The organism is Frankia nepalensis, assembly GCF_016786325.1.
In the GTDB taxonomy this organism is placed as follows: domain Bacteria; phylum Actinomycetota; class Actinomycetes; order Frankiales; family Frankiaceae; genus Pseudofrankia; species Pseudofrankia nepalensis.
Window position 1 is genome coordinate 1 of the sequence record NZ_JADWYU010000150.1, and the last position, 43,732, is coordinate 43,732.

The 43,732-nt window shown below is 69.6% G+C and carries 37 protein-coding genes and 2 pseudogenes; 28 read left to right on the forward strand and 11 right to left on the reverse strand.

Going from position 1 to position 43,732, the window contains the following annotated elements; translation table 11 throughout:
• Nucleotides 1–67 precede the first annotated feature (67 nt).
• Nucleotides 68–349, reverse strand: a complete 282-nt coding sequence (locus tag I6A81_RS23415; RefSeq protein ID WP_203002650.1) for an SRPBCC family protein — start codon at nucleotides 347–349, stop codon at nucleotides 68–70.
• Nucleotides 350–532: 183 nt separating this feature from the next.
• On the opposite strand from I6A81_RS23415, the gene I6A81_RS23420 reads away from it, so the two are divergent.
• From I6A81_RS23420 to I6A81_RS23520, 23 genes and pseudogenes are all read left to right on the forward strand, one after another.
• Nucleotides 533–1,015 (forward strand): MarR family winged helix-turn-helix transcriptional regulator, encoded by a 483-nt coding sequence (locus tag I6A81_RS23420; RefSeq protein WP_238428949.1) that lies wholly within the window; start codon nucleotides 533–535, stop codon nucleotides 1,013–1,015.
• Between the two features lie 95 nt (nucleotides 1,016–1,110).
• On the forward strand, nucleotides 1,111–2,556 hold the full coding sequence (locus I6A81_RS23425) for an aldehyde dehydrogenase family protein (protein ID WP_203002649.1): 1,446 nt from the start codon (nucleotides 1,111–1,113) through the stop codon (nucleotides 2,554–2,556).
• A 376-nt stretch (nucleotides 2,557–2,932) separates the two neighbouring features.
• The gene (locus I6A81_RS23430) at nucleotides 2,933–3,865 is read left to right on the forward strand and encodes a ParB N-terminal domain-containing protein (RefSeq protein ID WP_238438425.1); all 933 of its coding nucleotides are present in this window, start codon (nucleotides 2,933–2,935) and stop codon (nucleotides 3,863–3,865) included.
• Nucleotides 3,866–4,339: 474 nt separating this feature from the next.
• Nucleotides 4,340–5,470 (forward strand): acyl-CoA dehydrogenase family protein, encoded by a 1,131-nt coding sequence (locus I6A81_RS23435; RefSeq protein WP_203002647.1) that lies wholly within the window; start codon nucleotides 4,340–4,342, stop codon nucleotides 5,468–5,470.
• Nucleotides 5,471–5,558: 88 nt separating this feature from the next.
• A pseudogene (locus tag I6A81_RS43790) lies at nucleotides 5,559–5,678 on the forward strand (zinc ribbon domain-containing protein); the annotation flags it as partial.
• A 12-nt stretch (nucleotides 5,679–5,690) separates the two neighbouring features.
• Nucleotides 5,691–6,035, forward strand: a complete 345-nt coding sequence (locus tag I6A81_RS23440) for a Zn-ribbon domain-containing OB-fold protein (protein ID WP_238428948.1) — start codon at nucleotides 5,691–5,693, stop codon at nucleotides 6,033–6,035.
• 25 nt (nucleotides 6,036–6,060) lie between these two features.
• Nucleotides 6,061–7,239, forward strand: a complete 1,179-nt coding sequence (locus tag I6A81_RS23445) for a thiolase family protein (protein WP_203002646.1) — start codon at nucleotides 6,061–6,063, stop codon at nucleotides 7,237–7,239.
• A pseudogene (locus I6A81_RS46310) lies at nucleotides 7,194–7,481 on the forward strand (Zn-ribbon domain-containing OB-fold protein); the annotation flags it as partial. The gene I6A81_RS23445 and the pseudogene I6A81_RS46310, both read left to right, overlap by 46 nt.
• Before the next feature lie 15 nt (nucleotides 7,482–7,496).
• Nucleotides 7,497–7,748 carry a Zn-ribbon domain-containing OB-fold protein gene (locus tag I6A81_RS43795; RefSeq protein ID WP_238428947.1) on the forward strand — a complete coding sequence of 84 codons (252 nt, stop codon included), beginning with the start codon at nucleotides 7,497–7,499 and terminating at the stop codon, nucleotides 7,746–7,748.
• Nucleotides 7,745–8,902 (forward strand): thiolase C-terminal domain-containing protein, encoded by a 1,158-nt coding sequence (locus I6A81_RS23455; RefSeq protein WP_203002644.1) that lies wholly within the window; start codon nucleotides 7,745–7,747, stop codon nucleotides 8,900–8,902. Before I6A81_RS43795 ends, I6A81_RS23455 begins: the two co-directional genes overlap by 4 nt.
• A gap of 48 nt (nucleotides 8,903–8,950) precedes the next feature.
• Nucleotides 8,951–10,120, forward strand: coding sequence for an acyl-CoA dehydrogenase family protein (locus I6A81_RS23460; RefSeq protein ID WP_203002643.1), 1,170 nt, complete (start codon nucleotides 8,951–8,953; stop codon nucleotides 10,118–10,120).
• A gap of 129 nt (nucleotides 10,121–10,249) precedes the next feature.
• The gene (locus tag I6A81_RS23465; protein WP_203002642.1) at nucleotides 10,250–11,461 is read left to right on the forward strand and encodes a CaiB/BaiF CoA transferase family protein; all 1,212 of its coding nucleotides are present in this window, start codon (nucleotides 10,250–10,252) and stop codon (nucleotides 11,459–11,461) included.
• 105 nt (nucleotides 11,462–11,566) lie between these two features.
• Nucleotides 11,567–12,760, forward strand: coding sequence for an acyl-CoA dehydrogenase family protein (locus I6A81_RS23470; protein WP_203002641.1), 1,194 nt, complete (start codon nucleotides 11,567–11,569; stop codon nucleotides 12,758–12,760).
• 324 nt (nucleotides 12,761–13,084) lie between these two features.
• Nucleotides 13,085–13,765 carry a GntR family transcriptional regulator gene (locus tag I6A81_RS23475; RefSeq protein ID WP_203002640.1) on the forward strand — a complete coding sequence of 227 codons (681 nt, stop codon included), beginning with the start codon at nucleotides 13,085–13,087 and terminating at the stop codon, nucleotides 13,763–13,765.
• 493 nt (nucleotides 13,766–14,258) lie between these two features.
• Nucleotides 14,259–15,518, forward strand: a complete 1,260-nt coding sequence (locus I6A81_RS23480) for an amidohydrolase family protein (RefSeq protein WP_203002639.1) — start codon at nucleotides 14,259–14,261, stop codon at nucleotides 15,516–15,518.
• A gap of 132 nt (nucleotides 15,519–15,650) precedes the next feature.
• Nucleotides 15,651–16,667, forward strand: a complete 1,017-nt coding sequence (locus I6A81_RS23485; RefSeq protein ID WP_203002638.1) for a phytanoyl-CoA dioxygenase family protein — start codon at nucleotides 15,651–15,653, stop codon at nucleotides 16,665–16,667.
• Nucleotides 16,668–16,721: 54 nt separating this feature from the next.
• Entirely contained in the window at nucleotides 16,722–17,612 is an 891-nt protein-coding gene (locus I6A81_RS23490; RefSeq protein ID WP_203002637.1) for an SDR family NAD(P)-dependent oxidoreductase, read from the forward strand.
• Between the two features lie 63 nt (nucleotides 17,613–17,675).
• Nucleotides 17,676–18,065: a nuclear transport factor 2 family protein gene (locus I6A81_RS23495; RefSeq protein ID WP_203002636.1), complete on the forward strand. Its 390-nt coding sequence runs from the start codon at nucleotides 17,676–17,678 to the stop codon at nucleotides 18,063–18,065.
• A gap of 102 nt (nucleotides 18,066–18,167) precedes the next feature.
• Complete coding sequence (locus I6A81_RS23500) at nucleotides 18,168–19,070, forward strand: SDR family NAD(P)-dependent oxidoreductase (protein ID WP_203002635.1); 903 nt, start codon at nucleotides 18,168–18,170, stop codon at nucleotides 19,068–19,070.
• A gap of 240 nt (nucleotides 19,071–19,310) precedes the next feature.
• Nucleotides 19,311–19,721: a Zn-ribbon domain-containing OB-fold protein gene (locus I6A81_RS23505; protein WP_203002634.1), complete on the forward strand. Its 411-nt coding sequence runs from the start codon at nucleotides 19,311–19,313 to the stop codon at nucleotides 19,719–19,721.
• Nucleotides 19,718–21,037, forward strand: coding sequence for a thiolase C-terminal domain-containing protein (locus I6A81_RS23510; protein WP_203002633.1), 1,320 nt, complete (start codon nucleotides 19,718–19,720; stop codon nucleotides 21,035–21,037). The genes I6A81_RS23505 and I6A81_RS23510 overlap by 4 nt, the downstream gene beginning before the upstream one ends.
• A gap of 101 nt (nucleotides 21,038–21,138) precedes the next feature.
• Nucleotides 21,139–23,565: a CaiB/BaiF CoA transferase family protein gene (locus I6A81_RS23515; protein WP_203002632.1), complete on the forward strand. Its 2,427-nt coding sequence runs from the start codon at nucleotides 21,139–21,141 to the stop codon at nucleotides 23,563–23,565.
• Nucleotides 23,566–23,689: 124 nt separating this feature from the next.
• Nucleotides 23,690–24,100, forward strand: coding sequence for a VOC family protein (locus I6A81_RS23520; protein WP_203002631.1), 411 nt, complete (start codon nucleotides 23,690–23,692; stop codon nucleotides 24,098–24,100).
• A 206-nt stretch (nucleotides 24,101–24,306) separates the two neighbouring features.
• On the opposite strand, the gene I6A81_RS23525 is transcribed toward I6A81_RS23520, so the two are convergent.
• From I6A81_RS23525 to I6A81_RS23535, 3 genes are read right to left on the reverse strand one after another with little or no spacing between them, the layout of a single operon-like run.
• Nucleotides 24,307–25,791 carry an aldehyde dehydrogenase gene (locus I6A81_RS23525; RefSeq protein ID WP_203002630.1) on the reverse strand — a complete coding sequence of 495 codons (1,485 nt, stop codon included), beginning with the start codon at nucleotides 25,789–25,791 and terminating at the stop codon, nucleotides 24,307–24,309.
• Between the two features lie 37 nt (nucleotides 25,792–25,828).
• On the reverse strand, nucleotides 25,829–27,481 hold the full coding sequence (locus I6A81_RS23530; RefSeq protein WP_203002629.1) for a thiamine pyrophosphate-binding protein: 1,653 nt from the start codon (nucleotides 27,479–27,481) through the stop codon (nucleotides 25,829–25,831).
• A complete protein-coding gene (locus I6A81_RS23535; protein WP_203002628.1) occupies nucleotides 27,478–28,128 on the reverse strand; it encodes an SRPBCC family protein in 651 nt (216 codons plus the stop codon). Before I6A81_RS23535 ends, I6A81_RS23530 begins: the two co-directional genes overlap by 4 nt.
• Nucleotides 28,129–28,329: 201 nt before the next feature.
• Here I6A81_RS23535 and I6A81_RS45740 point away from each other — a divergent pair, with 201 nt between their 5' ends.
• The 5 genes from I6A81_RS45740 to I6A81_RS23560 all read left to right on the forward strand — a co-directional run bounded on the left by I6A81_RS45740 (nucleotide 28,330) and on the right by I6A81_RS23560 (nucleotide 35,686).
• Nucleotides 28,330–30,027: a thiamine pyrophosphate-binding protein gene (locus I6A81_RS45740; protein WP_203002627.1), complete on the forward strand. Its 1,698-nt coding sequence runs from the start codon at nucleotides 28,330–28,332 to the stop codon at nucleotides 30,025–30,027.
• Between the two features lie 155 nt (nucleotides 30,028–30,182).
• The gene (locus tag I6A81_RS23545; RefSeq protein ID WP_203002626.1) at nucleotides 30,183–31,127 is read left to right on the forward strand and encodes an HpcH/HpaI aldolase/citrate lyase family protein; all 945 of its coding nucleotides are present in this window, start codon (nucleotides 30,183–30,185) and stop codon (nucleotides 31,125–31,127) included.
• A 57-nt stretch (nucleotides 31,128–31,184) separates the two neighbouring features.
• Nucleotides 31,185–31,994 carry an enoyl-CoA hydratase-related protein gene (locus I6A81_RS23550; RefSeq protein ID WP_203002625.1) on the forward strand — a complete coding sequence of 270 codons (810 nt, stop codon included), beginning with the start codon at nucleotides 31,185–31,187 and terminating at the stop codon, nucleotides 31,992–31,994.
• A 244-nt stretch (nucleotides 31,995–32,238) separates the two neighbouring features.
• On the forward strand, nucleotides 32,239–33,396 hold the full coding sequence (locus tag I6A81_RS23555) for a CaiB/BaiF CoA transferase family protein (protein WP_203002624.1): 1,158 nt from the start codon (nucleotides 32,239–32,241) through the stop codon (nucleotides 33,394–33,396).
• A gap of 178 nt (nucleotides 33,397–33,574) precedes the next feature.
• Nucleotides 33,575–35,686: an acetate--CoA ligase family protein gene (locus I6A81_RS23560; protein ID WP_203002623.1), complete on the forward strand. Its 2,112-nt coding sequence runs from the start codon at nucleotides 33,575–33,577 to the stop codon at nucleotides 35,684–35,686.
• A gap of 101 nt (nucleotides 35,687–35,787) precedes the next feature.
• On the opposite strand, the gene I6A81_RS23565 is transcribed toward I6A81_RS23560, so the two are convergent.
• The 7 genes from I6A81_RS23565 to I6A81_RS23595 form a co-directional block, all read right to left on the reverse strand.
• The gene (locus I6A81_RS23565) at nucleotides 35,788–37,086 is read right to left on the reverse strand and encodes an ABC transporter substrate-binding protein (protein ID WP_203002622.1); all 1,299 of its coding nucleotides are present in this window, start codon (nucleotides 37,084–37,086) and stop codon (nucleotides 35,788–35,790) included.
• Between the two features lie 34 nt (nucleotides 37,087–37,120).
• On the reverse strand, nucleotides 37,121–38,230 hold the full coding sequence (locus I6A81_RS23570; RefSeq protein ID WP_203002621.1) for a hypothetical protein: 1,110 nt from the start codon (nucleotides 38,228–38,230) through the stop codon (nucleotides 37,121–37,123).
• Between the two features lie 69 nt (nucleotides 38,231–38,299).
• On the reverse strand, nucleotides 38,300–39,202 hold the full coding sequence (locus I6A81_RS23575) for an LLM class F420-dependent oxidoreductase (RefSeq protein WP_203002620.1): 903 nt from the start codon (nucleotides 39,200–39,202) through the stop codon (nucleotides 38,300–38,302).
• A 260-nt stretch (nucleotides 39,203–39,462) separates the two neighbouring features.
• Nucleotides 39,463–40,647 (reverse strand): cytochrome P450, encoded by a 1,185-nt coding sequence (locus I6A81_RS23580; RefSeq protein WP_203002619.1) that lies wholly within the window; start codon nucleotides 40,645–40,647, stop codon nucleotides 39,463–39,465.
• Between the two features lie 176 nt (nucleotides 40,648–40,823).
• Complete coding sequence (locus I6A81_RS23585) at nucleotides 40,824–41,591, reverse strand: SDR family NAD(P)-dependent oxidoreductase (RefSeq protein ID WP_203002618.1); 768 nt, start codon at nucleotides 41,589–41,591, stop codon at nucleotides 40,824–40,826.
• A 75-nt stretch (nucleotides 41,592–41,666) separates the two neighbouring features.
• Nucleotides 41,667–42,416 (reverse strand): SDR family NAD(P)-dependent oxidoreductase, encoded by a 750-nt coding sequence (locus I6A81_RS23590; RefSeq protein WP_203002617.1) that lies wholly within the window; start codon nucleotides 42,414–42,416, stop codon nucleotides 41,667–41,669.
• Nucleotides 42,417–42,574: 158 nt separating this feature from the next.
• Nucleotides 42,575–43,384 carry an enoyl-CoA hydratase gene (locus tag I6A81_RS23595; RefSeq protein WP_203002616.1) on the reverse strand — a complete coding sequence of 270 codons (810 nt, stop codon included), beginning with the start codon at nucleotides 43,382–43,384 and terminating at the stop codon, nucleotides 42,575–42,577.
• Nucleotides 43,385–43,732: the final 348 nt, after the last annotated feature.

Sequence of the window (43,732 nt, forward strand, 5' to 3'; positions counted from 1 at the left end):
GCGTGTTGCTCCTCTGCGCGGCCGTCGCAGGCCAGGTCTCGTCCCCGTCCGGCCGCAGCTGTTGGGGTCAGGCTCGGGACCCACCGACGGTCAGCCGGCGTGACAGCAGACCGAGGAGGAGTACGGCCGTCGCGACGGGCAGCGCACGCCTGGCGAGCGGCGGCGCGATCGTGCCGAGCAGGTTGGCGGCGGTGGCTGGCGCATGTTCGCCGCCGGACGGTGCGCCCCTGCCTCCCACCGCGAGCAACTGGGCGCGCGGCAGGCACGGCGCGATCCATTCGAGATCGGTCGGGACGTCCCACGCGCGGTTGATGGGCACGGCCAGGCGGAACTCGTTGACCAGATCCATCCCGCGGCTCCTTCCGGGAAGTCAGCACTCAGGCCGTCCGGCGCTCGGGTCGACAGAGATGGTTGCCACCGCGGGTGGCCACGTCCGGCCGTGCCTGGCTGGCGTACCGGGGGACGGGTTGCCCACCCGAGAGGCCGGCGAAGTCCATTGCCTCATCAATATAGGGACTCTATGCTTCTCGGCATGAGCCCGCACGCGAACGAGCACTCCAGCGACCTGGAGGGGGGTCTGATCGAGGTTGGTGAGGCGCTGCACCACCTGCTCACCGCCGCCGTGCGTCAGCAGCCGAGGGAGATCAGCCTGACGGCCGCGTCGACGCTGGCCACGATCGAGCGGACCGGGCCGCGTCGCGTCACGGACCTGGCCGTCACCGAGCGGATCACCCAGCCCTCGATGACCGCGCTCGTGACGACCCTGGTGCGCGCCGGCCTGGCCGAGCGCCGGCCGGACCCGCAGGACCAACGTGTGGTGTTGGTGGCGTTGACGCCGGCGGGGGCACGGTACCTGCTGGCTCGTCGCCGCGCGGGCGCGGAGGCGTTCGCCCGGCTGGTCGAGAAGCTTCCGCCTGCTGACGTGGCCGCCCTGCGAGCGGCGGCGCCGGCACTGCGGCACCTGCATGACCTGGATGAGGAACAGCGAACCCGGGCTGTTGTTGGCGATCCGTAGCCACGGACGACGCCGGGTTCTGGCGCCAGGCGCCGGGATCGCACCCGGCCGCGCGGATGACAGTCGACTCTCCTCGATGGCAGAAAGGACGAACGATGGTGGAACTGGTGGAGTACCGGAACCTCATCGGCGGCGAGTTACGCCAGGCGGCGTCCGGGCAGTTCCTTGACGCGGTGAATCCAGCCACGGGCGAGGTGTTCGCCCGGGTTCCCGCGGGCGAGGGGGCTGACGTGGACGCCGCCGTCGCGGCCGCGCGCACCGCGTTCCCAGCTTGGTCGGCGCTCACGGCAGACCAGCGCGCGGCCTACCTGCGCAAGGTCGCGGCCCTCTTCACCGAGTACGGCGACGAGTTGGGACGACTGGAGACCGTCGACAACGGCCGCATCGTCCGGGAGAACGTCCCGCGCAACGGCCCAGGAATGACGGCGATGTGGACCCTGGCAGCGAGCCAGACGCTGGAGGCGGCCACAGGCCAGACGGTCGTGCTGGGCCCGAATCGCCTGGGACTGACCCGGCGGGAGCCGTATGGCGTCATCGCCGCCATCATTCCCTGGAACGCGCCGATCTCGATGTTGTCGGCCAAGGCCGCGTTCGCGCTCGCGGCCGGGAACACCGTCGTCGTCAAGCCCGCGGAGCAGGCGAGCGTGTCGGTACTGCGGCTGGGTGAACTGCTCGCCGATGTGCTCCCACCAGGGGTCCTGAACATCGTCTCGGGCCTCGGCCGGGATGCCGGTGAGCACCTCGTCCGGCACCCGGGCATCAGCAAGATCACCATGACTGGGTCGTCGGAGACCGGGCGGGCCATCCAGCGCGCCGCCGCCGACACGCTCACACCCTCCATCTTCGAGCTCGGCGGAAAATCTCCGAACATCATCTTCGCGGACGCCGATCTCGAGGCCGCAGCGAACGGCGCCACGGTCACCTCGGTCTTCACTGGCAACGCGGGGCAGGTGTGCGTGGCCGGCTCGCGCATCCTGGTGCAGCGTCCGATCCTCGCCGAGATGCTCGGGCGCATCCGCGCGATCGCCGAGAAGGTGGTGCTCGGGGACCCGCTCGACCCCGCGACGACGATGGGCCCGATCATCTCCCGGGCGCAGTACGACCGCGTCGTGGGATACCTGGAGACCGGGGCCAAGGAAGCCGAGCTCGTCTTCGGCGGCCGTCATGGCGCCGAGGTCGTCCCCAGCCTGCCAGGCGGCTACTGGGTCGAGCCCACCCTCTTCCTGTCCGAGGACAACTCGCCACGCATCTGCCAGGAAGAGATCTTCGGACCGGTGGCTGTGGTGATTCCCTTCGACACCGATGACGAGGCGCTCGCGATCGCGAACGACTCGCGCTACGGTCTCGCCGCCGGGGTGTGGACGCGCGATCTCGCTCGGGTGCACCGATTCCTGCGTGACCTCGACTCCGGCAACGTCTGGGTCAACATCTATCGCCAGACAGGGCAGGAGCTGCCGTTCGGCGGGATCAAGGACAGCGGGTACGGCCACGACCGCGTCCTGGAGTTCACCCGCGAGAAGTCGGCCGTCATCGCGACCTGACCCGACCTGACCGTGCCGGCCGCCTTGGACATGGGCGCCCGGCCGCCAGCCTGAGGCTGTCAACATGCCCGCCAGGGAATCGTGCCGGGAAAAACGGCACTACCCGACCGGAGTCGTTTTCCGCGCGCCGTGCGCCGTGCGCCTGACGGCCCTTGAAAATCTCTCCCGAAGCCCGCGCCGACGGATTCGGTGCTGGACACGCCGCCCGCGCCTCGCTAATATATAGAGCGTTCTATATATCTTCCCCAGTGGGTGCTAGCCGCCGTCGGCGGTCCTGACGCGCGGCTTCGGAGTACCTGCATGGAGGTGTCCAATGTCGGATGTCGTCAATGTCTGTGAGGTCGCGGCGCCGGACGGCGAGTCCTCGGTCACGACGGTGCGCCTCGAGCTCCGGAGCTTACGCCCCGGGCCAAGAGTGCGCCTCGGGCGTATCAACCGGAGCTACGTCGAAGAACTCACGCAGTGCGGCGGCGGTTGGCCGCCGATCCTGGTCAGACGCGCGGACAACACCATTGTCGATGGTGTCTACCGGTACCTCGCCGCCCGCGAGCTGGGCCACGCCGACATCGAGTGCCTCTATTACGATGGCGAGTCGGGCCCGGCATTTCTTGAAGCGTTGCGGCTGAACCTTCGCCACGGGCTCCCACTGTCGCTGCGTGAACGTGAAGCCGCCGCGCGGCGAGTGTTGAGATTCTATCCGGACTGGTCGGACCGCCGGCTCGGTGAGGTATGCGGACTGGCACCGGGAACGATCGGGCGGTTACGCGGCAGCGACGAGCGCGCACCTGGGGAGAACGAGCAGGTGAACGCCCGGGTGGGCCGCGACGGAAAACGCTATCCCACCGACCCCGGAGCGTCCAGGGAACGCATCATCAGACTTCTTCGCGAGGAGCCGGACAGGTCGCTGCGCAGCGTGGCGCAGGCCACAGGGACCTCGCCGGCGACGGTCCGGGCGGTGAAGGCCGGGCTGGCGAGACCCGCGCAGGCCCTGCCCTCACCGGCCATTCCACCTGTGGCCCGGGCCGCCGTGGCGCAGCCCTCGGTCACGCTGGTCAAAGACCCTTCGGACGCCGCGGCGTCGCGGACGGATGCCCCCGCCGCGTCGACCGCCGCCGACGACGCGGCGTTCGCCCGCTGGTTCGCGCGGACGGACATCACCGACGACTGGCGCGACCTGGTGCCGAACGTTCCCGCCACCGCGGCCTTCCAGGTCCTGGACGAAGCCCGCCGGCGGGCGCGGTTGTGGCTGGAGTTCGCCTCGGCGCTGGAGTCGCGCGCCCGGCCTGCCCAGGTACGACTCGGCGCCTGAGTGCCAGGCGGGCATCGTCGTCGACGGCGTCGGGCCCGGTCGAACGGGCGACTGCCGCCGCCCACAGGCGCGTTGGTGTTGACCCGGCGGAGGCCCGCACGCCGGTACCCGGCCAGCGCGGGTCGGGTGGGCGAGGAGCGGCATACGCCCAAGACAAGGAGGTGACGACGAGCGCGGCCCCGGCCCGCCGGGTGGGCGCGTCGGCCAGCCGCAAGGAGGACCGACGGCTGTCGACCGGCCCTGGCTGCCACGCCGGCGACCTGACGCTCCCGGGCATGCCGCGCGGCGCGTTTCCGCGTAGCCACGTCACCAGGACGCCCCTGGGACCCAGGACGTCCACCAGCTCCTCGTCGAAGCCGGGGTCGCCTGAACGACCCGGCGGCCTCGCGCGACCAGCGTGATCCACGACAGCCCAGGCCGCCCGCGCACGCGGGCGGCCGGATTCCAGCGACAACGGCAGGAAGTGACCTCGACATGGACCTGGGGTTCAGCGACGAGCAGGACATGCTCCGCAAGGTGGCGCGGGACTTCCTGGCGAAGGAGTGCCCCGAAGCACTGGTCGCCGCCATGGAGACCGACGCGTTGGGATATAGCCCCGACCTGTGGGCGAGGATGGCGGAACTCGGGTGGCAGGGCCTGGCGATCCCCGAACAGTACGGGGGCTCGGGACTCGGTATCCAGGACCTCGCGGTGCTGCTGGAGGAGTTCGGGCGTGCCCTGGTGCCGGGGCCGTTCCTATCGACCGTCGTGCACGTCGGCACGGCTCTGCTGCTCGGCGGCAGCGACGACCAGAAGCGCGAGTACCTGCCGCGGCTGGTCAGCGGCGAGCTCGTCGGCGGCGTCGCCTATCTGGAGGCCTCGGGCCAGCTGCGGCCGGAGGGTGTCCAGCTGGCGGCGACCCCCGACGGCGATGGCTACGTCCTCGACGGCACCAAGCTGTTCGTCGAGAACGCGGCCGCCGCGAACCTGCTGGTGGTAGCCGCCCGCACCGGTGGAGTGGGAGCCGACGGTCTGTCGCTGTTCCTCGTCGACCCGACGATCCCCGGCGTCGCGGTCACCCCGCTGGAGACGCTCGCCGGGGACAAGCAGGCCGAGGTGGCGCTGAGCGGTGTCCGCGTGCCCGCGTCGGCCCTGTTGGGCGGCGAGGGCCAAGGCGGGCAGGTGCTGGCTCGGGTCCAGCTCGCCGCGGCCGTGGCGGAGTGCGCCTATCTCGTCGGGCTCGTCGCCCAGGACCTGGACATCACCGTCGACTACGTCAAGCACCGGGAGCAGTTCGGCCGGCCGATCGGCGGCTTCCAGGCTGTGGCGCACAAGGCAGCGGACATGGTGATCGACGTGGACGCCTGCAGGTTCGTCATGTACCGCGCCGCGTGGGCGCTCGACGAGGATGAGCCGGACGCCGCCTTCCACGTGAGCGTGGCGAAGAGCTTCATCAGCGAGGCCAGCCTGCGGGTGGTCTCCCACGGCCAGCAGCTGCACGGCGGCATCGGGTTCACCCGAGAGTACAAGATCCACCGGTATTTCCTGCGGCAGAAGGCCGGGGAGCTGAGGTGGGGCGACGGCGACTTCCACCGGGCACGGGTCGCGGACGCGCTTGGCATCTAGGCCTGGTACCGCTCGCCTGGAACCTGCCCAGGCCTGGCCCCGTCGGCGCCCCAGCCAGAGGAGAAACCCGAAGATGACCTACCCGCCGATGCCGCGGCTCACGGGCCTTACCCGGTTCTTCTGGGAAGGCGCGGCGCGGCGCTCGCTACTTATCCTGCGGTGCCAGGAATGCGGATACTACACACACCCGCCACGCCCGGTATGTCGTAGCTGCCTTTCCATGGAACTCGCTCCCGAGGAGGTCTCCGGCCGAGGCGCGATCTACATGTACACGGTCGCGGTCACGGCCTTCCATCCGTTCTGGAAGGACAAGGTCCCCTACACCATCGCGGTCGTCGAGCTGGCCGAGCAGCCGGGCCTCGGCGTCACGACGAACATCGTCGACTGTCCCGAAAAGCTGCTGCGCGTGGGGCTCCCGGTCGAGGCCACATTCGTCGAGACGGCACCCGGACTGACGCTGCCCATGTTCAGGCCAGCCATCCGGGCCACCGGTCCGCGCGCCGCCAGCGAGGTCGTGGACCGGTCAGAAGACAGTGCGCGTCCGGCCGCCACGGCCGGCCGGTGAAGAACGGTCAGGAGGCAGAGCGCCAGTGACGAACGACCGCGTGGCGATCGTCGGGGTGGGGTACTCGACGACGGGCCGGCGCACCGGGCTCAGCTCGCGCCAGCTGGCCGTCCAGGCAGGCAAGGCCGCGCTCGAGGACGCCGGGATGACTCCCGCGGACGTGGACGGCGTGACGCTGTCCTGGGACGTCGCCGGACCGGAACCGGAGGGCCTGGAGCCCGTCAACTCGGACGACGCCGCCCACATGCTGGGCATCGACCCGCTGCACGTGAGCTCCTCGGGCGGCGGGATCGTCTTCGCGCACCCCGCGCGCGAGGCGATCGCCGCCGTCAGGTCGGGCCAGTGCCACACCGCCATCGCCTTCCGGGTGATCAACCAGCGGCTGAGCGTTCCGGACCTCATGTCCCAGGAGGCACCAGAGTCCGAGCTGGTGCCCGACCACTGGACCGACCCGCAGTTCGCCCGGCCGTTCGGCCAGGTCCTGCCCGTGCAGTGGCCCGGTGCCCTCACGGCGCAGCGCCACATGGATCTCTACGGCACGACGGAGGAACAGTTCGGAACGCATGTGATCAACCAGCGTCACAACGCCTCGCTGAATCCCGAGGCAATCCTGCGTGATCCGATGACACTGGACGACTACTTCGCGAGCCGGTATATCAGCAAGCCATTGCGCCTGTTCGACTGCGACTACCCGGTGGACTCGGGCTCGGCGGTCATCTTCACCACCGAAGAGCGCGCGCGTGACTTCCGCCAGAAGCCGGTGTTCGTCGACGCGGCGGCGTTCGCGCTCTCCTGGAAGCCGCGTACCGCGGGGCCGGAAAGCATGGTCTTCACCTGGAACTCGCCGGGCGCCACGGCAGAGCACCTCTGGAAGCAGACCGACCTGCGGCCGGGCGACGTCGACACCGTCCAGTTCTACGACGGCTTCACCATCTGGCCGATGATGTGGCTCGAGGCGCTCGGGTTCTGCGGTCCGGGCGAGTCGGGCCCGCTCATCCAGTCCGGCGCGACCCGGCTGGGCGGTTCGATCCCGCTCAACACCGACGGCGGGGCCTGCAACATGGGCCGCCGGCACGGCGCGAACTTCTGCATCGAGGCCGTGCGCCAGCTTCGCGGCCAGTGCGGTGACCGGCAGGTCCCCGACGCCAAGGTCGCGCTGTGGACCAACGCCTACTACTGGGCCTGCCTGCTCACCGCGGACTGACCGCCCTCCCGTTCCATGACCTGATTCCCCGCCCAAACCACCCGGAGCGGCTCTGTGAACCGCGCCGGCCAGCCGATGGAGGCGACTTGGCTACGTCGTCGTCGAGGCTCCTCCCGGAGCCGACTCCGGAGACCGCCCCCTTCTGGGAAGGCTGCCGGCGCCACGAGTTGCGTATCCAGCGATGCAACGACTGCGACCGGTTCTACTTCTACCCACGACCGTACTGTCCGCACTGCCTTTCCGACGACACAGAGTGGATGACCGTGTCTGGCGAGGGAATCCTGCGGACCTACGTGATCAACCATCGGCCCATGCCCGGTTTCGCGGGTGAGGCGCCCTATGTGACCGCGATCGTGGAGCTCGCCGAGGGGCCGCGACTGATGACCAACCTCGTCAACGTCGAGCCCGTGCCCGCGAACCTGCCGGTCGGACTGGCGGTGACAGTCGTCTTCGACGACGTCACCGACACCGTCACGCTGCCCCGGTTCCAGCCGAAAGACAGGCGGTGACGGTGCCGGTCGAGCTACGCGGCGCGGTCGCTGTCGTCGGCGCCGCCGAGACGGACCGGATCGGTGTCGTCCCGGACATGTCCGCGATCCAGCTGCACGCGAACGCGGCCCGCAACGCGCTGCGCGACGCGGGCCTGGACAAGGGCCAGATCGACGGTGTCGCCTCCGCAGGGATGTCCCCGGTCGCCGTCGCCGACTACCTGGGCATCGAACCGTCCTACGTCGACGGCACGTCGATCGGCGGCGGCTCGTTCATGCTCCACGTCGCGCACGCGGTCGCGGCGCTGACCGTCGGCTACTGCAACTACGTGCTCATCACCCACGGGGAGAGCGGCCGCTCCCGGCTCGGCGGGGAGGGCTGGGCGGGTCTGCCACCCACGTCAGCAGAGGGCCAGTTCGAGGTTCCCTACGGCGCGCTCGGCGCGGCGTCGACGTTCACGGTCCCGATCGTCGGGCACATGGCGAAGTACGGGACCACCGAGGAGCAGATCGCCTCGGTGGCGGTGGCGACCCGGGCCTGGGCCGCCCGCAACAGCCGGGCGATGAAACGCGCCCCGATCACCGTCGAGGACGTGCTGACCTCACGACTCGTCGCGTGGCCGATCCACCTGCTCGAATGCTGCCTGGTCACCGACGGCGGCGGCGCGCTCATCCTGACGACCGCGGAGCGGGCCCGCGACCTGTCCCGGCCGCCGGTCTACATCCTCGGCACCGGCGAAGGGGTCGAGAACGTCGGGATCTCCACGATGCGCGACCTCACCGACGCCCGCGCCTCCCGGCGCTCGGGCGAACGGGCGTTCCGCCTCGCCGGCCTCGGCCCCGCCGACGTCGACCACCTGATGCTCTACGACGCGTTCGCCCACACTCCGATGTTCGCGCTGGAGGCGTTGGGCTTCGTCAAACCGGGGGAGAGCGGCCCGTTCTTCGCGGAGGGCCGCTCGGCACCAGGCGGTGACCTACCGGTCAACACCAACGGCGGTGGTCTGTCCTACACCCACACCGGCCGCCTCGGAATGTTCGCGATGCAGGAGTCCGTGCGTCAACTGCGTGGCGAGGCGGAAGCCCAGGTGCCGGGGATCCGCACCAGCCTCGCCCACGGGATCGCGCACTTCTTCTCCGCCGCCGGAACCGTGATCATGTCGAACCAGCTATGACCGGCCGGCACGCCGCCGCGGCGGAGTTCCGGACGGCAGGGAGAGGCCATGGACTTTCGTTTCGCCCCTGAGCAGGAGGAGTTCCGCGCTCAGGTCCGCGCATTCGTGGAGAGCGAGCTCCCCGTCGAGTGGGAGCGGATCGACCCTGAGGGGGAACGCGCCTGGGAGATCACCTGCGAGTTCCAGCGCAAGCTGGCGGACAAGAAGTGGCTGGCGATGGCCTGGCCTCCCGCACTCGGCGGCCTCGGCGCCGACCTGCTGACCCAGCTGATCTACCACGAGACGATGGACTACTACCACGCGCCGGCGTTCACGATGGCCGTCGCCTGGGTCGGCCCGGCGGTCATGCTGTACGGCAACGAAGAGCAGAAGGCTCGCCTGCTTCCCCGGATGGCCACCGGCGAGGACGTCTACTGCACCCTCTACTCCGAGCCGGGCGCGGGCTCGGACCTGGCGGCGATGCAGACGAAGGCCGTGCTCGACGGCGACGACTACGTCATCACCGGCCAGAAGGTGTGGACGTCGGGGGCGCACCACGCGAACCTCGGCTGGCTCGCCGCCCGCACCGACCCGACGGCGAGCAAGCACCGGGGCCTGTCGACGTTCGTCGTCGACGTGGACTCGCCGGGCCTCACCGTCCGACCATTGATCAACATGGCTGGTCAGCACGCGTTCAACGAGGTCTTCTTCGACGGGGTGCGGGTACCGAAGGCCAACCTCATCGGCGAGCCAGGCCGCGGCTGGTACAACATCGCCACCGCCCTGGAGTTCGAGCGGTCCGGCATCGAGTGGATCGCCAAGGCCCGCCGCCGCCTCGACCAGATCATCGCCCACGTGCGCGAGCACCGGGACATTCTCGAGAACAACCCGCAACTGCGCTTCGAACTCGCGGACCGAGCCATTGAGGTCGAGGTCGGCACACTGCTGTGCTACCGGACGATCCATCTGGCCATCCAGGGCAAGGCGATGACCTACGAGGCCTCCGCGTCGAAGGTCTACAACTCCGAGCTCACCCAGCGGGTCGCCCAGACCGGAATGAAGGTCTTCGGCCCGTACGCCGGTCTCGGCCGCGACGACCCACGCTCGCCGCTGACGGGCCAGCTGACCCACAGCATCCAGAGCGGCTACCTGTGGACCTTCGCGAACACGATCGGCGCCGGGTCGAGCGAGATCCAGCGGAACATCATCGCCAGCCGTGGCCTCGGCCTGCCCCGGTAGTCCCGGCGTTCGGCGCGGCGACAGCCGCGCCGCGCGGCCGACCAGCGTCGCCGGGCGCCAGCACGCCTGGGCAACGGCACGGCTGAGGCAGCGCGGCGCAGACAAGGACGAGAAGGGATTGACGGTGCGATGGACCCGCTTCTGCAGGGTGTGAAGGTCATCGAGCTCGGCGAGTTCGTGTTCATACCCTCAGCGGCCGCCGTCCTTGCCGACTGGGGAGCCGACGTCATCAAAGTCGAGCACCCAGAACGGGGAGACACGCTGCGCGGCCACCTGAGCATCTTCGCGGCCCACGGCTACGACACCGGTGACTTCAACTACCTGGTCGAACAGGCCAACCGCGGCAAGCGCAGCATCGGCCTCGACCTGGCGCATCCCGAGGGGCGCGAGATCTTCTTGCGACTTGTCGCCGAGGCCGATGTCCTGCTGACGAGCCTGCTGGAGCCCTCCCGCGAGCGGCTGGGAATCACCTACGACGACCTGAAGGAGATCAATCCCCGGCTCATCTACGCGCGCGGCCACGGGCAGGGGCAGAGCGGGCCCGCCGCCTACCAGGGCGGCATCGACACCGTCGCCTTCTGGGCCCGCAGTGGCATGGGATACATGTTCAGCGACCCCGCGGACCCCAAGCTGCCCCAGCGCCAGGGATTCGGCGACCTGACCTGCGGCATGTTCCTGGCCGGCGGCATCGCGGCGGCGCTCTTTCGTCGGAGCCTGTCCGGTGAGGGCAGCCTCGTGGACGTGTCGCTGCTCGGCTCGGCGATGTGGATGCTCGCCCCCGACATCGTCGCCTCGGACTTCATGGGACGGCTGCCCGCGCCCCCCAGCTTCGGACACGTGCCGCCGAACCCCCTGAGCGCTCTGTACCGGACGGGTGACGGGCGCAGCCTGGTCCTGGGAATGCTCAAGTCGGACCAGTACTGGCCGGGCTTCTGCCACGCCCTCGGTCGGCCAGATCTCGCGGACCATCCCGACTACGACGCGTTCGACAAACGAACCGGCAACGCCGAGCTGTTCCGCATCATCACCGAGACCCTGCTGTCGGCGCCGCTCGCGCACTGGCGCGAACGGTTCGACGCGGCGAACTGCCTGTGGTCGGCCGTGCAGACGCCGCTGGAGGTGGGCGACGACCCGCAGTCGGTGGCCAACGGGTACCTCGTGGAACACCCCGGTCGCCCTGGCGCGCATCTCACGGCGAGCCCCGTCCAGTTCAACAACTCCAGGCTCCGACTCCGCGGCGGCGCGCCTGAGGTTGGTCAGCACACCGAGGAGATCCTGCTGGAGCTCGGCATGGACTGGCCCGAGATCGTGGCGCTGAAGGACAACGCCGTCGTCACATGAGGCCCGTCGCTGGCCAGGGCCGCGCGGCACACCGGGCACCTCCAGCTCGCGCTGCCTCGCCTCGACATTGACAACGACCGACGTGAGACAGGCTGGACGGCGACGATGACGACGGGTGACAGGACACGGGACCTCTATGCCGGGACCGTGCTGGACGATGAGCAGCGCGCGTTGCGCGACATGGTCGCGCGCCTCGCGGCGGAGCGTTACGCCCCGCACGCGCGCGACTGGGACCGCGAGCGCCGGCCGTTGGACGTGTCCGAGCGCAAGTTCCTCGCCGGCCTCGGCCTGCTCGGCCTCACCATCCCCACCCGATATGGCGGTGAGGGACGGCCGCTGCTCGAAGCGTTGATCGTGCTGGAGGAGCTGGCCAAGGCGAGCCCGATCGCCGCGTGGCCAGTGTTCGAGGCGTGTACGGGGCCGGCCCGGGTCATCGAACAGTTCGGCACCGACGAGCAGAAGGCCCGCCTGCTGCCGCCCGTCGTGGCCGGAGAGAAGACGATCGCCGTGTCCATCTCGGAGCCGGAGGCCGGTTCAGCGGCCACTGACATGACGACCTCGGGGCATGTCGAGGGCGACACCGTCGTCGTCAACGGCGTCAAGCGCTGGTGCTCGGGCGCGGGGCACTCCGAGCAGTACCTCGTCTACCTCCGGCTCGGCGAGGCGCGCGGCGGCAAGGCCATCGGCGCGGTGCTCGTCGACGGCGACACACCGGGCGTGAGCTTCGGTCCGCAGGAGAACCTGATGGGCTTCCGGGGTATCTGCTCGGCCGACATCTTCCTCGACGACGTCCGCGTCCCGCTCGCCAATCTCATCGTCCCGGCCGGCGGGTTCTCGAAACTATTCACCGCGTTCTCCATCGAGCGGCTGGGTAACACCACCATGTCGCTGGCGGTGGCCCAGACCGCCCTTGACCGTTCGGCCCGCTACGTGATCGAGCGTCGGCAGTTCGGCCACCAGGTCGCGGACTTCCAACTGGTCCAGGGAGCGATCGCGGACATGGTGATCCGAGTTGAGTCGGCGCGCATGCTCCTGTACGCGGCGGCGCGGGAGGCGGGAACGGGCGCGCCCAGCGCGCTCGCCGCGTCCGTGGCCAAGTGCGCCGCGAACGAGGCGGCACAGTTCGTCTCCGGCCTGGCCATCCAGCTGCACGGCGGGTACGGCTACTCGGAGGAGTACGAGATCGAGCGGCTCCACCGAGACTCCCACGGCTGGGCGCTCGCCGGCGGCACGCTGAACATCCAGAAGATTCGCATCGCCTCGGAATACCTCGGCATGCGTTTCGACCAGCGCCGGTAGCCGGGATCGCCTCCGGCCTCCTAAACCCGTGAACAGCGCGAAGGGAGCCGGCGGCGAGCATCAAATCTTGCATTCAATCCTGGATAACCATATTCTGGCGCCGTCGTGGCGAGCTCAACATGAGCATGGTGGCTCTGGTACGTACCGGAGGTGACCGCTGGGAGGCATGGCACCCGTTCTGCCGAGCACGGTCCCGGGCCGGATCCGTCCGCGAGCCCGCGGGGCCCGTAGCCGGCCAGCGCGACGCGCGGTCAGAAGCGCCGGGTCTGGATCTCTGGCGTGAAACGGGCCGACAGCGGCCGCCCTGACGGTGAGAAGAGTGGCGTGACGGACAGCACTGCCGAGATGAACGCGACCGCCAAGGCGACGAGCGCTCTTCGTGACATGGTCATGCGGCGCCGGCTCATGCCCGGCCAGCAACTGCGCCAGGAACAGCTCGCGGACCGGCTGAACTTGTCGAGGAGTCCGCTACGCGAGGCCCTGCGCATTCTTGAAACGGAGGGCCTGGTCCGCTATGTCGTCAACCAGGGCTACTTCGTGGCCGAGTTCGACGAGTCCGAGCTTCGGCAGATCTACCTGATGCGCCGGCTGCTGGAGACGGAACTGCTGCGCACGGCGCGCCGGCCGACTGAGGAGGACCTTGCCGCCCTTCGCGCCCACAACCAGGTCGTCGAGGCCGGCGGGACCGCTGGTTCCATCACCCAGATGCTGGTAGCGAACCGACGGTTCCACTTCGCGCTCCTCGGGCTCTCCCCACTGCGCCTGGTCCGCCGCGAGGTCGAGCGGCTGTGGCATCTGTCGGAGGCCTACCGGGCGGGCTACCTCTGGCTCCCCGAGACGCGCGCACGGATCGTCGCCGAGCACGCCATGATGATCGACGCGCTGGCCGCGTTCGACATCGACCGCTTGGTGCATACCGCCGAACAACACCGGAGCGCGTCCGAACAAACCGTTGTCGGTCTCTTCGCGGACGTGACCGGCGGTGACGGAGAGAGCGCATCCTGACCCTGGACACCTGGATGACCGCTTGCTACTGTAGATAGAGTCATCTATATAAATCTTGCCCGTGGGCGCGAACCCGTGAACCAGGGTCCAAGGCATGATTATCGTTTTCCTGGAATGGCGCGCCGGCCCAAGGCCTCGGGCTAGCGGAAGCTGGTTGGCGAACGTTGGCCGCAGGGCACGCGTGGGTGTTCACCTGGCCAAAGCGAGCAGGTGAACACCCGGCTCCCGAGAGAATGTGGCCTCTCGGCTGCGGTGGCGCGCCCCACCCGTTGGAGCGGGAATGGAGGAAAAGCGTCGCCGCTCGTGAGGATTGAACGCGAGTGCCAGAGGAACGGTGCGCCAGGGGCGAGTGAGCCGCCATTCACGGAGATATTCTCCCGCGCCTACTGAGTATTTCCCTTCGGGGTGCGCCCATATTCGTCGCCACCTCGGCCGCCGGCGTGGCCGGGCTGGCGGAGAAGGCTTACCCACCAGCCACGCTTGGAGGTCCCACATGACCGTGACGGAGACCGGGACGTCGACCGATGTACTGGCGGGCGTGAAGATCATCGACTGTGACGCCCACTGGACCGAGCCGCCGGACCTCTGGACCGCGCGTGCCCCGAAGTCGATGAAGGACCAGCTGCCGTACCAGACGGTCGTCGACGGCATGACCCTGTGGTTCATCAACGGGCAGTCCTGGGCCAGCACGGGCGGGAACACGATCGCCCGTGACCGACAGAAGGTCCTAGGCTCCCATGTGGTGCAGCCCTTCGAAGCCATCGATGCCTCGTCGTGGGACGTGCGTGAGCGGCTCGCGATCCTCGACGAGATGGGTGTCCACGCGCAGGTCCTCTACCCGAACGGTATCGGGTTCTCGTCGAACCACATCTTCGCCATCGAGGACCCGAAACTGCGCGAAACGGTCCTGACGATCTACAACGACTACATGGTCGAGGTGCAGCGGGCCTCGGGCGACCGCCTGTTTCCGCAGGTCATCCTGCCCATCTGGGACATGGACCTGACCGTCCGGGAGATGGCCAAGCGCATCGAGCAGGGGATCCGCGGTTTCACCCTCTCGGACAAACCTGAGCTGCTCGGCCTACCTGAGCTGCCGGAGACCTACTTCGACCCGATGTGGGATCTGTTCAACGAGAGCGGCACGGTGCCGAACTTCCACATTGGCTCGGGGTTCCGGCGCGAGGACGTCGAGGCCAGCCGGCAGGGGGTGGCCTTCCGGACGGCCAAGGCGGCACAGGCCGGCCCGCCCCCGACGGTCGCCCCGCCGTCCTGGCGCTGGTTCGGCCGGCAGCGCACACTCGCGGTGTCCGCCTGCCTGGCGCACGTCAGCAACATGCGCATCGTCGCCAACCTCTGCAACAGCGACCTGTTCGACCGCTACCCGAAACTGAAGATCGTGTCGGCCGAGAGCGGGATCGGCTGGGTGCCGTTCCTGCTCGAGGACATGGACTACCAGTACCACGAGATGGTCACCACGCCCGAGGAACTCGGGCTCGCGAAGCGGCTGCCGTCGGAGTACTTCCGTGACCACCTCTACGTGATGTTCTGGTTCGAGAAGTCGGCGCCCGCGAAGCTGATCGACGACATAGGTGTGAACAACGTGCTCGTCGAGACCGACGTGCCGCACCCAACCTGCCTCTACCCGAACACCCGCGAGCGGCTCGCCGACGCCGTGGCGACGCTCGACAGCCACTCCCGGCGTCGCATCCTGCAGGACAACGCCGCCGAACTCTACAAGATCCCACTCGGCTGAACCGGCCGCGCGGCGCGGAGCCCGGCGGCGCCTCGGCGCGCGCTGTGCGGCCGGTGCGTCGGCGACGCGACAAAACAAGCAAGGAGAAGCCCGCGGCCCGGGAGATCCCGGTCGCGCGACCGAGGACAGGAAATGGCTAGCCCCGTGGAATTCAAGCCCACGAACGACGCTCCCGAGAACGTCCAGATCTCCAAGGGCATGATGGTCGGCGGCGGTGGACCGGCCGCGTCCTACGCCGCGCCCATGAACGTCTCGACCACCGGCCTGCCACATATCGACGACGGGCTCTTCAGGACCGTCGACAAGATCCGTGAGCTGGGTCTCGAGCGGCACGCGATGGAACTCGAACTACTGGGCTACACGGTCGTCGAGCCGGAGAAGGTCGCACCCATCGACGTCACCGACCGCGCCCTCGAGCGTGTGCTGGGCATCGTGGAAAAGCGCCTCCCGCTGAAGTGCGACCTTGAGACCGGGTTCACCTCGACATCGCCGGACCTCAGCGCCGACGCCCCGAACCGGAGCCCGTTCGGCCTCACGCTCACCCACGTCCTCTTCGAGGACCGGGTGTTCGAGGAGGTCCTGCTGAACGAGACGCTGGAGGCGCTGACCAACATCTGCGTCGGCACGAACCCCGTCCTGTACACGTTCTCGCCGTTCGTCAAGGGAGCCGGCTCGCCTCCGCTGCCGCTGCACTGCGACCACCACATGCCGGCTCCCCACCCGGAGGCCGACTACCGCTGTACCGCGATCTGGCTGCTGACCGACTTCTCCGGCGACAACGGCGCCACGGTGCTGGTCCCAGGTAGCCACAGGCTGCGGCGTCAGCCGCTGCCCAGCGAGGGTGCCGACCGGCAGGTGCCGTTGCAGGCCCCACGGGGATCGCTTCTGGTGTTCCACGGGAGCACCTGGCACGGCGCGTTCGCCCGGACGTTGCCCGGGCTGCGGGTGAGCCTGCACATCCAGTTCTCCCGGCACTTCATGCACACCACCGAGGCGTTCCGTGGCAACGCGCCCCAAGAGGCCATCGACCGCAACCCCGAGCGGTTCCGCTGGCTGATGGGCGACTTCCTGCACTACGAGTACGGCCCCGGCGGCCCAGAACCGGCCCAGATGGGTCGCAACATCAAGTCCGGCGAGGCTCTCTACTAGGGCGCTCTGGCACCGACCTCTTGACGACTCCGCCCGGCCGCCCGAAAGGGACCCATGTCATCAGCAGTGAGCTTCGACGACCACGTGGCGATCGTGACAGGTGCAGGTGGCGGGCTGGGCCGCGGCTACGCGAAACTGCTCGCGGCGCGCGGCGCTCGCGTCGTCGTGAACGACCTGCGTAACGCCACCGCGGTCGTCGAGGAGATTTCGAGTCTGGGCGGCAAGGCGGTGGCCGACGAGCATGACATCTCCACCGAGGAGGGCGCCCGCGGCGTCGTACGGACCGCGGTCGAGGCCTTCGGTGCCCTCGACGCGGTGGTGAACAACGCGGGCGTCTTCCCGGCATGCCCGTTTCTGGAGATGACCTGGGAGATCTTCGACCTGATGCAGCGAGTGCACACCTACGGGCCGTATTTCACCACAAGGTATGCCTGGCCGCATCTGGTCGAGAGCGGGCACGGCCGAGTCGTGATGGTGTCGGCAAAGGCCACCCTGTGGGGAGAAACCAGGCATCTGACCCACTACGGCGCCGCCAAGGGGGCCGTGCTGGGAATGACACGGCAGCTCGCCATGGAGGGCGCCGAGCACGGCATCTGCGTCAACGCCGTCCTCCCGTCGGCGCTGACGAGCGTCGAGCACCCACGTGCCCGCGAGCTGGCCCGACGGGTCGGCGCGGACCCGGCTGACCGGGAGCAGGTCGTCGAACGTTCCACGGCGCTGGCCGCCGCCGTGGTCGCCTGGTTGTGCCACCCGGACTGCGCCGCCAACGGCGAGTTCATCAGAGCGCAGGTCGGCGAGGTGCGCCAGGTCTCGTTCTCCATGACCCACGGGATCAACGATCCCGGCCTCACGGTCGAGGCCGTGCGTGACGGCTTCGACGCGATCCTCGACCCGACGGGCGCCGCCGTGTTGGCCCCGCTGTGGAGGAACCAGGCGCCCCTCTGATCGGACGTGCGGGCAACCGCACGCTATGCCGCCGGAAGCGAGAAGGGACAAGGACGTCACAGCATGAGTACGGCAGCCTTCCAGGGCAACGACGTGGCCGGGGTAGCCGACGTCGAACGGCGCCGGTGTGAGGCGTGGTCCGGCGAGGATCTTTCACCGCTGGAGGAGCTCCTCGACGAGGAGCTCTGGTACGTGCATACCAACGGACGCAGGGACAGTAAGAGGTCGCTGATCGACCTGCTCAAGGTCGGGACGCGGACGGCGCAGCGGGATTCCCTCGAGATTCAGGTCTACGGGGATGTCGCCGTCACGACCGGCGGGCTCGTGATCGCCGTACCCTCCGCGGACGGCACGGCGTCGCAGACCTTCGTCTCCGACGTTCTCCAGGTCTGGCGCCGTCGGGATGGAGAATGGCGGCTCATCGCCCAGCAGAGCACTCCCAGGGCCGCATAGGGAACGCAGGGCGCAGATAAGTGCCACAGGTTCGAAAGGCCGCGATTCGGCCGGCCCGCTGCACGACTGTCCGTTGTGTGTTTACATCTCCGGGATGATGTCATGGACGAGCTGAGATTTGACGGCCGTGTCGCCGTGGTGACCGGCGCGGGCCGGGGCATCGGCCGCTGCCACGCGCTACTGCTGGCGGCCCGCGGGGCCAAGGTCGTCGTTGCCGACTACGGTGGCCAGATCGACGGCGGCGGCGCATCCGCGGCGCCCGCCGAGCTGGTCGTGAAGGAGATCGCGGCGGCCGGCGGCGACGCGGTCGCCAGCTTCGCCTCGGTCGCCGAGGAGGACGGTGCCGCGGCGATCGTCCAGACCGCCCTCGACGCGTTCGGCCGGCTCGACATCGTCATCAACAACGCGGGCATCAGCGACAAGGCGCCCTTCATGGACCTGCCCAGCGAGAAGTTCCGGCGCATGGTCGACGTGCATTTCCTCGGGACGCTGTATGTGACAAAGGCAGCGTGGCCGCACCTGGTCGACGCCGGCGCGGGCCGGGTCGTCAACACCACATCCGAGGCGGTGCTCGGCACGCTACCGCAGCTGACCAGCTACGCCTCGGCGAAGGGCGCGGTACTCGCTCTCACCAAGAGCCTCGCGGGTGAGGCCGCGGGAACGGGCATCCGCGTCAACGCGGTCGCGCCGCGGGCCAGGACCCGGATGTCGGAGGGCGGCAAGGAGGCCTACCCGGCGGGCAGTGAGCTGCGCAGGCGCGTCGAGGCACACCTCGCGCGGCTGGATCCGGAGCTCATCTCACCAGCGGCGGCCTACCTCGCTCACGAATCTTGCCGGATCAACGGCGAGGCGCTTGTCGTCGGGGGAGGGGCGGTCCATCGCCTCACCCTCGCCGTCAGCAAGGGCATTGCCCGCGACGGACTCACCGTCGAGGACGTGGCCGCGGGACTCGACGAGATCCTGGACATGACGGACGCGACCATCCCCACCGCCGGCAGGTCCTGACGACTGCCCGGCGCCCAGCCTGGGCCGACCGGCGCGGGCTTTCCCGGTGTCACCAGCCGAAGCAGCTGTCGGGCGGCACGGGTCCGAGGACCGGAACGCGGCGCCCGGCCGCCGCCGTGCCCTGTCACGGCGGTGGCCGGGTGATGAACCGGCCTGGAGCCAGCCGCCATCACGCGCCTGTTCGTACCGGTTCGTGCACCGGCGACACGGGCTCCAGTAAATCGAAGAGGTGCCAGCGAGATGCCATATCCTGTGCCCGTCCCGGACGAGCTGAGCAGGCCGTTCTGGGATGCGGTCAATGAACGCCGTCTCGTTCTTCAGTACTGCGCGGAGTGCGAGCGCCTGCAGTACCCGCCACAGCATTCCTGCGCCAAGTGCGGATCATCAGACCGTCTGGGCTGGCGTGAGGTAGAGGGCACTGGGCATATCCGCACCTATATTGTCAGCCACGACACCCGGATCGCTCTCAAGCAGCCGGACCAGCCTTTCAATGTGGCGGTCGTGACGCTGGACACGGATCCGGGAATCACCTTCCTGTCGAACCTGCCCGGCACTCCCGTCGACGAGGTGCCGGTGGGCGCCGCGGTCGAGCTCACGTTCGTCGAGGCGGAGCCGGGAACGCTGATCCACGAATGGAGGGTCACCCGGTGAGCGATGTCTCCGCAGACGGCGCGACACCGACTCGGTGGCACCGAGACAAGCCGGGACTCGGTGTCTGGGAGCATCGGGGCAGGGTCGCGATCGCGGGCCTCGGGCACTCGCCCGTCGACCGGCGCTGGGACGGCCAGTCACTGGACCGTACGCTGGGCGCCTTCGCCGCGTTCGCCGCCACCGAGGCGCTCGAGGACGCGGGCCTGTCGTTGGACGACGTCGACGGGGTGGTGACCTGCCCTGGACCGACCGGAGACCCCTGGGCACCGCGGCCGTATCCCGGTCCGCCCTATGACTCCGAGGACGGCCTGACCACAGTCACCGCCGAGTGGCTGACGAGGCGGCTGGGGCTGCCCAATGTCGACTACTCGGTGAACATCCGCGAGGGCTACTACCTCAGCGGGCACGCCCTCGGGTTCGCCGCCCAAGCCGTCGGCGACGGCCGCTGCAACACCTGCCTGGTGGTGTACCCGATGGGCAACCTCCCCGGGCGCTACCAGCACTCCGGGGAGATGGCGCTGGACCGGGCCGAGGGGCCGCAGCAGTGGATGATGCCCTGGGGCTACTACCTGAGCGCCGGCACCCGCCTCACCCTGGTCTACCGCGAGTACTGCCGCAAGTACGGCAAGAGCGAGGACGGCCTCGCCCCGCTCGCGACTACCCTGCGCCGTAACGGGCTGATGGTCCCCTGGGGGTTCTACGCCAACTCCGAGCCCCAGGAGATCACCGAACAGGACTACCTCGAGTCCCGGTACATCCACAAACCGCTGCGCATGCTGGACTGCGACCGGCCGATGAACGGCGTCGGCGCGTACCTTGTCACGACAGCCGACCGTGCCCAGGACCTGCGCCAGCCGCCGGTCTACGTCCTCAATCACGTCCAGGTGTTCGGCAAGGCGCGAGGCCAAATTCCCAGCCTGGACGAGGTCGAGTCCTGGACGCGCCTGCAGGCGGAGATGATGTGGGAGGGCTCAGGGCTGGGCCCCGGCGACGTCGACATCTTCAACGCCTACGACGGGTTTCTCACCCTTCCGCAGTTCACTGTCGAGGCCTTCGAATGGCACGGTGTGAAGCGCGGCGAGGCGTTCGACTTCTACGCCGGTGACATCTCGGTCCATGGGCCGCACCCGTTTCTCTCCGGCGGCGGCAACCTCGGCTGCGGGCGGACGCGTACGGCACACCACCACGACAGCGTCGAGCAACTGCGAGGCCAGGCCGGTGCCCGCCAGGTCACCGTGCGCGCCGACGTCGCCTACACCGGCTCGGGGGCACCGGACCTCGCCGGCGGCCTGCTGCTCTCGAAGCACCCCGGCTGAAGCCTCCTGGCCAAGGCCGGCGGCGACGCGGCGGACGGCCGCACGGGGCGGCCTGGCCGGGGGCGCCGGACCATCGCGGCGAGTGAAGGAAACGGTCGACCATGAACACATCACGCACACGTTCGCCGCTCGCTGACCTGAAGGTGCTGGAGCTGGCATCGGGCACCGCCGGGCCGATGGCCGGCATGATGTTCGCCGACTACGGGGCCGAGGTGGTGAAGGTCGAGCCGCCCACGGGGGACTGGGCCCGCGGCACGCGTGGCTTCCAGATGTGGAACCGCGGGAAGCGGAGTGTGGTGCTGGACCTGGCGAGTTCGGCCGCCGATCGCGAGGCGTTGCGAGCGCTCGTCCGGCGAAGTGATGTCGTGCTGACCAACTACCGGCCGGGGGTGGCCGAGCAGCTTGGCGTCGGCGAGGCAGAGGTCAGACGGCTCAATCCCACGGCCGTGTGCTGCGCGATCTCCGGGTTCGGCCCGTTGGTCGAATGCGCGGGTCTACGGGCCTACGAGGGCATCGTCGCGGCGAAGGCCGGGAAGATGGTCGGACTGGACGCGCTCAGCGGCGCGGCCCCGGACTTCGCCGGTGGCCGGCCGATCTACTCGGCCGCACCGGTCGCCGGGTTCGCCGCGGGCCAGCTGGCCTTCCAGGGCATCGTCGCGGCCCTGCTGGAACGGGCCAGGACCGGCCGCGGCAGATATGTCGAAACGAGCCTCCTGCAGGGCGCGATCACCGCGACGATGCGCCAGGATCTCCGGCGCGCGGAGCTGGAAGGCCCGGTGAACGGACGCGCCGCGGCCTCGGGCGCGCCGGGTGGACCGTCCGTCCAGCTGCGTGGGATCGCGCTCACCTTCCTCACCGCGCGGTGCGCCGACGGCGGGTGGATCCAGATGTGTGCCCGACAGGACCATCACTTCAGGAGCTGGATGCGGGCGCTGGGCCTCGACTGGGTCCTGACCGACCCCCGGTACGTCGACGGCCCGCTGGCGTTCAGGACCCTGCGGGACATCGAGGACCTGGAGCGCGTCATCCGCAAGCGGATGAGCGAGTGTACCCAGGCGGAGTGGATGAGCCTGTTCATCGAGCACGACGTCGGTTCCGACCCGTTCCTCGATTTCGACGGCTTCCTCGCCCATCCCCAGCTGACCGCCAACGAGCGGGTTGTCGAGGTCGCCGACCGCGAGCTCGGTCCGGTGCGGCAGCTCGGTCCGCTCGTCAACGTGAACGGGGCGGGCGTCGGTGTCGAGCGTGGCGCGCCACTGCTCGGCGAGCACACAGCGGAGGTTCTCGACGAGGCCCGCGCCGTGCGCGGCGCGGGCGGCGACCAGGTCGCAGGCCAACCCCAGATACCGGCCGAAAGGACGGGCGGGCCGCTGGCGGGCATCGTCGTCGTAGAGCTCGCCACCTACCTCGCCGGCCCGCTGGGCGGCACGCTGCTGGCCGAGATGGGCGCCCGCGTCATCAAGGTCGAACCGATGGAAGGAGACGCGTTCCGCCGTCTTGGCCTCCAGTTCGTCCACCTGCAGCACGGCAAGGAAAGTATCGCGCTCAACCTCAAGTCGTCGGGCGGCAAGGAGGTCCTGCGCCGGCTGGTGCGAGAGGCGGACGTCTTCTTCCACAACTTCCGTGGAGGTCCCGTCGAGCGGCTTGGCTGCGACTTCGTCTCGATCAGCGCGATCAACCCACGGATCGTGTACGTGAACGCCGCCGCCTATGGCTCACGCGGCCCGGAGGCCAACAGGACCGCGTTCCATTCGACGCCGAACGCCCTGTCCGGCGGCGGGATCCTGCAGGCTGGCCGGGGCAACGTCCCGGTGGACGACTCGTACCCGGACCCGTGCTCCGGTATCGCGGTCGCCTCCGCCATTCTCCTCGGGCTGTTCGGCCGTGGACGGTCGGGGCGAGCCCAGCACCTGGAGACGACCATGCTGGCCAGCACCGGCTATGTCCACTCGTCGGACCTGGTGTCCTACGAGGGAGCGCCTTCGCGCCTTGAGGTCGATCCGGAGCAGCAAGGCCTGCACGCGCTTTATCGCCTGTACGAGTGCTCGTCCGGCTGGCTGTTCGCCGCGGTCGTCGGAGACGCGGAATGGCGCCGATTCGCGAGGGCCCTCGGGCATGGCGAGTGGTGCGAGGACCCCAGGTTCGCCGATGCCGCGGCGAGGCTGTCCGCCGACGCGGACCTTGCCGCGCTGGTCGCTCCGGTGCTGCAGGAACGGACGGCTAAGGAGTGGGCGGCGGCGCTGGCCGCGGTGGACGTCGCCGCGGTCCAGGCCGACGAGCGCGGCTTCGAGGAGTTCCTCATCCACAGTGGCCTCGTCAGCGCGGACGAACACCCGGAGCATGGGAAGTACTGGCGGCTGCCGCCTCGGGTGACATTCGACGGCGTCGGACCTGACCGTCGGCCCGCGACCGCGCTGGGCGAGTCGACCGTGGCCGTCCTCGAGGAACTCGGGTACGGCCCGCAGGAGATCGCGGCGCTGTGCGCCGAGCGCGCCGTCTTGGCCGACGGTCCCAAGGCCAGAGGCTGAGCGCGGGTACAGGCCCGAGTTGTTGTGACCCGGTGGGGCGCCCACTGGCCGCCTCACCGGACTCCGGGGCACCCGGCGGCGACGCGCCGCCGGGCGCTGTGGCACCTCGTGAAGGAGGACGTCGATGGGTGCTCGTCTGCGGCACATCGCGATCGGATGCGAGGACCCGAAGGGCATCGGCCAGTTCTACGCCGAGATGCTCGACCTCGAACTGCTGGTCCACTCGGAGAACCTGTCGGTCCTCACTGATGGCACGATGAATATCGTTCTGGTCCGCGGCGAGCTGTTCGAGCCAGCCGCCGTGCGCCAGCCCGGCCTTGTGGGATTCCATCACATCGGCTTCCACGTCGAGTCCCGCGCCGAAGTAGAGGCTCGCCTGGTCGCCCGGGGCGCCACCAAAGTCGAGGAAGACGAGGTGCCAGCGGACAAGGAGGACGCGCCGGGGGCGTCGTTCGAGGCCAAGTGGCTCTCGCCGGATGGCCTCATCTTCGACCTGTCCGAGCAGGGCTGGCCGACGACGAAGGAAGCCCTATAGGCCCGCGCCTGGCCCGGAGCCGCACGGGGCCACCACCGCGCAAGGAACAAGACCCGGCCCGGACGAGGCCGGCCGGGAGTCCAGACACACAGAAACACGAGCACGTGATGAGGGCCGCCAGCGCCGCTGGCGGCCCTCATCACGTGCCGGTGCCTCTCCGCGCCCGCCCTCGGGCGGACCCGCGCCGCGGGCCCGCCCGGCGCGGGTCAGCCGCGGTAGCGCTCGGGGGTGTCCTCCAGGATGACGGTCTTCGTCTCCAGGTAGGGCAACAGGCCCTCACGGCCGCCCTCGCGGCCGACACCCGACTGCTTGAACCCGCCGAAGGCGATGCCGAAGTCGACCCGCAGGGCGTTGTGGCCGACGGTGCCGCAGCGCAGCCGTCCCGCGATCGCACGGGCGCGGTCCACATCGTGCGTGAACACCGAGGCATTGAGCCCGTAGACGGTGTCGTTGGCGATCCGAACCGCGTCAGCCTCGCCCGCGGCCGGAATGACGCTCAGCACCGGCCCAAAGATCTCCTCCTGGGCGATGGTCGACGAGTTGTCCACGCCGGCGAACACGGTGGGCTCGATGAAGTAGCCCCGGTCGAGGTGAGCGGGCCGCCGGCCGCCAGCGACGAGCCGCCCGCCCTCGGTGATGCCCTTCGCGATGTAGTCCTCGACCCGGTCCCGCTGGCGCTCCATGGCCAATGGCCCCATCTGGGACTCCCGGTCGAACGCGTTGCCGACACGCTTGGCGGCGAAGGCATCGACCAGCGCGTCGACGAACTCGTCATGACGTTCCTGGACGACGACGAGGCGAGTCAGCGACGCGCACGTCTGCCCAGTCACCAGACACTCGGACGCGGCGATCGTCGCCGCCGCCGCGCCGAGGTCCGCGTCGTCGAGGATCACGGCGGCCGACTTGCCGCCCAGCTCGAGGGTGAACCGACCGACCCGCTCGCCCATGATCGCGCCGATCCGCCGGCCGGCCGCGGTCGACCCCGTGAAAGCGATCTTGTCGACGCGGTGGTCGCGCACGAGGAGCTCGGACACCTCGCGCCCCGCGGTCAGCACGTTGAGCACCCCAGGTGGCAGCCCGACCGCCTCGGCCACCTCGGCCAGGACGTACGGCTCGCCCGGCGCCTCCGGGGCGGCCTTCAGCACCACCGCACAGCCGGCAAGCAGCGCCGGCGCGAGCTTGTTGAGCGACAGCTCCAAGGGCAGATTCCACGGCACGATCGCCCCGACGACGCCCACCGGCTCCCGGATGAGCAGCCCGAACCTCCCGCCGGCCGTAGGTGTGGCCGGCTCCTCCCAGGAGTAGTCGGCGGCCAGGTCCGCGTAGCGCTCCAGGGTGGCCGCCCCGATGTCCGCGCTGTGGCGGGCCAGGCGGAACAACGCGCCGGACTCGCGCGGCCAGAGGTCGGCGACCACGGCCGACCGGGTCCGCAGCTCAGCGGCCATGGCGCGCAGGTACTCGGCCCTGCGCTGGTGGGTGAGTAGCGGCCACGGCCCGTCGTCGAAGGCGCGCCGCGCCGCCGTGACCGCGCGGTCCAGGTCTGCCGCGCGCGCCTCGGCGACCCGGAGGAAGACCTCCTCGGTGTTGGAGTCGACCACGTCCAGCAGCGCGCCGGACGAGGGCGCGACCCAAGTGCCGTCGATGAAGAACCGGTCAGGGTGCCGCAGCTGGGCCTCGCTGGCCAGCGTCATCTGTGTCTCCCTTCGCTGGTGGGGGCATGGACCGGTGTCAGTGCTCGAGGCCGAAGTGCATGCGCCGGTAGGGCGCGCTGATGACGTTGCGCGAGATGCGGCAGTCGATGAGCATCGGCCCGGTCCCGGCGAGGAACTCGTCGACCAGGGGCCCGAGCTCCTTCGCGTCGGTGATGACCGCGCCCGGGCAGCCAAAGGCCCGGGCGACGGCGGCGATGTCCGTCGGCGGGTTCGCGCCCAGGTCGGGCTCGAAGCCCTTGGCGCGCAGCTTGTGGAACTCGGCTCCGTACGCCTGGTCGTTGAGGATGAGCGCGAGCACCCGCGTCCCGCGCCGCGCGAGGCCCTCCAGCTCGCCGGCGTTCATCAGGAGGCTGCCGTCGCCCTCGACGAGCACGACCGGCCGGTCGGGTCGAGCGGCGGCGGCCCCGAGCGCGAGCGGCAGGCCCTGGCCGATGGCGCCGAAGTGGTAGCCGAACAACTGGGGCTCGTAGCGCCGCGCCATGTGCATGATCGGAAAGGCCCAGAAATGGCCGCCGCCGATGACCAGCCCGGCAACCTCGGGCAGGCGCCGTTCCAGTTCCTCGCACACCTCGCGCGGGTCGGCCGTGCCCGGCTCGAGCTCGGGGGTGGACGCGTCGATGGGCCGGTCGCGAATCATCCGGGCGACCTCGGGGGTGCGGTAGCCGGTCCTCGGCGGGTCGCCGCGCAGCGCCTCCAGCAGCTTCTCGGCGCCGACGCGCGCGTCCGCGAGCAGGTACACGTCCGCCGACCTGCCCGTCGACATCGTGACCTGGGACGCGACGTCCACCTGGATGACGGCCGCGTTCGGGAACAGGTAGCCGCCCTCGGTGGTGAAGTAGTTCAGGCTCGCGCCGACGGCGACGACGCAGTCGGCCTCGGCGAGCAGCTCGCCCGCGACCGGTGAGGAGAACAGCCCGGCGACGCCGATGTTGAACGGGTCGGGGTGGAACAGGCCGCGCGCGGGCAGCGTGACGGCCAGCAGCGCGCCCGCGCGCTCGGCGAGCGCCCGCAGGGCGTCCGCGGCGCCGGCCGCGACCGCGCCCTCGCCGGCGAGGACGACGGGCCGCTCGGCAGCGCGCAGTCGCTCGACCGCCGCGCGCAGGACCAACTCGTCCGGCCAGGGGCGTTGCCTGGGGGTCAGGCCGACCGTCGACGGCTCGTAGGCGTAGTCCCATGGGTAGTCGCTGTTCTGGATGTCGATGTCGACGTCCAGCACGACCGGGATACTGCCGGTGCGCGCGGTCCGGAATGCGGACCGGACCGCGTCGAGCACGGCGTCCGGGCTGCCCACCGTCTGGTAGGCCGCGCCGGCGAGCTTCGCGACGCCGTGGTGGTCGAAGCGCTGGAGGTTGGTCGAGTCGTCCCTCGAGGGCGCCCCGGTGACCAGCACGATCGGCGCGCGCGAGCGGACGGCACTGGTGAGCGAGAGCAGGGCGTTGGCAAGGCCGGGCCCGCAGGTGACCGAGCAGACGGCGGGCGTGCCGCTGGCGCGTGCGTATCCTTCGGCCTCGGCGACGGTCGCGCTCTCGTGCCGGCTCTGGCGGATGTCGGCGAGGCCGAGGGCGCGCAGCGACGCCACCAGTTCCATGTTCGCGTCACCCAGCAGCGAGAACGCGGTCCGGGTGCCCTCGTCGAGGATCGCGCGGGCGACGGCTTCGTAAACCTTCATGAACGGTCCTTTCGGCGGGCGGGCCGCGTCACGAGGCCGCGCAGCCGGGTGAGCCCGGAGCGCAGCATGTCGAGGAAGGTTGAAAAGAGGAGCCGCAGGCCGCTCACCGGAGCGGCGGCGGGCGGCCTTGACAGCGGGGGAGCCTGGTCGTCGGCTTGGCCATCCGGTTCGTCCGCCGCCTGGACGGCGTTCTCGATGTATGCGGACAGATTGGCGGAGAAGTCCGCCACCATTCTGCGGGCCAGGTGGGCGCCGCCGGTTCTGGCGAACGGCGCGAGCGGCCCGGCGACCTCGATCGTCCCGGTGAGGGAAACTGACGTCCCGAATCCCTCCCGGGGTGTCACGGTGAAACGGGTGTTTGCCTTCGCGCGCGTCCGGCCCTGGCTGTCGGCGCCGTGCGCGGCGATGCTGCCCTGGCGCTCGACCTCGTCGAAGCTTGGCGTGACTTCACCACTGAAGGCGACTACGGTAGGACCGAGCTTCACCTTCAGCGCACCCAGCAACGACCCATCCGCGCGTTCCTCGACGATCTCGGCGCCGGGCATGCAACGTACAACGACCGTTGGGTCGGTCAGCAGCCTCCAGGCGGCCTCCGGCGGTGATTGCACCGGGAACGTTTCGTCGATCGAAACGGTCGCAACCTGCATCTGAACGTCCTTTTGAATGAATGGTCGCGGCACTTGCGTGCGACCTGACGAATTGATACTATCCTGTATTGGAACGTCAAATCAAACCTTGCGGACAATGTCGTCGATGGCTATCCTCGCGGCAGTCGTAAATTTCTTCCGGCATATTCGTCGCCTATTCTTTCGTGCGCGCCGGCAAGATTATGAAGAACCGGAGGTCAGGTGACCACAACGTCTCCCGACGTGAGTTCGGCGCTCACCGCCACCCTGGTGAGCCAGGGCGTCACCGCGGTGTTCGGAAACCCCGGGACGACCGAGCTCCCCCTGGTCGGCGCGATCGGCCGCACACCCGGGCTGTCCTACTACCTGTGCCTCCACGAGAACGTCGCGACGGGCATGGCCGCGGGCTACGCGATCGCGACGGGCAAGGCCGGGGTCAGCCTGCTGCACGTCGCGCCGGGCATCGCCTGCGGGCTCGGCAACATCTACAACGCGTTCCGCAACCGGACGCCCCTGGTGGTGCTGTCAGGTCAGCAGGACCGGCGCCACCAACTGCTCAACCCGGTGCTGTACGGCGACCTCGTCAACCTGATGCGGCCGGTGACCAAGTGGGCGTGGGAGACCCAGACCGCCGAGGAGGTACCGGTGGCGGTGGGCCGGGCGATCCGCGAGGCGCTGTCCCCGGCGCAGGCACCCACGTTCGTGAGCATTCCGCTCGACCTGCAGACAGCCGTCCTGCCTGAGGGACTGCCCGAGCCCGGCGCGCTATCAGTCCCCGCCCTGGGCACGGCGTCGGCGTCGGCGATCGAGGCCGCGGTCGCGATGCTGCACGCCGCGTCGAGCCCCGCGATCATCGCGGGCGACGTCGTCGGGGCCGGGCGGGCGGTCGACGAACTTCGGGCACTCGCCAACGGCCTGGCTGCGGCCGTCTACTGGGAGCCGGTGTCGACGTACGCGAACTACCCGACGTCGGATCCGATGTCCCAGGGGATCATGTTCCCGAACGCGAAGAACTTCGAGGAGGTCTTCGCGAGGCACGACGTCGTGCTGGCCTGCGGCCTCGGCCTGCGTGCCCCGGCCGTCTACGGTGGCACCAGTTGGTCCACCGCGGGGCACCGCGTCATCGTGCTGACCGACGACAGCGCGCAGGGGCCCGGCGTCGACGTGGACCTGACCCTGCTGGGTGACGTGGCGGCGACACTGTCCGCGCTGGCCGCCGTGTCCGAGCGGAACCGCACCCCGGCGCTCGCCGAGACGATCGCCGAACGCCACGGCACACTGGTCGAGAAGCACAGGGCCGCGCGTGAACGGGTCCTCGCGTCGGCGGCGAAGCGCGCGCTGGACGTGCCGATCAACACCGCGGCGCTGATGACCGCTCTCTATGAGAAGCTGCCGGACAACGCGACCATCGTCGACGAGTCGTTGTCGAACTCGGCCTGGGTGCAGATGGCCGGCCAGTTCACCGACGAGCTCGGCTATCTCGGCGGCACCAAGGGCGGCGGCATCGGCTTCGGCCTCCCGGAGGCGGTCGGCGCGGCCATCGGCCGCCCGGACCGTGCCGTGGTCGCCATCATCGGTGACGGGTCGTCGCTGCATTCGATCCAGGCACTGTGGACGGCCGCGCGCTACCAGGTCCCGATCGTCGTGTGCGTCCTCAACAACGCGAGCTACCGGATCCTCAAGGGCGGCATGATGACCGTCGCCGGGGTTGGCGCCGAGGAGGTCGAGAAGGTTCCGGGCATGAACATCACTAACCCGGAGGTCGACTTCGTCGGCCTCGGCCGGTCCTTCGGTGTCGACGGCGTCCGCGTCGACACCGTCGAGTCCGCGGTGGCCGCGGTTCTCGACGCGGTCGCGTCCCGTGAACCACGGCTCGTGGACATCCAGGTGGACCGGAGCATCCGCAAGATCTTCAGCTAGGGTGGCGTCGATCTGCCGACGGAACAAAATTGTGTGCTTTCCCGTCTCGACTCTCCCTCGAAACGGGCCGGTGGTTTCCGCGAAGGCCGGCGCAAGAGCTCAGTCATCCACCGCTCACGCTGGCGCGCGAGCGTGTTCTTCGGAGGTGTGCACACATGATTCTGCTGCGTTCCCTGCTTATTGTTCCCAGCCTTCAGCCAAAACTGCTGGAGAAGGCTGCCCGGTCGGCCGCGGACGGTCTGATGATCGAGCTGGAGGACGGTGTTCACCCTTCGCGGAAGGCGGAGGCGAGGACAGCGGTGGCGAAGTTCCTGCGGACCGCCGAGTTCGGCCAGAAGGAAGTCATGGTCCGAATCAACAGCGTCTACGGGTCCGAGGGCCAGGAGGACCTCCACGAACTGGTCGCCGCCGGCGTCCTGAACATCATGCTGGCGGAGGTCCGCGGGCCGCGGGACCTCGCGATCGCCGCCGACCTGCTGGAGCGTGCCGAGCACGCGAGCGGCCGGGAGATCAACTCGGTCGGCCTGTGGTCGATGGTCGAGACCGCCGCCGCCGTGCAGAACGTCGACGCCATCAGCAAGATGCCCCGGCTACGCGGCCTGGCCTTCGGCGGCGGCGACCTGTCCTGCGAGCTGCGGGTGCGCCGGATCGGGATCGGCGGCGACCGGGTGATCTGGGACTACCCGTTCGAGCACCTCTACGCCAAGGAGCGCGTGGTCGTCGCGGCGCGGGCCGCCGGCCTCAAGGTGATCGACACCGGCTGGGCGAACATGCACGACGAGGACGGCACGCGGCACTGCGCGCGGGCGTCGGCCCAGCTCGGCTTCGACGGCTCGTTCGTCATCAGCCCGCGGCAACTCCCGCCGGTCCACGGCGAGTTCACCCCGTCCGAGCGGGACATCGAGTGGGCGCGCAAGGTCGTCGCGGCCGACGAGGAGGCCCACGCGGTCGGCGAGACCGTCCGGGTGGTCGAGGGCCAGATGACCGACGGCCCCTTCGTCCGCAGCGCCTACCAGATCCTGGAGCGCGCGAAGGAGGCCGAGGCGCGTGCCGCGGCGCTGACCGAGCTCCAGCAGCGTGCCCTGGAACCGGCGAAGTGACCGGTTCTGTCTCCCAGGCCGTGGCCGCAATGGCCTTACCGAGCGAGGTGACCACCGATGCCGCCTGACTCCGCGGGTACCCCCGCCGACGAGCCACCGGTTCTGGTCGAGGATCGCGGCAGCGTCCGCTGGATCTGGTTCAACCGGCCCCGGGTGCACAACGCCCAGAACCTCGACCTGCTGGAGGCGCTGCAGCGCGCGCTCGACGACGTCGAGCGCAGCGAGACGGTGCGCGTCCTCGTGCTCGGCGGGAAGGGACGATCGTTCAGCGCCGGTCACGACCTCAAGCAGTCGGCCGAGAACCCGCGGTACCGGGCCAACCAGTCCACCGCCGAGCGCCGGTGGCGGCAGGAATGGCAGATGTTCGTGCGGCCCGTGGAAAGGATTCGGCAGCTGCCGATCCCGACCATCTGCCGCGCGCAGGGCTACTCGCTCGCCGCCGGCATGATGTTCGTCGAGGCCTGCGACCTGGTGGTCGCCACGCCGGACGCGGTCTTCGGATCGCCCATCCTCGGGCCGCTGGAGATCAACGACGCCGAGGTGCCGACGTTCGTCCGCAGCGTCGGCGTCCGTCGCGCGAAGTCCCTGCTCTGGCTGAACGAGCGGCTCGGCGCCGATGAGGCGCTCGCGCTCGGCCTCGTCAACTGGGTGGTGGACCACGACGAGCTGGACAGGCACATCGAGGTGATCGCCGAGCGCCTGGCGAAGGTCTCCCGGGAGACCCTCGAGCTATCCAAGCTGAGTTTCCAGTTCCTGGCCGCCCGGCAGGGATGGGACGACTTTGACAGGTATCACTTCCTGTCCCACCAGCTCAGTCACCACACCAGCCCCGCCCTGGACCTCTACCAGCAGCGACTGGACAGCTGACCCGCCCTGGGAAGGACGTGGACGGCGACAGGGCATGACGGCCTGATCCCGCTGATCTGGTGCCCGCCAGCGCTCGGCGGGCACCAGACGGCGCCGATGCCAACACCTGGTCGCCGCGACGGCGGCCTCGCGCCGACGCCCGACCCCTATTCCCTGGAGGTGGAACAACCACGATGCGGTGGCCTTGTCCGTCATGGGAGCACGAGGGCGGCCAGTTCTTGCCGCGGCCCGCGGGGGGCGGCTGATGACGACCCAGGCACGCTGGCCGTGCTCACCGGCAAACAGCGGGCGCCCGCTCCACGGCGTCAAGATCCTGGACCTGTCCCGCGTCCTGGCGGGGCCCTTCTGCACAATGATCCTCGCCGACCTGGGTGCCGACGTCGTCAAGGTCGAAGCTCCGGGAGGCGACGAAACCCGCCGCTGGGGGCCGCCCTTCTTCCAGGGCACGGCGGCGTACTACTTCGGGCCCAACCGGAACAAGTGGGGTGTCGTCGCCGACCTCGCCAGCCCGGCCGGCCGGGAACGGCTCGACGCCCTGCTGGTGGAAGCCGACGTCGTCGTGCACAACTTCACCGGCGAGATCGCGGCACGCCTTGGCGTGGAGTGGGAGCGGGTAGTCCGGATCAACCCGCGCATCGTCCACCTGACACTGTCCGGGTTCGGACCCGAGGAGCCGGAGCGCCGCGGCTACGACCTCATCGTGCAGGCTCTCGGCGGGATCATGGCGGTCACCGGTGAAGCGGACGGAGGCCCGGTAAAGGTCGGCGTCCCGATCGCGGATCTCACCGCCGGGCTGTACGCGGTCAGCGCCGTCACGGCGGCACTGTACGAACGCGACCGGACCGGTTCGGGCACCCCGATACACGTCTCGCTGTACGAGGCGATGCTGTCGTTGCTCTCGAACCAGGCGGCTGGCTGGTTTCTCGCGTCGGCCTCGGCGGAGCGCATGGGCACGGAGCACCCACACGTGGTGCCCTACGGGGTCTATCCGACCAGGACGAGCCCGATCGTGATCGCGGCTGGGACAGATGGCCAGTTCCGGGAGCTCTGCTCGGTGCTCGGGCGTCCCGAACTCGCCGCCGATGCGCGCTTCGGGTCGAACAGCGCGCGCGTCGCGCACCGGACCGAACTGCGCAAGGAGCTCGAGCAGGCCCTGGCCGAACGCGCGGCCAGCGAGTGGGCTGAGGTGCTGGATCGCCGTGGCGTACCGAACGGTGTCGTGCGCGCGGTGCCCGAGGCACTCACCGCGCCCGAGGCGCGGTCGGTGCGGACCGTGAGCCACCCCAATCTCGGTGACATCACGCTGGCAATGACGCCCATCCGGGTCGGCGGGCAGATTCTCGAGCCCTATATGGCGCCACCGACGCTGGGCGAGCACGACAGGGTCGTCTTCCCGGACTAGCCAGCAGAAAGGTGCCACAGCTGGGAGAGCCGGCCCAAACGACGTGGTGATCGGACGCGGCGCTTCCGCGGCGGACCACCGTGCGCGGCGCGCGGTCCAGGATGCCGCGGCCATCCGGAAATTCCACCGTCGGCGTCGCGCGTCGGCGAGAGAACACGAGACCATCAGGAGGCGCGACGTGACGGGCCAGACCAGCAGGCAGCAGGTGCTGGAGACGCTTCTCAGACCACGCGCCGTAGCGATAGTCGGCGCCGGTGACCAGCCGACGACGTTCAACGGCGCGCCGATCCACAACCTCCAGAGCTTCGGATACAGCGGCCAGATCTACCCGGTGAACCCAGGCCGAGCCGAGGTGCAGGGGATCGCCTGCCACCGATCAGTGCTGGACATCCCTGGACCGGTCGACACGGCCGTGGTGACGGTCCCGGCCCGGCTCGCCCTGCCGGTGCTCGAGGAGTGCGTCGAGAAGGGAATCCCGTCGGTCACACTGGTCTCCTCGGGATTCGGGGAAGGCGCGGCCGGAGAGCAGGGACAGGCCAGGGCCGCGGATCTGGAGGCCCTCATCGGTCGGAGCGGCCTTAGGGTGCTGGGGCCGAACACGGCCGGCCTGCTCAACCTGTTCGACTCGTATGTTCCGCGCGCGGCCCACAACCACCACGGCCCCGGCGAGGTCCGCCTCGGGCCGGTGGCCCTGGTCAGCCAGAGCGGCGCCTGCGGCAACACGCTTTTCAACCGCGCGCAGGCCAACGGCGTCGGCGTCGGTATCTCGGTCGCCACCGGCGACCAGGTCGACGTCGACGTCTGGGACCTCATCGAATACTTCCTGTCCGACTTCCGAATTTCCGTCATCATGGCCGTCATCGAGTCGTTCGGCTCCGTGGCCAAGGCCAGGGCGGTCGCGGCGGCCGCGCTGGCCCTGGGCAAGCCCATTGTGCTGCTCAAGGTCGGCCAGTCGACCGTCGGGCGCGCCGTGGTGCAGGCCCACTCAGGCGCGATCGCTGGTGACGCCGCCGCGCAGGCATCAGTACTGCGTGACCACGGCGTGATCACGGTCCAGGACCTCGACGAGCTGTGGGAGGTCGCGCGCCTGGTCGAGGTGTGGGGTCGGCCGCCCGCCGAGCCGCTGCGGCTGGGAGTCGTCTCCGTCTCAGGCGGCGAGGCCGCCCTGATCGCCGACCAGTGCGCCCGGGCCGACATCGCGCTCCCACCGGCGACCGACGCGTTCGCCGCGTTCGTGGACGAGACCTTCGAGTACGCGAAGGGGGCGAACCCGTTCGACCCGACCGGGGAGGTCGTCAGCAGGCCGACGCGGTTGCGGGAAGGCATCGCGGCGTTCGCCAGCAAGAACGACTTCAGCCACGTGCTCGTCGCGTCGCCGGTGTTCGGCCCCGAGCTCGCCGAGCGTTACTACGCGGAGCTCCCCGGGGCGCTCGCGAACCTGGACGCCAAAGCCGCCCTGTCCGCCTGGCCCGCTGGGCAGTTCACCCGCACGCAGGTAGCTCTGCTGTCCGCGACCGGTCATCCGGTGTTCCCCAACTCCGTGCGGGCAGTGCACGCCATGTCCCTGTACCAGGCCTATGGGCTGAGAGCACCGGAACTGCTGGCCAGCCTCGCGCGGCGCCGCCGGCCTCCGGAGGGCGCCACCAGCGCGGAGTTCGAGCCACTGTCGTATGCCGCGGCCCGGGAGCTTCTGGGCAAGCTCGGCCTGCCGTTCGTCGAGGCGCGGGCGTGCGCGTCGGCCCAGGAAGCCGCCGCGACCGTCCAGTCGCTCGGCGGTCGCGTGGCGCTCAAGGCAAATGTGCCCAGCGCGGTCCACAAAGCCGACCACGGCCTGATCGAGTTTCACAGCGGAGGTGACCCCGCGGTGGTGCTGGCGGCCTATGAGCGGATCGTCCGGGCCGGGCGGGAATGGGATGTGTCCTCGGTCGTGGTCGAGGGGTTCGCCTTCGGGCAGATCCAGCTGATCCTCGGCGCTCACCGGGACGCCGAGTTCGGCCCGTTGGTCCTGTTCGGCTCCGGCGGTGGCGCCGTCGAGTACCTCGACGACGTCGCGCTGGGGCTGGCCGACCTGACGGACACCGAGGCGGCCCGCCGGCTCGTCACAGGCACCAGGATCGGCGGCTACCTGCAGGTCAAGGCGCCCCAGATCGTCGCCGACCTCGCGCGGGCGTTGGAGTCCATCGCCCAGTTCATGGTGTCCAGCCCGGGCTGCCAGTCCATCGACGTGAACCCGTGCATCGTTGACATGACGACCCGCACTTGGTCCTGCGCCGACGCGCGGGTCGTCTAGTCGCGCCAGCTGTCGACGACGCCAACCGGCCGGCTGCGCCGCAACCGGCCGGCATCGCCGCCCACAACCATGAACTGGCTCGCTTCCTCGTGAGCACGGTCTCAGGAGGCCCCCGCCAGGCGCTCGCCACACCACTCGGTCGGGGAGGGCGCGCCCGGCGTCGTGTTGGGCACGACCTCGAATGCCGTGCCGGCCGCGTTCACCCGGGAGAAGATCAGGCAACTGAAAGGCTGCCCGACGTTCTTGTCGAACGTGAGTCGACCGGAAACCAGACCGCCCGCGTTGTAGTCCGTCACGGCGCGCAGGGCCTGGACGAATCCTTCCCTGGTCGGGCAGGGCCCGGCATCGGTCAGCCCGCGAACCAGGATGTCGGTGGCGATGTATGTCCCGTACGCCACGTCCTCGGACGGCGACTGCAGTTCCGGCGCGTGCCGTTGCGCGGCGTCCAGATATTCTCGCTGGGCAGGGACTTTCGCCTCGAACGGCACAAAAATAGAGAACGTCGTGAAACCGGCGACCGACGCGCCGTAGCGCTCGATGGTCTCCTTGCCGTACCCGGCGGCGGCGAGCACGACCCGGAAGGTGAGGCCCGCGGCGCGCGCGGCAGCGAGAATCTGGGGACCGTCGGCGGGAGGCAGGTCCAGCACGAGAACGTCGGCGTCGGACTCGCGCAGCTGCTCCGCGAAACGCGCCGGGTTGGTGATGGTCGAGTTGTACGCAAGCTGTGTGGTCGGGATCCGCGATGCGGCAAGACTCTGCCCGATCAGGGGCGTGAACCGCTGCGCGGCCACGACGGAGTCGGTGGAGACGATGACAGCCCGGCTCCCGCCCTGAGCCAGGACGTACCGGCCGAAGACATCCGACGCCGACCCGCTCGCCACAAGGGAGGGGAAAGTGAACATGTTCGGGTAGGCGGGGTCGGCCCATATGCTCTCGATCGGAAGCCCGATGGCCGGGACGCTCTGAGAGCGGAGGTAGTCCGCGCCGCCCGAGGCACCCGTCGACGCCTCGAGGAGCGCGAACACGTCGGCGGAGCCGACAAGTTCCTGCACGGCGACATTGTTGGCCTGGGCGGTTCCCTGGTCGTCGCGCCAGACGTAGGTGATCTTCCGGCCGTGGATGCCGCCGGCTTCGTTCACCAACCCGAGGCGGGCGTCCACGCCACTGCGGGCGCTCTTGAGCGCCGCACCGATCGTCCCGTCGTTCGGGAAGACCAGGCCGATCCGAATCTCGTCCGCCGACACTCCGGGGGCGTTGCAGGAGTTTCCGGCGCCCGGTGCGCCGTTGTCGCCCGCGCAGCCACTGGCAGCCGCGGCGGCGAGGACGGCCGCGGCGGCGGTCAGCGCCGTGCTGTGGCGCGAATGTGGGCGGTGGGGACGTAAGGGAAAATAAGTGGGCACTTCTGCTCGCTCCTCTGTCTCTGGGATGGCCGAATCAGGACGGCCAGCGGTATGCGCCAAAAATCTCGGGCACCACGATTCCCGGCTGGGCGCGCAGGACGTAGGGAATCGCGCGCACGGCGGTCATGGCGACGGCGACGACGCCGCCGGAAAGGTCACCCAGTTCGGGCAGCGGTGCCAGGTCGACGCTCAACTCGAGGTTCATCCTCGGCGCGCCTTCAATGATCACGCGCACAGTGTGGCCGTCGAGCGCGAGTTCCCACTCGGGGATGTCGGCGGTGCAGGTCCAGTACTCCTCGGCAACCAGCGTGGGCTCGCCCGCGTGGTAGGCCGTCCACGTGAGAATCTGGCCGACAACCGTTCCGGCCGGCAGCGTCGCGACGGGCAGCACGACGTCGGCCTTCCCGACCGCGGTCCGGATCTCCGCGCGGATCTCGTCGATCCGCAGGCCAAGCGCGTCGGCAGCGGCGGCCAGCGACTGCTCGAACTCCACCGACATGGACCGAAACACCGGTGACTCGGTCGTGATCTCCTCGGGCTGCTTCCCCATGCCCATCAGGTCGACGAGCATCTCCTTCTGGGGCATGTGGGAGCAGTCGACGAATTCCTGGACGGTGATCCGGTCGACGCGCTGCGACAGGAGGGTCAGGCCGACCGCGAGCCGCTCGAACATGAAGCCCGGGTGCTCGCCGGCGGCGAGAAAGCGGGAACCGCCCGCGGCGCAGGCCCGTTGGAATCGCTCGTGCACGTCCTGACTGACCGTCGGGACATGCGTGTAGGACATCGTCGAGATCACGCTCTTGCCTGACGTGAGCAGCGCCTCGATGTCCTCGGCACTGGTGTCCGTCCCGACGGCCTTGCTGGCCGCGTGGATGACCGCATCGGCATCGAGCGCGACTATTCGCGCCTTGTCATTGGTGGCGAGGATTCCTGTCGGCGGAAGGCCGACGAGTGTGCCGGCGTCGACACCGACCTTGTCTTCGCTGTGCACGAAGACGCCGACAAGATCCAGTTCCGGGTTCTCGATCGCTTCCCGTAGCGCGGCCCGGCCGATCGGGCCGGTCGTCCACTGGATGACTCGGATTGGCACCGCAACATCTCCTAGGCGAGCTGGGGCTGGTGGTGGCGGGCGGCCCGGGAACATCGGACGAGGAAGCGCGGGGCAGGCCAGCGGGGTACCGGGCTCCGCTTGCGCCGGGTCGCGTCCTCTACGTCAGGACAGGTAGGTCTTGCCGAAGGCCTGGACGAACTCCAGCGTGGCGGAGGTCGACTCGCTGTGGGTTGTCACCGAGATCCACGTGACGCCCGCCTTCTCCAGTTGTACGAACGCCTCACGATGGCGCTCTGGCTCGACGGTGGGTGTCGCTAGCCCTGGGGCGCGGTAGGAATAGAGCACGTCGACGTGGTCGGCCCGGCCGGCGGCCGTCGCGGCCTCTCGCAGGCTGGCGAGGGCGTCGTCCAGGTCTCCGGGCGAGTCGAGCGCTGGGGTGCGCGCGGCCGCGCTCAGTTCGGGACCTCCCCGCATCGGCATCCAGCCTTGCGCCCGTTCGGCCACCCGGCGGCGGGCCAGAGCCGAGTTGCCACCGATCCAGATCGGGATCGGATTCTGCGCGGGCCGGGGGAGCGCGACGACGTCCCTCGCGCTGAAGTGACGGCCCTGGTAGCTGAACGGCTCCCCGCTCCAGTGCAGGGGCAGCACGTCGAGCACCTCGTCGAACAGCGCGTTGCGCTCACTGAGGTCGACGCCGAGGGCGTAAAACTCGCTCTTCTGGTACCCAGCTCCCAGGCCCAGGATCAGCCGCCCGTCAGAAAGCTTGTCAACGGTCGCCGCGGCCTTGGCGAGGACGAAGGGATTCCGGTAGGGAGCGACCGCCAGGTAGGTGAGAAGGCGGATTCGGTCTGTCACGGCGGCGGCATAGCCCAGAGCGACGAACGGATCGAGTGTCTGGTGGCCGCCCGCGGCCAGCCAGGCGGCGCCGGGCACCGGGTGCTCGGTGAGCGAGAATCCGGCGAAGCCGGACTCCTCGACGGCCAGCGCCACCTCGCGCAGAGCCCCGGCGTCGAGCATGTCGCCGTCGGATCCCTTCTTTTCCGGGTACTGAAAGATGAACCGCACTACTGGCCGCCTTCCTGCGAGAGTTTGTGAGTGCCGTGCGGCGAGGCAGCCGTGTCGCGGCTCCGCGGGGCCGACCGGGCTGTCCGCTCGGCCGGCCGGCCCGGCCAGTCGCCGACGTCCGCTCCGAACGACCAGTGCACTCCCCGGCGCGCCGCTGGCGACCAAGGTCGTCCCGGGGCGAAGGACGCCAGGGCCGGACCGGCGCTTCAGATCGGCCTCGAACTGCTTCGTCGCGGCGGAAGAGGCGCGCGGCGCGCGCGTCAGACGGCGATGGGCAACCGCTGGTACCCGCGCACGGTGCTGGTGTGCAGCCGCACCGCCTCCGCGTGGTTGACCTCCCAGGCGGGGAAGCGGCGCAGGGTCTCCTCCAACGCGACGCGGCCCTCCATCCGGGCGAGCGAGGCACCAAGACAGAAGTGGATGCCGTGGCCGAACGAGACGTGACCGTCGAACCGGCGATGGATGTCGAAGGCATCGGCGTCCGGGTACTTGCGCTCGTCGCGCCCGGCCGAACCTGTCAGCGCGAGCACCCTGGACCTCGTCGGAATGGTCACGCCGTGCAGTTCGACCTCCTTGGTGATGGTGCGTCCCTGCACCGGGGAGGGTGCCTCGTAGCGCAGGATCTCCTCGACCGCGTTCTGCAGGAGTGCCGGGTCGGCGGCCAGCTCGGCGCGTTGGCCGGGGTGCGCCTCGAGCAGCACGCAGGCCCAGCCGAGCATCCGGGCAACGGTCTCCGTGCCGGCGGCGACCAGCAGGAGGCTGAAGTCCGCCGCCTCCTTCGAGGTCAGCCGGCGGGTGCCCTGGTCGGTCGCCACCTCGACCGTGGTCAGGCCGGTCATCATGTCGTCCCGGGGCGCCCGGCGCCTGCCCTCGATCTTTTCGGTCAGGTAACCGTGCAGCCTGGAGTTCGCCGCGATCGAGACGTCGTTGATCATTCCCTTTTCGGGGTCCAGGTGGAACATCTGGTCGATCGTGTGGCGGACCTCCTCCCGGTCCTCCGGGTCGACGCCGATGAGCTCCGAGATGACCTTCGAAGGAAGCTGGGCGGCGAAGTCCTGCACGTAGTCGAACCCGCCACCGTCGATCTGGGGGTCGAGCATCTCGACGCACAGCGCCCGGATGCGGTCCTCCAGCGCGGCCACCCGCCGCGGGGTGAAAGCGCGGGAGACGAGCGCCCGCAGGGTGGTGTGCTTCGGGGGGTCCATCGAGATGATGTGGGCACTGTCCATCGGCTCGGGCTTCATGAGCTCGAGCACGATGCCGTAGGCGGAGCTGTAGGTCCCCGGGTCGCGGTGCAACGCCTCGACGTCGGCGTGCCGCGACAGCGCGAAGAATTCGAACTTTTCGTTATAATAGACCGGTTGTTCGTCGCGCATGCGGCGCCAGACCGGGTACGGGTTCGTGTCGATCGCCTTGTCGTAGGGGTCCCAGTACAGCTCGCTCATTACCATGCCTAACTGCGGTGTCCGTGTCGTCTGTGGTTGGCGGTACGCGGCCCCGTGGCGTTCCGCCCGCGGCGGTGTCGGCGGGTTTATCCACCAGGGTAGGAGTGCCGCCGAACGGCGGCTGGCCTGGCGTGATCCCGCCGATATGACGGCGTGGCCACCTGCCTCTGCCGGTGCTAGGGCGCGAAACGCAGCGCGCCGTCTAGGCGGATGTTCTCGCCGTTGAGGTAGGGGTTACGCGCGATCGACTCGACCAGCAGCGCGAACTCCTCCGGTCGCCCGAAGCGCGGCGGGAAGACGATGCCCTTGGTCAGTTCGGCGCGCAGCTCGTCACGCAGCGTGTACATGATTGGCGTCCCCATCGTGCCGGGGGCGACGGCGCACACGCGCACGCCGATCACGGCAAGATCGCGGGCCATGGGCAGCGTCATGCCCAGGATGGCCGCCTTCGCGGACCCGTAGCCGACCTGGCCGGTCCGGCCCTCCAGCCCGGCGATCGAGGCGGTGTTGACGACGACGCCACGCTGGCCGTGCTCGTCTGGTTCGTTGCTCGCCATGGCGGCGGCGGCCAGGCGCGTCATGTTGAACGTCGTCACTGCGTTCATCTCAAGGGTCTTGATGAACGCGTTCTTGTCATGCGGTGTGCCGTCGCGCGCGACCAGCCGTCCTCCTCCGGCACCGCCGCCGGCGACGTTGACGAGCAGGGAGAACGGGCCGGCGGCCCGGGCGGCGTCGATGGCCAGGGCGACGTCGTCGTCGCTCAGGACATCACCGCTGACGGCCGTGGCGTTGTCGCCTAGCTCCTTCGCCAGTTCGGCTGCCCGGTCCACGTCTCTGTCGAAGACGACGGTGTGCATGCCGGCCTCGACGAGACGCCGTGCCGTCGCGGAGCCCAGGCCGCCGGCGCCGCCAGTCACCACCGCGGAACGTCCTTGCAGGTCCAACGAGCTGCCTTCCTGTGTTGGCTTCTTGATGCCGGCGCTGGTCGCCGAGCCGCGGCGGCGGGTGGAAGCCGCCGGTCAGGCATCCTTCGAACGCGCTGTCACCACCACCGAGGGGAAGCAGGTCGCACCGCCGCTCTCCAGCACGCTGTGCACGACCCGGACCAGGTCGTCGACGGCGACGAAATCACCGCGGAAGAGGTTCCTGTCCGCCCAGATCGGATAGAGCCTGGCGGCGAGCTCCATATCCCAGCCGTCGGTGAAGCTGGTGTGGGCGCCGGCGTCGCCGCCCTGGCAGACGCCCATGGCGATGCGGGTGAAGCCGACGGTGGGATGCTCGCCGCGCCACGCCTCGGTCAGCTTGTCGAGCGCCGCCTTGCTGACCGCGTACGCGCCGAGGCCAGGCCAGGGCGGAGTCTCGGAAGCGCTGATCGACGACAGGTACACCGCGTTGCCGCTCGACTCCTTGAGATAGGGAAGGGCCGCCGCCGTGACCAGCGAGGCCCCGATGACGTTGGTGTCGAAGGTCTGGCGCCAGGTCTGGGCGCAGAGGTCCTCAATGGGAGCCAGCGGGCCGACCCCCGTCGCGTAGACCAGCGCGTCGATGCCACCGAGACCCTGGGCGGCATCCTCGACCGCCTTCACGCAGGAATGCTGCTGCGTCACGTCGCAGGGGATGGCCAGCGTGCCCGGGCCGGCCTCCTCCGCCGCCGCGGTGAGGCGGTCGTGGCGGCGCGCGAGCAGCGCGGTGCGCGCGCCGCGCCGCGCGAGCTCGATTCCTATGTACCGGCCTAAACCGCTGGATGCGCCGACGACTACCGCTCGCATCCTCCACCTCGTTTCTGATTTCTAGACGTCGGGACTGGCTGGCTCCGGGCGGCTTGGCGTCCACCAGACGCGGGCATGGCAAGCAGACGCAGGGCGACAGTGGATCCGGCGCTGCCGGCCAGCGGCCTCGGGAGTACGCGGGCGGAATCGCCCGCGCGTCAGTCGTCTCTTGCCTTGCGCTTCATGGAGGTCAGGCCGGCGAGCACCGACGACCGGCCGTCGTTGACGACCGCGGCCCGGGCGTGACCGAGCTGGTGCATGTCGAACACGGCGTCGACTGCGGTGGAGAAGCCCTGGACGTCGAGGGTGTGGTTGACGGCCCTCTTCGCCATGCGCAGGGCGAAACTGTCCTGCCGGGCGATGCGCCGGGCCAGGGCCATGGTTGCGGGCAGGAGTTCCTCGAGTGGCACGACCCGGTTGACCATGCCGAGTTGCCGGGCTTCCTCGGCGCTGATCGAGTCGCCGGCGAACAGCAGTTCCTTGGCCTTGCGTGGGCCGAGCTCCCAGGTATGACCGTGGAACTCGACGCCCGCGATCCCCATGTACAGCACGGGGTCGGAGAACTCGGCATTGTCCGCGGCGATGATGAGATCGCAGGGCCAGCACAGCATCAGCCCGGCCGCGATGCACTTGCCCTGGACGGCGGCGATCGACGGCTTGGGTACCTCCCGCCAGCTCTTGGCGTAGTGGAGGAAGCGGCGAGTCTCCCAGTCGTAGTGCCGGTCAGCCTGCCACTTGGGCCGCGCGTTGGCTTGTTCGGTGGGCGTCATGTCGTGCCCGGCGGAGAAGTGCCTGCCAGTGCTCTGGAAGACGATGACCTTGACGTCGGCGTCCTCATCCGCGGCGTTCCAGGCATGGTCCAGCTCCTCGAGCACCTTCGGGCTCTGGGCATTGGCCTTGTCCGGCCTGTCCAGAGTGATGACCCCGACGGCGTCCTCGACGTCGAAGCGGACGTGCTCGAGCTGCATGGTTCCTCCGCTGGGTTGGACCGCCGTCCGGCTTGCGTAGTGCCGGACGAGGGAGCGAAGCGGTGAAGGCGAGGCCCTTGCCACGGCCTCGACCGGGTTGTGTGTAGCGCGCGTCGCCAATGGCCGGGCGGTACCCCGGCGGATGGCTCCCGTGGCGGTCGCCGAGGCGTCTACCGGGGCTTCACGCGACTCGACTGTAGAACGACCGACCACGAAAGTAAACGAGACAGTCTCATAACATTTCACCGGTGGGCCGCGGCGGTGTGTGTCGGCGGGTGGTCCCGTCGCGGTGACTGTTCCGACTTGATCCCGGTGCGCACACCGTGGCCGGACTCGGACCCATACGGG

Excerpts from the sequence above, each read along its gene's own strand:
- I6A81_RS23515 (WP_203002632.1), top strand. The coding sequence starts at position 21,139 with ATGAACACATCACGCACACGTTCGCCGCTCGCTGACCTGAAGGTGCTG.
- I6A81_RS23480 (WP_203002639.1), top strand. The coding sequence starts at position 14,259 with ATGACCGTGACGGAGACCGGGACGTCGACCGATGTACTGGCGGGCGTG.
- I6A81_RS23520 (WP_203002631.1), top strand. The coding sequence starts at position 23,690 with ATGGGTGCTCGTCTGCGGCACATCGCGATCGGATGCGAGGACCCGAAG.
- I6A81_RS23530 (WP_203002629.1), bottom strand. The coding sequence starts at position 27,481 with ATGAAGGTTTACGAAGCCGTCGCCCGCGCGATCCTCGACGAGGGCACC.
- I6A81_RS23485 (WP_203002638.1), top strand. The coding sequence starts at position 15,651 with ATGGCTAGCCCCGTGGAATTCAAGCCCACGAACGACGCTCCCGAGAAC.
- I6A81_RS23425 (WP_203002649.1), top strand. The coding sequence starts at position 1,111 with ATGGTGGAACTGGTGGAGTACCGGAACCTCATCGGCGGCGAGTTACGC.
- I6A81_RS23465 (WP_203002642.1), top strand. The coding sequence starts at position 10,250 with ATGGACCCGCTTCTGCAGGGTGTGAAGGTCATCGAGCTCGGCGAGTTC.
- I6A81_RS23580 (WP_203002619.1), bottom strand. The coding sequence starts at position 40,647 with ATGAGCGAGCTGTACTGGGACCCCTACGACAAGGCGATCGACACGAAC.
- I6A81_RS23595 (WP_203002616.1), bottom strand. The coding sequence starts at position 43,384 with ATGCAGCTCGAGCACGTCCGCTTCGACGTCGAGGACGCCGTCGGGGTC.
- I6A81_RS23460 (WP_203002643.1), top strand. The coding sequence starts at position 8,951 with ATGGACTTTCGTTTCGCCCCTGAGCAGGAGGAGTTCCGCGCTCAGGTC.
- I6A81_RS23590 (WP_203002617.1), bottom strand. The coding sequence starts at position 42,416 with ATGCGAGCGGTAGTCGTCGGCGCATCCAGCGGTTTAGGCCGGTACATA.
- I6A81_RS23535 (WP_203002628.1), bottom strand. The coding sequence starts at position 28,128 with ATGCAGGTTGCGACCGTTTCGATCGACGAAACGTTCCCGGTGCAATCA.
- I6A81_RS23470 (WP_203002641.1), top strand. The coding sequence starts at position 11,567 with ATGACGACGGGTGACAGGACACGGGACCTCTATGCCGGGACCGTGCTG.
- I6A81_RS43795 (WP_238428947.1), top strand. The coding sequence starts at position 7,497 with ATGACCGTGTCTGGCGAGGGAATCCTGCGGACCTACGTGATCAACCAT.
- I6A81_RS23495 (WP_203002636.1), top strand. The coding sequence starts at position 17,676 with ATGAGTACGGCAGCCTTCCAGGGCAACGACGTGGCCGGGGTAGCCGAC.
- I6A81_RS23490 (WP_203002637.1), top strand. The coding sequence starts at position 16,722 with ATGTCATCAGCAGTGAGCTTCGACGACCACGTGGCGATCGTGACAGGT.
- I6A81_RS23420 (WP_238428949.1), top strand. The coding sequence starts at position 533 with ATGAGCCCGCACGCGAACGAGCACTCCAGCGACCTGGAGGGGGGTCTG.
- I6A81_RS23525 (WP_203002630.1), bottom strand. The coding sequence starts at position 25,791 with ATGACGCTGGCCAGCGAGGCCCAGCTGCGGCACCCTGACCGGTTCTTC.
- I6A81_RS23550 (WP_203002625.1), top strand. The coding sequence starts at position 31,185 with ATGCCGCCTGACTCCGCGGGTACCCCCGCCGACGAGCCACCGGTTCTG.
- I6A81_RS23435 (WP_203002647.1), top strand. The coding sequence starts at position 4,340 with ATGGACCTGGGGTTCAGCGACGAGCAGGACATGCTCCGCAAGGTGGCG.
- I6A81_RS23440 (WP_238428948.1), top strand. The coding sequence starts at position 5,691 with ATGGAACTCGCTCCCGAGGAGGTCTCCGGCCGAGGCGCGATCTACATG.
- I6A81_RS23545 (WP_203002626.1), top strand. The coding sequence starts at position 30,183 with ATGATTCTGCTGCGTTCCCTGCTTATTGTTCCCAGCCTTCAGCCAAAA.
- I6A81_RS23505 (WP_203002634.1), top strand. The coding sequence starts at position 19,311 with ATGCCATATCCTGTGCCCGTCCCGGACGAGCTGAGCAGGCCGTTCTGG.
- I6A81_RS23570 (WP_203002621.1), bottom strand. The coding sequence starts at position 38,230 with ATGTTCCCGGGCCGCCCGCCACCACCAGCCCCAGCTCGCCTAGGAGAT.
- I6A81_RS23555 (WP_203002624.1), top strand. The coding sequence starts at position 32,239 with ATGACGACCCAGGCACGCTGGCCGTGCTCACCGGCAAACAGCGGGCGC.
- I6A81_RS23415 (WP_203002650.1), bottom strand. The coding sequence starts at position 349 with ATGGATCTGGTCAACGAGTTCCGCCTGGCCGTGCCCATCAACCGCGCG.
- I6A81_RS23500 (WP_203002635.1), top strand. The coding sequence starts at position 18,168 with ATGGACGAGCTGAGATTTGACGGCCGTGTCGCCGTGGTGACCGGCGCG.